The organism is Bradyrhizobium sp. HKCCYLRH3073 (assembly GCF_051167995.1).
Lineage (GTDB): Bacteria > Pseudomonadota > Alphaproteobacteria > Rhizobiales > Xanthobacteraceae > Bradyrhizobium.
The window spans coordinates 57284-114954 of record NZ_JBNPUD010000014.1; the positions used below are offsets into that span (position 1 = coordinate 57284).

The following is a 57671-nucleotide window of genomic DNA, read 5'->3' on the forward strand; positions in this document are numbered from 1 at the left end:
CTCGATCCAAACCCGATCATTATTTTTGATCTGACCGGCACGCCCGCATTCTATGATTTCAGCTTCTATCAACAGGCTCTACTCGTCGGCGTCATCAGGTGCACGGCGGACACGAGGCTGCAATCCGCAGCCTGGGCATTCGAGCCGCCGTCGCGGCAGCTGTCCGACACGAACGCACTCAAGATCGCGACGGAAGCGATGAACAAGATCGCGCCGGACGCAACCCTCGTCAGCCATTCCTTCGTCGCATATTCGTACGCAAAGATCGGCGTTCGCGTTTCCTACGTCAAGGATGGTCACCCCGCATCGTTCATCGTCGACTACTATGATCGATCGGTTCTCACGCAGACCGATCTCGCTCCGAGTCCGCCGCCGGTCGATTTGCTGGATAGCATCGACGGGCTCATTCCCCACTCGATCTTGGACTCTCAGAAGCTCGGTTTTCTCGACCTCTCGGAGCCAGAGCCGCTACGTGGCCAGAGCGAGCGAGAAATGATTCGCAGCATCGTGTCTGGGATTCTGCCGGAAAGCGGTGATCTGCCGGACATCAAGTTTGACGATTCCGACTATAAGACGCTGCAGGCCTACTTTGCCGCGACGCCGCCGGCGATCGCATCCTCGATCCTGCCGGTTCCTCTCTTTGCGCAGATTACGCCTGTCTATTGCGCGGTCGCATCCGCGCAGATGATCCTGGCGTATTTCGGATTCACGGCGACACCCGAGCAAATTGCCGAACAGATGAAGCCTGGCCCCAAGGGCGCCACCAACAAAGCCCAAGTCTCGGCGTATCAGTTTTTTGCGGGAGGGCGATTGGCGCCGACCTTTGATCAAGCTCCGAGTTTCGATCACGCGCTCGACGCGTTGCAGAAATTCATTCCGTTCAAGAGCGGTCTCCCAGGCCATGCGCGTGTCTGCCGCGGCTGGAAGCAATATTCCTTCGTATCGTCTCTCACCGGAAATGTGACGGGAACTGAGCACTATTTTCTGATCAATGATCCATATCCCGTGGGCGAGGGCAGCATTCGCTGGGAGAACCTCAAGAACCACAACTACGCCAATGCGATCAGCTTCAGCCGAATGGGAGGCACATGATGCCGTGTCCGGATTTGCGCGTGAGCAAGTACTGCATCTGGACGCCTGTGGACGGCGCGGTATTCGGCCTGCATGGCTACACCGGGGGCATGGTCCTCGTTTCGCAGGATCTGTTCGAGTCGTTGACCGAGAGAGGCTCGCTCGACCTGATACGTCAGAGATATCAGGACGAGTTTGATGCCTTATGGCTGCGCGGCTTCATCACGAGCCTTACCCCCTTGGAGGAGCGAGAGGCGGTGGTGGAGATCTCCAGATCCCTGCAGGCACGTCGCCGGCAACTACATTTCGTTATCGCGCCAACCTTTGACTGCAATTTCCGCTGCAGTTACTGTTTTGAGCGGGAGCTGCAGAACGACATCGATCGCCGACCAAACCCGCTTTCGCAGATCGATCGTGCGACCAGCGATCGACCTGGTGCCGACTCGGGCGCTTGTTTCATGGGCCACGGCGACAAGGTGAGCATGTCGCGAGACGATGTCGATGCGGTGTTTGCCGGCATCGATGATCTGATCGAGCAGTCGGAGACCAAACAATGGTCCAGGAACATCACCTTGTTCGGCGGAGAGCCCTTGTGGGTTTCCAATCTTCCGGTCATCGAACGCGCCGTCGAGCTCGGCAGCTCGCGAGGCTTCCGCTTCTCGGCGGTTACCAACGGCCATGACGTCGATCGGTTCATGGACGTCATCGGGGTCGACGCAATCCATTCACTCAACATCTCGGTCGATGGCACGCGGGCGATCCATGACAAGCAACGATTCCTGACCAATGGCGGAGGGACCTTTGACAGGATCGTGGACAATATCGATCTGGTCCTGAGGGAGCGGCCCGGCGTTCGCGTCGTTGTGCGCTTCAATTTCAGCCGCGCCAATTTCCACGAGCTCAGACCGTTGCACGAATTGTTCGGTTCGCGCGGCTTCCTGCAGAATCCGAATTTCGATCTCAATGCAAACATCATCTACGACAAGGCCAATGGTCGGAAGACACTGCGGTCCGATCGCGAGCTATTGGATATCGTGCTGGCGCAGGCGCCGAAAACGAATGTGTCGCTGGATTGCTTCAATGCGGGCGTCGCGGGCCGGATCGTGAGCGCGATCCGGAAGCGGGAAGAATTCCGGTTCTCCGGTTCTTATTGTGCGGCCAATGCGGGAATGTACATCTTCGCACCCGACGGCGGCCTCTACAAATGTTGGGAAGACATTGGCGCAGCTCGCTCGCTGGTCGGCAGCTATCGAGAGCGGCCGGTGGTGCTCAATGGCAGAGACGATCAGTGGAAGGGGCGCCAACTTGAAGGCATGGCAAAATGCCAGTCATGCCGTTTTGCGCTCATCTGTAGCGGCGGGTGCGCCCAGCATGCTCACCAGCAGATTGGAAGCATGAACGATAAATACTGCGACAATTTCGACAAGCGATATGCCGTTTCGGTGGCCAAGGTTGGCGACGAGATTCGTAAACTGGTCGTATGTGCGTAGCAAGGTGGAGAGAGGATCAAGTCATGTCTGACATCAAGATGCCCGAAGACAAGCTGGACGTCTTCAAGCTGATGACGACCCAGCACATCAAGGTTCTGAACCAGAAGGGAGCGAACCTGAAATACGAGAAGCTGACGGTCGGCCAGCTTCTCGAGATGCTCGGCTTCAAGCGACCGGAAGCCGGGGCAACCGATGCGATCTCGGTCGACGAGGAGCCCGAGGGTTGGCTTTGCGGAGCCGACAGCGTCTGCGGCTTGAACAAGTCCGCGTGAGGGGCTCCGGCGAAGCCAATCGTCGGACCGCATGATCGGCAGCCATCACCTCGGCCAGGCGCGCGTCATTGCATCTGGCCGCGGTGTGCTGCGCGAAACACTGGCGGATCCGGAAGAAGTGCGATCGTTGGCGGAAGCTTGGACGGTGACACGGCCCTGCCAATACAGGTAGTCACGCTTGAGCGGTTCTGTGGCCGCAACATTCTTGCTTAAGGCAGGTTGATCTCGCTCAAAGCTGCTCCTCGCGCCCGTGGTCCAATAAGTTTGACACGGGAGAGGAGCCGGAAATGCAAACACCAGTTCAAATTGAATTTGAAGGGATCCGCGTGTCCGCCGAAATCCGGGCTGCCGTCGAGCAACATGTCGCGGAACTGGAGAGTCGCTTTGGCCGGATCACTGCGGCTCGCATCATGGTCAAAGGTCCGGGCGGTCATCACCAAACCGGCGGTCAATATCTGGTGAGCGTTCGGCTGGCGCTGCCTGACGGTCGGGAGGTCCACGTTGGACGTACCCCGAAGCTGGATGAACGGTACGACGACTTGACCTTCGCTGTGGACAACGCATTCAAACGCGCGCGTCGACAACTGCAGGACCGGGCGCGACTGATGCGGGGCGACGTCAAGACGCATGAGCCTCAACCCATCGGAACCGTTGCGCGTATCGATCCAAGCGGCCAGTTCGGCTTTCTGGAAGCCGCGGATGGCCACGAAGTCTATTTCAACTGCAATAGCGTCGTTGAGGGTGGATCAAGCATCGCGCCCGGCGCCCGCGTCAGCTACGTCGAGGAGATCGGAGAGAAGGGACCGCAGGCGAGCACGGTCAGAATGCTCGGGAAACATGGGCTGCGGGCTTAGCTCGGCGGCTGAGTGGGGACGCGGACGACGGGCAGGTTTGACGTTGGAGGTAACCGATGATTGGTGATCGCCTGCGCTTGTTCTGTCTTCATGGCACGGAGGTGCTTGGCGAAAAAGTTGCTCATGCGCTTGGATGCCGTCTCGCCGCTGTCGAAGAACGCAGCTTCGAGGACGGCGAACACAAGGTGCGGCCGCTGGAGGTTGTCGCCGGCTGCGACGTCTACGTTCTGCATAGCCTCCATGGCGGTCCTGACGAGAGTCCGAACGACAAGCTGTGCCGGCTGCTGTTCCTCGTCGGGGCATTGAAGGATGCCGGTGCCGCGCGGGTGACGGCGGTCACACCGTATCTGTGCTATGCGCGAAAAGATCGTCGCACCAAGGCCAATGACCCGGTCACGATCCGTTATCTTGCGACCATGTTCGAAGCGATCGGTGTTGACGCGGTGGTGACCCTCGAAGTTCACAACGAGGCCGCGTTCGAGAACGCGTTCCGTTGCCCATCGGTCGCGTTGAGCACGGCGCCGCTCTTGATCGGCAGGATCAAGGCGATCGCGGCGGATCGGCCGATTGCCGTGGTTTCGCCGGATCTCGGAGGCGGCAAGCGAGCGGACCTGCTTCGCGAGGTTCTTGGGAAGGCGCTCGGCCGTCCGATCGGCAAGGCGTTCGTGGAGAAGCATCGCAGCTCCGGTGTCGTTTCGGGCGATTTGTTCGCCGGGGAGGTGGCGAACTCGCTGTGCGTGATCGTGGACGATCTCATCAGCAGCGGTGGAACCCTGGTGCGGGCGGCGAAGGCGGCCCGTGCCCATGGAGCCGAAGAGGTAATAGCTTGCGTCGCGCACGGCCTGTTCATGCCGGGCGCGGCAACGACGCTGGCCGATCCTGCGATCGACCGCATCATTGCGACCGACAGCGTGCCGCCGTTCAGGCTTCCGCCGGGCGCGGTTCGCGACAAGCTCGAGATTGTCTCGGCGGCGCCCCTTCTCGGAGAGACCATTCGTCGGCTGCACCACAACGAGCCGCTGACGGAGCTGCTTCCGTATCAGGATTGATCCCTGCAATTCAAATTCTGGCTCTCGCCGTGAGCTGCCGCTCGAGCTGCGCTGCGTCCGCCTTGGCAAGTTCGAGATAGGTGCGCGTCAGCCGCGGCCATTTTTCCGGCGTCCGTGGATGGGCGTCGGCGAGATGAGCGATGGATAGCCTGGCGCGGAGCATGGCCCGGCCAATCCGATAGAACAAGAACAGTCCGCTGGCCGGGTCATCATTGAGCTGGACGGCCAGATGCCGCCGAAGCCTCTCAGCGACCCACAGTCCTCCCAATCGGGCGCATTCCAAGTGCAGAAAGGCAATTTCGTCCAGAGCATCCGATGTCCGCAAGCAGGCATTGAACTCCAGGCAGTCGATGATGGGGAAGGGAGGGCTCAACCAGATATGTTCCGGCCGCAGATCGCCATGGCCGTCAAGGACGTGCCGGTGATGCACCCGCTGCGCCAGCAGCTCGGTCCGCCGCCGCAGGAAACGGCATTGCAGGTCGGCAATGCGCTCGATGGTGCCGCGGGGCAGGTCGAAGGCCGGCTCGAGCAAACCTCGCCGATCCGCGAGAACTGCCTTTTGCAGGGTCACCATGTAGCTCTCCGGATTGATCATGATCCGGCGCGCATGCGAATAGAAGCGGCTCAAACGACTGGCCAGGCCATCGATCTGGCCCTGGGAGACCTTGCGATCGCGAAGCCCGGCTTCGAGCGTCTGGCCTTCGTCGAGCCGGCGCATGACGACGAGCCAATCAACGATGTGTCCGCCGCCTCCGATGGCGTAGCCACCCGGCGCAGCCGTCAGCGGCACCACGCCGTGATAGACATCGGGCGCCAGCCTTCGGTTCAGCGAAACCTCAGCGCGGCAGGCGTCTGCGCGGCGCTCAAGGCTGGAGAAATCGAGATATGGAAAATGAACCGGCTTCTTGAGCTTGTAGACGCGCTCGTCAACCATGAAGACCCAGGACATGTGGGTCTCCCGCGTGATCACGGCGTCGGGCGTCGGGACATAGCTGTCCGGCCGGCTGAGAAACGCCACCTTGCGAGCAAGAGCTGTCGCGCTGCTATTCTCAGCGTCATCGTCCCAGGGTTCATTCTTCCATCCGGGCATATGATGCCTATCGCCAATCGCGGCTGTCGGCAGCTTGATACGGATCAATAGCAGTGGCTATCCGGCTCATATCCTGCGCCTCTTCCGCGTGAGGTCTGCCATGCTGTTCCAGAACCGAACCGATGCCGGCCGGCAACTCGCCGAGGCGCTGCTCAAATACAAGGGGCGGCACCCGGTCGTTCTTGCGCTGCCACGGGGCGGCGTGCCGGTTGCGGCGGAAGTCGCAGCAGCCCTCGATGCGCCACTCGATCTGCTGCTGGTCCGCAAGATCGGGCTGCCGGGGCAGCCGGAGCTCGCAATGGGTGCCATCGCGGATGGGGAGGGCATGACCACCATTCGTAACCAGGACGTGATCGAGCTGTCCGGCGTCACTTCAGAAGAGTTTGAGGTCGTCTGCAAAAAGGAACGTGCTGAGATCGAACGGCGTCGCGAGCGCTATCTGGGCGATCGGGCTCGTGCCGAAGTCAAGGGGCAGGTCGCGATCATCGTCGATGACGGCGTTGCGACAGGCGCAACCACCCTTGCTGCCATCAAGGCTGTTCGGAAGCAGGAACCGAAAGAGCTCGTGCTTGCGGTCCCGGTCGCACCGCTGGACACCATCAGGAAATTGCATGCGGAAGTCGATGCGGTCGTCTGTCTGCATGAGCCTCAGGAGTTTGGCGCGATCGGCTATTTCTATCGCGACTTTCATCAGGTCGGCGACGACGAGGTGATTGCCACTTTGAGACGGTTTCCATCAAACAGATCCATGCCCGCTTCCTGACGAGCCGGCGGTCTAATGATCGTGGGGCAGCGGTTCCCAGCGGTCGCCGACCTTCACGTAGGATCGCTTCACCGCCGCCCAGGCTATGCGGTGAGCAATCTCCTCCTGCCGTTCGTCTTCCGCATGGGAGGCAAAGGCGTGGTTGAACGCTTCGCGATAAATGTCCTGCGCGTGCGATGGGAGGTGAGCGCGAACAGGAGGGGGAAGATCGATATTTGTGCGATAGGGCATGGCTGGTGCCTCGGACGTAAACTGCCGCGCCTTGCTCGGGACGCCGCGGCGTTTCCACCAGAAAGGATAGACGCAACTTGCTTCCGCCTCTTGACCGGCGTCAAACAGGAAATGCGCATAAATCGACAGGATGACCGACGTCATGTGAGCGCCGAGGAACATCGATGGACCCGTCACCGAGCGCGCTGCTAACCGATCTGTATCAGATGACCATGATCGAGGCGTATCTTGAATCGGGCCAGACTGGTACAGCCGTGTTTGAGTTCTTTGTACGCAAGCTGCCGCCGCAGCGCAGCTTCCTGATGGCGGCCGGACTGGAGCAGGCGCTCGACTTCCTGCAAAACATGCGGTTCTCGCAAGACGAACTCGGCTGGCTTGAGCGAACTGACAGGTTCAGCAAGTCGTTGATCGACTATCTCGCCAATTTCCGCTTCACCGGCGAGGTCCACGCGATGCCGGAAGGCACCGTGTTCTTTGGCAATGAACCGATCCTTAGGGTTACAGCTCCTTTGCCGGAGGCGCAGCTTGTCGAGACGCGCCTGATCAACATCCTGCATTTTCAGACGCTGATTGCCTCCAAGGCCGCGCGCATGGTCTTACTCGCGCCAGACAAGCTCCTGATCGACTTCGGCTTGCGTCGCGCCCATGGCGCCGAGGCAGGGCTGCTGGCTGCCCGCGCGAGCTATGTCGCGGGATTTTCCGGCACGGCAACCCTCCTGGCCGAGAAGTCATTCGGCATTCCGACCTATGGCACCATGGCGCATTCGTTCGTTCAATCCTTTGATGACGAAGCTGCAGCATTCGAAGCGTTTGCGCGCGCCCGGCCGAAGAATCTCGTCCTGCTGATCGACACTTATAACACCGAGGCGGCCGCGAGGAAGGTCGTCATGCTGGCGCCCCGATTGAAGGAGCTTGGAATTGCCGTCAGCGCCGTGCGGATTGACAGCGGGGATCTGTCTGCGCTCGCCAGGAACGTGCGCTGCATTCTGGATGCCGGCGGACTCCATGACACCGGCATCTTTGTCAGTGGCGGAATAGAGGAGGGCACCCTGATTGCCTTCGCTCGGGACGCGGCGCCGATCGACGGTATCGGCATCGGCACGGGCCTCGTCACGTCGTCCGATGCGCCGGCACTCGACTGTGCCTATAAGCTGCAGGAGTATGCGGGCTTGCCGCGCCGCAAGCGCTCGACGGGAAAGGCCACCTGGCCCGGCCGCAAGCAGGTTTGGCGCCGGTATGACAGCGATGGCCGTATGCTCGCCGACATTCTTTCGACCGAAGAGGACCAACAGGAGGGGGAAACACTGATCCAAGCTGTGATGCTCGGCGGACGCCCTGTCGGCTCTCGACCATCACTTCACGACATCCGGGCTCACGCGCGCCGGCAACTGGATCAACTGCCGCCGGAGCTGAGAACCGCCAAGTCGGCTGCGCACTATCCGGTGCAGATTTCAAGCCGTCTTGAACAGCTGGCAGCTGTCGCCGACCGAATAGGCTCGCGTCCCTGAATTCTGATCTGCATCAAGGGAAACAGCTCGATCCGTCTCTAGCCTGTCGAGCGACGGAGGTGCATCGATGCCGGTACAGAATGCCGAAATTGCAGAGATGTTCGACCAGACCGCCGAACTTCTCGAGATCAAGGGCGGCAATCCGTTTCGTTCGCGGGCCTATCGCAATGCTGCGCGGGCGATCGAGCGCCTTCCCAAGAGCATCACCAACCTCTTGAAGGCGGGCGAGGATCTTTCCGAGCTGCCAGGTATCGGCAAGGATCTGGCAGGAAAGATCGAAACGATCGTCGCGACCCATCATTTCGATGTGCTGGACAAACTCAAGCGTGAACTGCCCGGCGATCTCGGTGAGATCGCGGCGCTCCCGGGCTTGGGTCCGAAGCGCGTCAAACTGCTCTACGACAAGCTGGGCGTGCGGTCACTCGAGGACCTCAGGCGCGCGGTGAAGTCGGGTCGGCTGAGAGAGCTTCGAGGCTTCGGTGCCAAGAGCGAGGAAAAGCTCGCCGCGGCGCTGGCCAAGCCTCGCGCCGAGAGGCGCTTCAGATTATCCGAGGCCGAAGCCGAAGCGGAAGCACTCCTCAGCCATCTGAGGCCGAACGCGAGCAACGGACGGGTGATCGTCGCCGGAAGCTACCGCCGCAGGCGCGACACCGTCGGCGATCTTGATATCCTGATGGTGGCGCGTGACGGCCACGCCGCCGGCGAGAGACTCTCTCGATATGACAATGTCGCTGATGTGCTTGCTCATGGCGATACGCGGACGGCGGTGGTGCTGCGCTCCGGGCTGCACGTCGACCTGCGCGTTGTTCCTGAGGCAAGCTACGGCGCCGCGCTGATGTATTTCACCGGATCCAAGGCGCACAACATCTCCTTGCGCGGACTCGCTAACGACCACGGCTGGAAGCTGAACGAATACGGCCTCTTCGCCGGTAAACGGCGCATCGCCGGAGCAACCGAGGAGGAGATCTACGGCAAGCTCCGGCTGCCCCTGATTCCGCCCGAGATGCGCGAGGATCGCGGCGAGATCGCGCTCGCAAAGGCAAAGAAGCTCCCGAAACTGATTACGCTGTCCGATATTCGAGGCGACCTGCACGTCCATTCCAAATGGACCGACGGCACCGCCGCGATCGCCGAGATGGCGGCTGCCGCCAAGGCAAGGGGCTATGCCTATATGGCTCTGACCGACCATAGCCAACACGTCACTGTCGCCCATGGTCTCGATGCCGGACGTCTGTCGCGTCAGATCGACGAGATCGATCGTTTGAACGACCGGCTGGATGGCTTTACGGTGCTGAAAGGTGCTGAAGTCGATATTCTGGCGGATGGACGGCTTGATCTGCCTGACAAGATCCTGTCGCGGCTCGATCTGGTCGTTGCTTCCGTTCACTACAAATTCGAGCTCTCGCGCAAGATGCAGACCGAGCGCATCATCCGGGCGATGGACAATCGCCATGTCTCGATTATCGGTCATCCGACCGGACGGTTGATCGGGGACCGCGAGCCTTACGAGATCGACATGGAAGCCGTCATTGCGGCGGCGCGCGAGCGCGGCTGTCATCTCGAACTCAACGCCGACCCGGACCGGCTCGATCTCAACGATATCCATGCTCATGCCGCCAAGTCCGCGGGCGTCAAGCTGGCAATCTCGACGGACGCACATTCGACGGCTGGATTCGCCAACATGCGTTTCGGCGTCGATCAGGCGCGCCGAGGCTGGCTCGAAGCCGCGGACGTCATCAACACCCAACCCTTGTCGCGGGCGAAGAAATTGCTGAAGCGCTAGCGCATTGTTTGATCCTTCGCAACGTTGCGCACGCGATGTTGCGTTCTGTTAGGTAACAGCGCAGGAGGAATGAAATGAGCTTCGAGAAGAAGATTGGCACGGTTGCGACCGCGGCTGTCCTGACCCTTGCGCTGCTTGCACCCACGGGGGCCGACGCTCGCAACGGGCGCGTTGCCGCAGGAATCGTCGGCGGCCTGGCTGCCGGCGCACTGTTCGGCGCGGCCCTCAGCGGCGGCTATTGGGGGCCGTATCCCTATTACGGCTATCCGGGGCCAGTCTATTACGACCCACCGGCACCGTATTGGGGGCCAGGTCCGTTTTGGGGACCGTACGGATACGGCGACTGCCATGTCCGGGCGGTCCGGCACAGGCGGCACGTGCACTACGTGCGGGTCTGCTATTGAATTCGCTTGCACTCGAGCAACGTGCAGGGCTGTCATGTTGCTGCGTCTCATGCGGACGAAGGACACGTGATTGGCTGTCGCGTGCTGGATGATTTGCAACGGGCGACGGTATGCGGATCGGTCAAGCCGGGCCGGTGCCGATCACTTGCGGAGAGTCGGACGCATGTCAGGGCGTTTCAAGGTTCGGGCTCTGGGCCTCCTGGTCGGGCTGCTCTCGTGTTGGCCGACAAACGTGGACGCCGCGAACCTCAGCAAGGCCGCGCAACGAGGCAGGGCCATCCTGCAGGAAAAATGCGGGCGCTGTCATGCGATCAGATCGGTTGGCGAAAGCCCGCTCGAGAATGCTCCGCCGATGCGCGATATCTACGCCCGGTTCAATCGGCGCGAGTTGCAGGCGGAGCTGTCGGAAGGCATGGTGTCGAGGCACAGGGATATGCCGCAAATTGAATTTTCCGACGAGGACGTTTACGCGATCATGAGCTACCTCTACGTTCTTGCAGTCAGGAAATGAATGCTCGTTGCCCAGGAAAGTGTTGATCCCTGCACATCGAAGTTCACGTGGTCGGGCTGCGTGGGTCCATTCGACGGTCTGACGGCATCGCCACTGGTCTGGCGGCACGCAGCTGGACCGGTATGAAGGCTTCCCGTCGGTGGGCGCTCGGCGGACGTGGCCAGATGCCCGGATTATGATTTCAATTCGCGGATCTGCGCCGGCAGATGGTGCATCAGTTTCTCAAATTCACCGGGATCGAGCTTCTCCCACGCGATCTCGAACACCCCGCGAATGACGCTCAGCGGCTCGATGGGAAATTGCTGGGGCAGCTCCATTGCGACGTGATCAGCAAAGTCGCTGGCATGTCGCTCCTTGGTCGGCGTTCCCGCCGCGTGCCAGTTCTCGTAGTAAATCCCGCGCAGGAGGATCGGCAGCTGGGCGCCAAGCTTGGTCGCCACCTCCGGAGGTACGCGATCGCGCAACGCATGCAGAACAGCCCGGAGCGCGTTGTAGGCCTGTTGACGGCTACCGAGCTCCAGCTGCTCCTCGATCGCCTTGAGCCAGAGATTCGTCTCCTGAATGGTGTGATCCAGCGCGGTAACACCTGTTACGCCCATGATGCGTTCTCCTAGATTGGCACATCAGAATAGCGGCATCCCGGATCGACGGCGTCACCGCAATCACGTCCATTCTCATGATCCGGTGAGCACGGATGCCGGCCTCGATTCAATGCGACAGCAGGGTCGGGATCGTCATCGTCTTCAGCATTTCACGGGTGACGCCGCCGAAAATGCCTTCCTGCAGGCGGGAATGCCCATATGCCCCCATCACCAGCATGTCGAGACTTTCGTCGGCGGCCAGGGACAGGATGGACGGCTGAATCTCGGAATGCTCCGCCGTCAGCTCAAGCAGCGTTGTCGTAAGTCCGGCACGAGCCATGTGTTCGGTCAATTTTCGCGCTGAAGCCTCGGTGGGAGCAACCTGCGCCTCATTGATCGAAATCGTGACCAGCGCTTCTGCCTGAGAGAGAAACGGTGTTGCGTCCTTGAAAGCGCGGGCGGCAAGGCGGCTTCCATCCCAGCAGATGCCGATACGGTTGGCCTTGAAAGTGCCGCGGAAAATATGCGGCACGAACAGGACGGGTCCGCCCGCCTGGAGCAGGATCTCGGTCGCAGTCCTATTGTCGTGACTGTCCTGTGTTGCGTCCGTCTGCAGGACCACCGTCAGCTCATAGAGCCTGGCCGCAGCGCCGAGCGCGGACGCGGCTTCACCGGGCAGGTCCTCGACCGAGCGGCTTGCGTGAGAGATGTTTGCATTCCGGGCTTCCGTCTCGAAAATGGCGAGTGCGGCCGCGCTGCGTTGGGCGGCGCGTTGCCGCTCCATTTCGAAGATCTCTGAAGAGACGACCGCTGCGCCCGCGCCTCCATCGACCACATACGCGCTACCGGGCGGGATGTATCCGACTGCAATCGCATCGAGATGGGCGTCGAACCGGGCAGCCAACGAGACTGCGGCAGAAACGACAGGCTGCGGTGGCTGCTCGGTCGGAATGTAGACGAGAATGTCGTTGATCTTGATCATGACGACCTCACTCCGGGACCAAATCCATACTCTCAGTCGGATGAAGCGGCATGTTGACTTGAATCAACAGTCAATGACCGGCCGTCACCCAGCGGGCCCCCGCAAAGTTGTTGCTCCGCTCGGGGGCACAGCCCCGTCTTCGTGGTCTGGCGTCACACCGGCATTTCCGGTTCCGCTAACCGTTCGCGCTTTGGCTCCGCGATTTCGGTCATCGTCGCCTCGGTCAGCAGGAGGATGCCGGCAACCGACACCGCGTTCTCGAGGGCTGTCCGAACGACCTTCGCGGGATCGACAATGCCGGCCTCGACCAGGTCGACATATTGCTTGCGCGCGGCGTCAAACCCGAAATTGCCGACGCCACTCAGCATGCGCGCGACGACCACGCCGCCATCCGTTGCCGAGTTCTCAGCAATTTGGCGAGCGGGGGCCTCGAGCGCGCGCTTCAAGATCTGTACACCGGTCTTTTCGTCGCCATCGCAGAGTGCTTCCTCCTTGCCGACGGCTTCGACGCATCGAAGCAAGGCAAGCCCGCCGCCTGGCACGATACCTTCTGCAACGGCCGCCTTTGTCGAACTGATGGCGTCGTCGAGCGCCTCTTTTCGTGATTTCATCTCGGCTTCAGTCGGCGCTCCGACACGGATAACGGCAACCCCGCCCGACAGCTTGGCGAGCCGCTCCTCAAGCTTCTCCTTGTCGTACTCGCCGGTCGTTTTCTCGATCTCGCGGCGAAGTTGTTGCATCCGCGCATCGATCTGGCTGCGTTCGCCTTTGCTGCCGATCAGCGTGGTGTTTTCCTTGTCGGCAACCACACGGGCGACATGCCCCAGCTGCTGCAAAGTAGCGTTTTCAAGCTTCGAACCAAGATCGTCGGAGACGACCTGGGCGCCGGTGAGGATTGCAATATCCTGCAACATGGCCTTGCGTCGCTCACCAAAGCCGGGCGCCTTGACGGCGCAGCCTTTCAGCACGCCGCGAAGCTGATTAACGATGAGCGTGGCCAACGCCTCGCCTTCGATGTCTTCGGCGATGATCAGGAGCGGTTGTGCCGATTTTGCGATCTGTTCGAGCAGCGGGATAATGTCGCGCAGAGCGCTGATCTTGTGGTCGCACAACAGGATGAGCGGCTCTTCGAGAACCGCTTCCATGCGATCGGCATCGGTCACGAAGTAGGGCGACAGGAAGCCGCGGTCGAATTTCATCCCTTCGACCACGTCGAGCGACGTTTCGATGGTCTTGGATTCCTCCACCGAGATCACTCCATCGCTTCCGACTTTCTCGAGCGCATCGGCGACCAGCGCGCCAATGGACGGATCATTATGAGCCGAGATGGTGGCGACCTGAGCTCTTTCCGCCTTTGTCCTGACGGGTCGCGCCATTGCATGGAGGGCCGCTATCGTCGCGCGGGCAGCGCGGTCGAGGCCCCGTTTCAGATCGATGGCACTGGCGCCGGCGACGACGTTCCTGACGCCGTCGGCAAGAATCGCATGTGCCAGGATCGTGGAGGTGCTTGTTCCGTCGCCAACGAGATCGCCGGTCTTCTCCGCGGCCTGACGCAGCACCTGCGCTCCGAGATTCTCCTCCGGATCCTTGAGGTCGAATTCCTTGGCGATCGTGACGCCATCGTTGCATACGATCGGGGTGCCCCAGCTCTTCTGGATCAGTACTGATTTTGATTTCGGGCCGAGCGTCACCCGCACTGCGTCCGCAAGCAGCGAGGCTCCGCGCAGGATCTTCTCGCGGGCCGCGGAATGAAACAGCACCTGCTTGTGAGGCATCAATCGCTCCTCAGAAGGACGGCTTTCATCAGACCAAAATAGAAGTGACGCCGTTTTGAACGCTTGATCCTGATCAAGCCTAGGCCTGGGAGCGGCTCGCCGGCTGGACGCCGAGCGGCCTTGCATTGCCCCCAGAGCAAGCCTAGCTTGTTGCAAGCCTTGGTAGAAATCAGCTTTGCTGCGGCAACGCGCCGCGCAGCTCTCGCTGCGAAATTCATTGGGAGCGGGACGTGCGCTCTATTCCAATTCCTCGGCTCAATGGGCCTTTTTGGACCATCGTCCTTCAACTGGCGACATGCTTGCTTCCCGGCCTGGCGTGGGGCGACGCTCCCAGCAAGCCGGCGTTGACGGTTGTTCTCGAGCGCAATGAAATCCTCGCCGGCCAGACGATGAGCTTCGGCATATGGATTGAGAATGCGACCGAAGCCAGGATCATTGACGCGGGTCTTAGCTTGTTTGGTCCTCCGTTTTTGAGGATCGGAAGCCTCGGGCCAGACGGCACATGCGCCGTAAAAGACACCATCGGTCTCGGCACTGTTGAGCCCGGTTCGACTTTGGTGCGCAGCAGAATGTGCCTCAAAGCCGATTCCAGCATCGAAGAGCGCGACGAGAACCTGGCGTTCAGTGTCAGTTATTCGCTCCAAAACGTGAAGGACAGCAGAACGACCGCCGGCGCATTGGTAGCGGAAAAGAAGATGAGCATCGGCCTTTTTGGGACTGAGAGCGTCGGCGGTGTTTCGCTCCGCCTCGCGTCGTACGTCATTCCCGGCACGTTCTTCTTGATGATTTTGCGGCTATTCGCACCCAAGGAATCAAAAATCGAACTCGGCGCGACCGAGTCCGTTACACTCAGCATTTTTATCTCGACTCTTTTGTTCCTTGGGACGGCGTATCTCATTCCTTCCTTGCAGCTGCGTTTTGCGGGGATCGGATCAACCGTGAGCGCGATCGCGTTTCTCGCGCTGTGTGGCACTGCAATTGTGCTTGGCGGAGTCTTGGCTGCCGTCCTGCAAGGTATTTCAAGGATCGGCGCTCGGGAGCGCAATGCGCGCATTGTCCAAGAAAACGATGGGGTCGGCCCGATAATTCAGAAAGCTGTGCGTGCGGCCGGGGGCAAATTCGATCCGGTTATGATGATCGCGGATGGCAGGCAATACTTCGGCTCGCTTGTCGTGCCTGCGAGCAATGGTGGCAGGATTCTGCTCGGCTGGTTTCAGCTGAAGGCCCCTGATGCGAAGTGCCGATCGGAACTGAAAGAATGGTTTGATAAAGATGAGTTCGTCAAACCGATTGAAGCAGCAGCCCGATGGGGAGTCGAACCGACCATGTTCGATCCGATCAAGGAATCAAAGGCCGGCAATCTGGAGCCGACCGAATTTCTCTGGATGTACTTTGACGAAAAGGCTGCGCGGTTGCCCGCCGGGCGCGAGGATCTTGCACAAATGAAACCGCTCACCTTGACCTGAACAGCCGGCCAGGACCGGCCTTGCGGCCGGTCCCAGGAGATCGCTGCCGCCTTGCTCGCCTGGTCGGTAAGCACTGGCGGCATATTTGGGCAGTCGCCCAGCTGTACAGCTCGGTGATACTAGCGCGCATAGCGCGAGAAGACAATGGTTTGCGGATGACCGGTGAAGCGAGATGCCGGGGATGCTGCGCTTGTGAGGTAATCGATCTTGTGAGGAAATCGACAATGGCGCGCGTTGTCTATTGTGTTTTTGACGTCCACCTCTGGTCGCAGCCGTTCGTTGCGGCCGATTTTGATCCACGGGTTCACTTCCTTTGGTCCGCTCGTGAATATCGTGAGATGCGCAGCCAGGGGGCCAAGATTGAGCTCGCGAACCTTGTCCTTCTTCCACTGAACGATGAATTCGACCTGCGCCGGAATCACTTCTGGCCGCGCTATCAGGCGGTCGCCAGCAATATCGCGGGGACCATAACCTCGTTTGGAGATGCCTGCGATCTTGTGTGGCCTCTGCGCTGCAGGCCCCCAAATCTCGATTTAACGCTCAACGAGGCCGTGTGGCACACCGCAGGGAAAGTGCGGTCAACGATCTGGCTTTGGCCGTTCGGCTGGTCTTCCATGCTCGAGATCGACCTTCCCGCAGACGATGAGTTTGACGGCCTGCTGGATATTGGAGTCTCGTTGCGTGAGAAGGACCCGGCTCCTTTGCTTCTGAAGGGAAAGGCGGTCGGGCTATCCGGCGCGCTTGCTCATCTCTCCCAACTCGTCAGGCAGGATCTGTGCACCCCGGCCGCACAGGGAAGGGCGATGGAAACGACCCGCCTTCCGCGCTACGTAGTCTGCGCGCTCGAACTGTCGAAGGGATTTCAGATCCGTGAGAACATTCCTGTCGCGGATCAGATGCTGTTGATCGGGGCTGTGCGCGGACAGCAGCTCGACCTCACCAAGTTTCTCAGCAATCGTCCGCTATTTACTCGGCTCGGCTACGGCAATTTTGCCGTTACCGATTTCGATGCGGGGACCGCAATCGTGCAGCGGCACTGGCAGGACCGGCCGGGCACAAAGCTCAAAAGCAATCGTTGCTTCTACGTCAACACACGGAACTTTTTCTCGATTTTTCTGACACTTCATCGAATGATCTCCTACTTCACCGTGAAGTCAAAGGACGATGCAAGGGCGGTGGCGGCCGCATCAGTGCTTGCGTCCTTACCTGCCGAGTATCAAAACAAGCTCTGCTCGGATTTCGCCGCCAATTACGCGCCGCTGCACGGTGTTCCTGTTGCCGGTAACAAGAATCCCGCTCTGCCAGCTTCTTGAGGCAACAGTGCAGTATTCGCTACGCTGATCGTTCAGTGGATCGCAGGTCAAGGTGCGGGAACATACGAGGCGGTCTTGGGCCAGGTGCGCCGCCGGGTGCCGCCCACAACTGCGTCCTGTTCGACGTGTCGAGATGCTGCGCGGCTCGCAGATGCGGGTGGGGATTGGGCGCAGAGCCCGCTCTTGGCGCTCGCGCTGCGCCACACGGCGGCGACGTGGCTTATGCAGCGGCGCGCGAACCGTGGCAGGCCGCAGGCTTTCTCGGAATGCCGGTCAAGGTGCTGCTCGACACCTTCGGCCATCATCGCCCGGATTACGTGCGCGAGGCCGCGGCCGCGAATGCCTCGAAGGATCGCAAGCAGAACCTATCGGTGGTCGAAACGGTGGTTCACTTCGAAAAACACTTGGCGCGTAAGCCGTAACTCTTGAGCTCATTGGTGGGCCCGGCAGGACTCGAACCTGCAACCAGACCGTTATGAGCGGTCGGCTCTAACCATTGAGCTACAGGCCCCCGCGACGCTGAGGTCTTGCCGGCGGCGGGCAGGAGCGGGCCTGTCCGGCGCGGCATCGGAACCCCAACGACGGCTCGGGCTCCGTTTACAGCCTGGCCAGCAATCCGGCAATGCCGCTGCCCGATTGTTTTGGCGCGGCTCCGTCGCACGGTCCCGTCCAGGCCCGCCGCGACGCTAGTCCACCGAAACCCCGGCGAATTCCACCACCTTGCGCCACTTCTCGGTCTCGTCGACGACCAGCTTGCCGAACTCCGCCGGTGTCATCGCGCGCGGGATGCCGCCGGTCTCGGTGAGCCGCGCCACCAGCTTGGGGTCCTTCAGCGCCTCGCCGACGGCCTTGTTGAGGATCTCGACGATCTCGGGCGGCGTGCCCTTGGGCGCCGAGATGCCGTAGAAGCCGACCGATTCGTAGCCGGGCACGGTCTCGGCGATCGCGGGCACGTCCGGCACCGTCGGCCAGCGCTGCGGCGAGGTGACGCCGAGCGCGCGGACGCTGCCGCCGCGCGACTGTTCCAGCGCCGTGGGCAGGTTGTCGAAGATCAACTGCACCTTGTTGGAGATGATGTCGGGAAAGGCCAGCGCCGAGCCGCGATAGGGCACATGCAGCATGTCGCATTTGGTCATCGCCTTGAACAGCTCGGCCGCCATGTGCACCGAGGTGCCGTTGCCCGAGGAGGCGAAGGCGATCTTGCCCGGGTTGGCCTTGCAGTAGTCGATGAACTCCTTGACGGTCTTGGCCGGCACGTCGTTGCTCACCACCAGCATGTTGGTGAGCTGCATGATGCTGGCGACCGGCACGGTGTCGCGGATGAAGTCATAAGGCAGCTTCTTGTAGAGCGAGGTGCTGATCGCGTTGTTGGGCGCGACGAACAGCAGCGTGTAGCCGTCGGGCGGGGAGTTGATCGCGGCCGCGGCCGCGATGTTGCCGCCCGAGCCGGTGCGGTTCTCGACCACGACCTGCTGGCCCAGGTGGTCGGACAGCCACTGCGCCATGATTCGGGCGACGATGTCGACCGGCCCGCCGGGGGCAAAGCCGATCAGCCAGCGGATGGGACGGTCCGGATAGGCGGCGAGCGCCGGTCCCGGTTTGGCGGCGAGGCCCGCCGCGACGATCAGCCCGAACAGCAGCGCGCGCGCCAGCTTCATGCCCGTCTTCCCCCATTGATTGTTGTCGTTCAGCTCGCATGCGGCGGCCCGGTCGCCCCGGCCGCCGATCGTTCAGTGCGCCGTCACTTCTTGATCAGCGGGCACGCGGGATCGGGCGGGCCGAACGCGTCATCGCCTTTGATGGTCGCGAGGATCTTGTAGTAGTCCCACGGATATTTGCTCTCCTCCGGCGATTTGACCTGCGCCAGCACGAGATCATGCACCATCAGATTGTCGGCGCGCAGCTTGCCGTTGCGGGCGAAGAAGTCCTCGACCGGCGTCTCACGCATCTTCGCGGCGACCGCGAGCGGATCGTCGCTGCCCGCCGCCTTGATGGCGTTGAGATAGTGCATGACGGCGGAATAGACGCCGGCCTGCCACATCGTCGGCATCCGGTTCATCTTGGCGAAATAGCGCTTCGACCATTCGCGCGTCTTGTCGTCCATGTCCCAGTAGAACGAGGTGGTGAGCAGGAGCCCTTGCGCGGCCGGCAGGCCGAGCGAATGGATGTCGGTGACCAGCGCGAGCAGCGCCGCCATCTGCTGTCCGCCCTTGAGCAGGCCGAACTCGGATGCGGTCTTGATCTCGTTCATGTTGTTGGGCGGGCCGGCGGCGATGCCGATGATCTTGGCCTTGGAGGCCTGCGCCTGCAGGATGAAGGACGACAGATCGGGCGTCGCGAATGGCGGCCGCACCGCGCCGACGACCTTGCCGCCATTGGCGGTGACGACGCTCGAGGCGTCGCGCTCCAGCGAATGGCCGAAGGCGTAGTCGTCGGTGATGAAGAACCAGCTGTCGCCGCCGCGCTTGACGACCTCCTTCGCCGTGCCGGTGGCGAGCGCGCGGGTGTCGAACACCCATTGCATCGCGTAGGGCGAGCAGAACTTGCCGTGGAAATCGGCGGCACCGGTCGACTGGGTGATGAACAGCTTCTTCTTCTCGGTGGCGATGGTCTGCACGGCGAGGCCCACCGCGGAGACCGGCACGTCGACGATGAGATCGACCTGCTCGGTGTCGTACCAGCGGCGCGCGATCGCAGCGCCGATGTCGGGCTTGAGCTGATGATCGCCGACGATGACGCTGATCGGCTTGTCCAGCACCTTGCCGCCGAAATCATCGACCGCCATCTGCGCCGCGGTGACGGAGCCTTGGCCGGTCGGCGTCGAGGCCGGGCCGTTCATGTCGCTGAGCACGCCGATCTTGACGACGTTGTCGGAGATCTCGGCCTGCGCGGCGGTCGTGACCAGCAGCGCGGCTGCGGCCCACGCCGCCCGCTTCAAATAGCTGAGTTGCAATCAGTCCTCCACCGGTACCGGCGTGACGCCGTTGTTTGTTCCGGCTCTGCCGGCCGGTCCGCCTATCTGCAATCAATCCAGGGCGGCCGTCAATCATGCCGGACGGCGGAGCGGTGGAGCGGTCCTGTGCGCTGCAATGCCGCAAGGAGTGAGGTCGTCGCGCACGCGCGCGGGATGCTCGGCCGTTCAGGCCTTGGCGGTCTTTTGCTCCTCGTGCGCAGCCTCCCACACCTCGCGCGCGGCGTCCGCATTCATGAGCGCGATACCGACACCCACGATCAGGTCCGGCCAGATCGAGGGCCACACAAAGGCGGTCACGAGACCGACCGCGATGATCGCGATGTTGGCGAAGGCGTCGTTGCGTGCGGACAGGAAGGCGGCGCGGGTGAGGCTGCCCTGGTGGTCCCTGACCCGCGCCAGGATCAACGCGCAGCCGAGATTGACGATCAGCGCGCCGAGGCCGGTCACGGTGAGCGGCAGCGGTGCGGGTGCGATCGGCGTGAAGAACTTCTCGCCGGCGGTCCACAGTCCGGCGACCGCGGGCGCCAGCAGGATCAGCGCCAGCGCCTTGCCGAGCAGCGCCCGCTGCGGCGCGCTCCAGCGCAGCGCCAGCGCAATCAGGATGTTGACCGAGGCATCCTCCAGAAAGTCGACGCTGTCGGCAAACAGCGACACCGAGCCGATCGCCAGCGCCACGGCGAACTCGATGCCGAAATAGCCGAGATTGAGCGCGGCAACGACAAGCACGGCGCGGCGAACGATGGTAGTCGCGTCCATCAGGCGTCCTCAATCATCGAGAGCCGCGAGCCGCTCCGCCTCGGCGAGGTCGAGCGCGGTGTTGGCATTGAAGAACGGATCCAGCGGAACCGACGGCCAGCTCACGGTCGCGACCTTGTAGCGCGCCGTGAAGCGGGTGACCTTCCGGATGTCCTCCGCGACCAGGGCGTGCCGGAGATCCTCGCGCAGCCCGACCGGCCACAGCCCGATCACCGGATGGGTCTGTCCGCCGGACGCCGCCACCGCCAGTTCGGCCTGCTCCGCCGCCCGCGCTGTCGCCAGCCGCGCGACCAGATCGCGCGGCAGGAAGGGGCAGTCGCCGGCGGCGCTCAGCATCCAACGTGCCTCCGGCATATGCGCCGCAACCCAGTCGAGCCCGGCGAGAATGCCGGCGAGCGGGCCCGGGAAGCCGGCGACGCCATCCGGCACGACGGCCAGGCCGTTGCCCGCGAAGCGCGCGGGGTCGCCGTTGGCATTGAGGATCAGCCGGCTGCACTGCGGCGCCAGCCGCGCGATCACGCGCTCCAGGATGGTGCGGCCGTCGACCATGCGCAACGGCTTGTCGCCGCCGCCCATCCGCTGCGCGCGACCGCCGGCGAGCAGCACGCCGGGGATCGAAGTCGAGGTCATGGCTGTCATCGCGGGCTCGTTACCACGACTGCTGCCAGGGCGTCAGCGTCGGCCCGCGCGCGATCCACCATTTGCGCCTGCGCGGCGGCCGTACCGGCATGCCCCTCCCTGACGAGCCCTTGCCTGGTCCGCGCGGCTGCTGGCATGACATCGCTAAGAGTGGATATGGCGTTCCACGGGGCCTTCGGGCCATCGATCGATCCCGCGCTCCTGGCTGTGCAAAAGCGCCGGGGCCTTTCTGGAGACTGCGATGAAAGTCATCGGCCTCGCCGGCTGGAGCGGCGCCGGCAAGACCACGCTGCTGACGCGGCTGATTCCTCATCTCAGGGGGCAGGGACTGCGCGTCTCGGTGATCAAGCACGCCCATCACAAGTTCGACGTCGACGTCCCGGGCAAGGATTCGTGGCGGCATCGCGAGGCCGGGGCCGAGGAGGTTCTCGTCGCGTCGGGCACGCGCTGGGCGCTGATGCACGAGCTGCGAGGCGCAAGGGAGCCGGCCCTCGCGGAGCTGCTGGCGAGATTGTCTCCCGTCGATCTGGTCGTCATCGAAGGCTACAAGGCCGGCCCGCATCGCCGCATCGAGGTGCATCGCGCAGCCAATGGCAAGCCGCTGATGTTTCCCGACGATCCGGGCATTGTCGGGCTCGTCAGCGACGGCGATGCCGAGACGGCGTTGCCGCGCGCTCATCTCGACGATATCCCGGCGGTCGCGGCACTCGTCCAATATCTGGCGATGCCGCGGGCGGACGTTCTCGCGCTGGGCGACAAACCTGGTGTTCCATGATGGAACTCGCGAGTTCGCACCCGCATCTTCTGGCATTCATGGAACCCAGTTCCGGGTTCCATGGGATGATGCGACCCGGGTTGACGTGCCGGAACCGCTTCTCCATGGTCGCGCGCATGATGATGACGAGGCTGGATCTGACGGGCCTGAAGTGCCCATTGCCGGTGCTGAAGACCCGGAAGGCGCTGCAGACGCTCAAGGCGGGAGAGCGGCTCGAAGTGTGCTGTACCGATCCGCTCGCAGTGATCGACATCCCGAATCTGGTGCGGCAGACCGGGGATCGGGTCGAGAGCGTCGATCGCACCGAGCGCGGCATTCTGTTTCGGATCGAGAAGGCCGCGGAACCGGCCGGATGATCCGCGCGGCGACGACATCCTCTGCTGCTGGCTGCTCGAACTACGTAGTTCGCGCGATGTCTCGGCGCATCGATGTGTCAAGGGATCGTGCTGCTTCCTATCGTCGCAGGGGCGCCAACCCGAGCTCACAACAATGCCGCGTTCTCAGTCCAGGCTTGCGATGCTGTTGCCAGGCAAGGACAAGTTGTTCCTTCTTCACGTTTCCGCGAGCGCGCGCATGCGGCGTCGAGCCGTGTCCGTCGCTGATGGTCCGCACATCTCATTAGTTGATTCCATCAGGGATGGCCGTGACGCGTCGGGAAAGTAATCGAGAGCAACATGACTACAGCCGTGAGTGGCGGTCGCGTTGGTTGCACGTGAATTTGTGTGTTTGTTAGCAACACATTCGCGCTGCAGTGCGATCAATCCACCAAGATTGACCGATTATTACCATTTTACTATCGACAATTTGCCTCGGTTCTGCACCAATTGGGGCGCTTCCGCGGAGGTTGCGGGGGGCGAGTCATGCCCGCTGGGGAGCGGGCCAGGCAGAACAGCGGCACAAGCAAGAATGGTGACGGCATAACGTCTCGGGTGGGGTGTTATGCGCATCGAGGCAGTGATGAGCGTTTGTGCGTTGCAAGACTGCTCTGGTACGCGATAGCGGGCGGGGTGAGTGGGCGTATTGATTCTGATCAAGGGGACAGAACATGACGTTGTTGCGTTGGGCGAGAGTCCGTAGGGGAGGAATGCATGGCTACCATTGAAAGCGCGGGCACGCTCCCGGGCGCGCAGGCGGGAATCTTCGATCGTGAGCACACGGTCGCCAAGGCCGGGTTCAACCGCTGGCTGGTTCCTCCGGCTGCGCTGTGCATCCATCTGTGCATCGGCATGGCCTATGGCTTCTCGGTGTTCTGGCTGCCGCTGTCACGCGCGATCGGCGTGACCAAGACCCAGGCCTGTCCGGACATGTCCCTGGTGCAGGAGCTGTTCACGACGAGCTGCGACTGGAAGGTCGCGAGCCTCGGCTGGATGTACACTCTGTTCTTCGTGCTGCTCGGCGCCTCCGCGGCGATCTGGGGCGGCTGGCTCGAACGGGCCGGACCGCGCAAGGCGGGCGCCGTCGCGGCCTGCTGCTGGGGCGGCGGCCTGCTGTTCGCAGCGCTCGGCATCTACGTGCATCAGCTCTGGATGATGTGGCTCGGTGCCGGCGTCATCGGCGGCATCGGCCTCGGCCTCGGCTACATCTCGCCGGTGTCGACCCTGGTGAAATGGTTCCCGGACCGGCGCGGCATGGCGACCGGCATGGCGATCATGGGCTTCGGCGGCGGCGCGATGATCGGCGCCCCGCTCGCCAACCTGCTGATGAACTACTTCAAGACCCCGACCTCGGTCGGTGTCTGGGAGACCTTCGTCACGATGGGCGTGATCTATTTCGTGTTCATGATGATCGGCGCCTTCGCCTATCGCGTCGCTCCGGTCGGCTGGCAGCCCGAGGGCTGGACGCCGCCGGCAGTGAAGAAGGCGATGATCTCGGAGCACCATGTGCATCTCGACAACGCGCACAAGACTCCGCAGTTCTGGCTGGTCTGGTGGGTGCTCTGCTTGAACGTGTCGGCAGGCATCGGCGTGATCGGCATGGCCTCGCCGATGCTGCAGGAGATCTTCGCCGGCAAGCTGATCGGTTTGCCCGACGTCAGCTTCAACCAGCTCGACGCCACCCAGAAGGCGGCGATTGCGGGCATCGCGGCAGGCTTTGCCGGCCTATTGTCGCTGTTCAACATCGGCGGCCGTTTCTTCTGGGCGTCGCTGTCGGACCACATCGGCCGCAAGAACACCTATTACTGCTTCTTCCTGATCGGCATCGTGCTCTATGCGCTGGCGCCGACCTTCGCAGCGATGGGATCGAAGCTGCTGTTCGTGGCGGCCTTCGCCATCATCCTCTCGATGTATGGCGGCGGCTTTGCGACAGTCCCGGCCTATCTGGCCGACCTGTTCGGCACCCAGTTCGTGGGCGCCATCCACGGCCGTCTGCTGACGGCCTGGGCGACGGCCGGCATCATCGGTCCGGTGGTCGTCAACTACATCCGCGAGTTCCAGCTCGCCGCCGGCGTGCCGCGGGACCAGCTGTACAACACGACGATGTACATCCTCTGTGCCATGCTGCTCGCCGGCCTGATCTGCAACTTCCTGATCAAGCCCGTTGATCAGAAGTGGAACATGAGTGCGGACGAGGTCGCGAAGTACCAGGCGGAGCTGGCCAAGAACGAGTCGGCGATCCAGCACGGGTCGTTCGGCATCGGCAAGGGCGGGCTCGACGTCAAGGCCGGCTTGTTCTGGGCCTTCGTCGGCGTGCCGTTGGCATGGGGTGTCTGGAAGACGCTGGAAAGCGCGGTCAAGATCTTCTGATCCGAACCGGATCGGAGCGTGCGGGGCGGCCGGTTGGGCCGCCCCGCTTTTTTTGGGGCGACTTATGCTTTTCCTATGAGAGATGAAGTCAGCCCGTCTCGCATTCCTACGACGAGGGGCTCCATCTTCCGCTTTGCCGGCCGGATGTCGCGCCGGCTTGGCGGAGAATGAACATGAGCTCGGTCGAACCGTTTCGCGACGCCCGTGGCGCTTACGTCGCCTGGGCCCTGCGGCCTTCGCGCCTGATCAAGACGCTGCGCAAGACTGTCAGGGCCATCCGTGCGGCGATTGCCGTGGCCAAGCTCCGGCGCCTGCGCAACGAGTTGCTCTTCCGGCGCGGCTCTGGAGCGACGATCGAACTCGACGCCAGGCATCGGCCGCAAGCGCCTTTGCTTCTCGGCGACAAATGGGACTTCTGAGGCCTTCGGCCCGCGGATCGCCCTCTCAAAGCTGTGCTGCGTGCTTCGGAGACGTCGCGGCAGACGAGGCGCTCAGCCGCGCCATCGCTTGTCCGATCATTGTCTTCGCCGCCCCGTCAAGCTCGGTCAACGGCAAGCGCACACCGGCCGCAACAAGGCCCTGCAGGCTCAGGGCATATTTCAATGCTGCCGGCGCATCGCGATTGAACGCCTCGATCAGCGGCAGCAACCTGCCGTGCAGCCGTCGTGCCGCGCGCCAGCGAGCGCGCTGGCAGGTGACGAACAGCACGTTGCAGAGCTCCGGCGCGACGTTGGCCGCCAGCGAGAAGCAGCCATCGCCACCAGCGGCCGCGAACGGCACCGCCGCCATATCGTCGCCCGACAACAGGCGAAAGCCGGGTGGCGTCAGTGATCGCAGATGAACGGCGCGCGCGGTATCACCGGTGCTGTCGCGCAAGCCGACGAATTGCGCCCATCGCGACAGGCGGATCAGCGTCTCGTCCGGCAGCGCGCGCCCCGTGCGCGAGGGGCAATCATGCAGGATGACCGGCAGTGTGGTTGAGTCTCCGACCGCGCGGAAGTGCGCGTAGATGCCCTCTGCCGTAGGCCGGTTGTAGTAGGGGACCACCGACATGATCGCATCGGCGCCCGCGGCCGCCGCCTGCCGGGTGTTTTGCACGGCCTGGAGCGTCGCGTTGGAGCCCGCGCCGGCAATGACGCGAACCCGATTGCAGGCCGCGGTCACAGCCGCGCGAATGACCGCTTCGCGCTCCGCTGCCGTCAGCGTGGACGCTTCACCCGCGGTCTCGCAGACCAGGATCGCACTGGCGCCGGCTTCGATCTGCCGCTCGCACAATCGGGCGAGTGCGGCGATGTCGACTGCGCCGGTCGCATCGAACGGCGTCGGAATGTCTGCGATCGTGCCGGTCAGCCATCGTGCGGCAGGTCCACGCGGCGGCGTCGGGGCGGCACTCATGCGATCGGCCGCCGGCTGCTGCCAAACAACAGTCCGACGGGCGCGAAGCGTCCGTTGGCGTCGAGCTCGATCGTGCGCGACAGCTCGACGATCGTCTCCGGATGATGGCCATTCTCGAACAGTGCATATTTCATCGCTTCGGCGCGGCTGACGAACAGGCCGCCATAGAGCCCATTCTGCTCCTGGGCAACCCATTGGCCGCAGCTATTCCGACCGATGAGGACGAGGGCGGCAGCAGGCTTGTGACACGACGGAGGTTCGACGAGCTTCATGGACGTGGTCCTTCTGGTTCAAGCGCGCATCTCGTGAGATGACGTTGCGTTGGTTCATCGAATATCGCGGTGTACGGATAGGAATTCGAGGCGGCGGAGCGGTCGACGTCATAGGCGCCGCGTAGGCACGCGCCGGTCAGGATTCCGAGAGCTGGTTGAGTGCCATGACGCCGCAGTAGAGCGAGAGATAGCCGACCATCTCGTCCCAATGATTGAGGCTTGCGTTGAAGACGCGCTCACGGCGCAGCGTGGCGAGCACGGCACATAGGATGACGGTCATCCAGAGCAGGGCAGCGAGGCTGCGCCCGAAGCCGATGCTGCCGAACGTCGCGAACAGAACGAGGATCGCGGTTCGCAGCCCGAAGCGAAGCAATACTCTGGCCGGGGACAGCTCCACGGGCTCGCCGGCCGGGAGGATCATCGCCGCGCTCTCGTCCTCTCAGAAATTGTCGCAGCAGAGCAGGGTTGCGAGCACGGGCTCAGCGGAGCGTTCTCCGGAGACGGGCAGCGTCGGCTCGAGGCGACGCGCCTCGGCGGCTGCGTGGAGAATGGCGAGGGCGAGATCGGTGTGTCTGGCCTCGGCGCAATGGTCGAGCCAGTCCGGCAACTCGCGTCGTTGTGAGAGCGCGCAGTGCCATTCGCCGTCATCATAGGCGAGGCGGCGAAGCGACCATCGCGGCAATTGCAGCGCGATCAGCTCCAGCGCGGCATCGATCCGGGCCTCCGCCTGCATCATCCGGGCGATCCGGATCCGGCGCCGTCCGCGCGCCGACAGCGGCGAGACGCCATCGTCCTCGCCGAGAAGGTCGGTCAGCAGCGCGGCTGTTTCCTGCGCGGCCTGCCGTGGCTCGGCGAAATCTCGGGGTGTCGTGACCGGCATGATGATGCTCCGTCGTGATTGAGCGACGGCCCGCACCGGGCCGTGCCAACAATCTGGCGGCAGCGGCCGTAGGAATGCGAGACGGGCGAGGCCAGGAAGAAATAAGCGGCGCATAAGCGTGCGGCGCCACCGTGGGCGCTCCCTATGCAGCGGCGCTCATCGTCGGCCGGCTTCGGCCGCGGAATGCCGCGATCTTTATGAGATTCCTATAACTTTGCCGGCGGCGCGGTCTCGAAAACCTATGGTTCCGAATGCCATCTGTGCCGATGCAACGGACCGCGGGGCGCGGATGGGGGTTTGATCCATCACAAGTTGCGCGCTCCCGCAGACCCTACGCGTTGCGCGCCTCGCGCGCATGAGGAGCACACCATGCTGGACATCCTGATGCTGGCGCTGGCCGCCGGCTTGTTCGCCCTGGCGATCGGCTACACCTACGCCTGCGAGCGGCTCTAGGAGACGAGCCATGATCTTCGACTATTCGCTCGCCGGCGCGGTGTCGCTCGGCCTTCTGATCTACCTCACCTACGCGCTGTTGCGGCCCGAGCGGTTCTGACCGCCACCGTCGCACCCTCAAGGACAACATTCCCATGACCGTGATCGGCTGGATCCAGATCCTGCTCTACTGCGCCGTCATCGTCGCGCTCGCCAAGCCGCTCGGCTGGTACATGACGCGCGTCTTCAATGGCGAGCGCACCTTACTCTCGCCGGTGCTGCGGCCCGTTGAGTCCGCGATCTACTGGATCGGCGGCGTCGACGAGCGGCGCGAGCAGCATTGGCTGACCTACACGGTCGCGATGCTGCTGTTCCATGTCGGCGGCTTCCTGATCATCTACGGCGTGATGCGGCTGCAGGCCGTGCTGCCGTTCAATCCCGCTGGACAGTCCGCGGTCGCCGAGGATCTCTCCTTCAACACCGCGATCAGCTTCCTGACCAACACCAACTGGCAGAACTACGGTGGCGAGAGCACGCTCTCTTATCTCGTCCAGATGCTCGGGCTCACCCACCAGAACTTCCTGTCGGCCGCGACGGGCATCGTGCTCGCGATCGCGCTGATCCGCGGCTTCTCGCGCGCCTCGGCGCGGACCGTCGGCAATTTCTGGGTGGATATCACACGCTGCACGCTCTATGTGCTGCTGCCGCTCTGCATCATCTACACGCTGTTTCTGGTCTGGCAGGGCATCCCGCAGACGCTCGGGCCCTATGTCGAGGCGACGACCCTGGAAGGCGCCAAGCAGACCATCGCGCTCGGCCCGGTCGCCTCGCAGGTCGCGATCAAGATGCTCGGCACCAATGGCGGCGGCTTCTTCAATGCCAACGCCGCGCATCCGTTCGAGAACCCGACCGCGCTGTCGAACTTCATCCAGATGCTCTCGATCTTCGCGCTCGGTGCTGCCCTGACCAACGTGTTCGGCCGCATGGTCGGCAATCAGCGCCAGGGCTGGGCGCTCCTCGCCGTGATGGGCGTGCTGTTCATCGCCGGCGTCGCCATCACCTACTGGGCCGAGGCCAACGGTACGACCACGCTGAACGCGCTGGGACTGACCGGCGGTAACATGGAGGGCAAGGAGGTCCGCTTCGGCGTCGTCGCGTCGTCGCTGTTCGCCGTCATCACCACGGCCGCCTCCTGCGGCGCGGTCAACGCCATGCACGACAGCTTCACCGCGCTCGGCGGCATGATTCCGCTGATCAACATGCAGCTCGGCGAGATCATCGTCGGCGGCGTCGGCGCCGGCCTCTACGGCATGCTGCTGTTCGTCGTGCTCGCGATCTTCGTTGCCGGCCTGATGGTCGGGCGTACGCCGGAATATGTCGGCAAGAAGATCGAGGCCCGCGAGGTCAAGATGGCGATGCTGGCAATCCTGGTGCTGCCCTTGATGTATCTCGGCTGGACCGCGGTCGCGGTGGTGCTGCCACCGGCCGTCGCCTCGATGGCCAATGCCGGACCGCACGGCTTCACCGAGGTGCTCTACGCCTACACCTCGGCGACGGCCAACAACGGCTCGGCGTTCGCGGGCCTCACCGGCAACACCTTCTTCTACAATCTGACGCTCGCCTCCTCGATGTTCGTCGGCCGCTTCTTCATGATCATCCCGGCGATGGCGATCGCGGGCTCGCTCGCGCAGAAGAAGTCGATCCCGCCCTCGGCCGGCACGTTCCCGACCACCGGCGGCCTGTTCGTCGGCCTCGTCGTCGGCGTCATCCTGATCATCGGCGGCCTCACCTTCTTCCCGGCTCTCGCCCTCGGTCCGATCGTCGAGCATCTCGCGATGGCCGCCGGCACCGTGTTCTGATTTCGGAGCGACCTCCATGGACACCATCAAACTGCAGAAGCGCTCGTCGATGTCGACGATGCTCGACCCGAAGATCGTGCTGCCGGCCATCAAGGCCGCGGTGGTCAAGCTCGACCCGCGGCTGATGATCAGGAACCCCGTGATGTTCGTGGTCGAGGTCGTCGCGGCGCTCACCACGGTGATCTTCCTGCGCGACGTCGCGACCGGCGGCGCGAATCTCGGCTTCACCTTCCAGATCATTCTCTGGCTGTGGTTCACCGTGCTGTTCGCCAATTTCGCCGAAGCCGTCGCCGAAGGCCGCGGCAAGGCGCAGGCGGATTCGCTGCGCAAGACGCGCACCGAGAGCCAGGCCAAGCTGCTGACGGGCACGAACCCGGCCGACCACACCTACAAGCTCGTGCCCGGAACCAGCCTGAAGGTCGGCGACCTCGTGCTGGTCGAGGCCGGCGACACGATCCCTTCCGACGGCGAGGTGATCGAGGGCGTCGCCTCGGTCAACGAGGCTGCGATCACCGGCGAGTCCGCTCCGGTCATCCGGGAGTCCGGCGGCGACCGCTCGGCGGTAACCGGCGGCACGCAGGTGCTGTCGGACTGGATCCGCGTCAGGATCACCGCGGCCCAGGGCTCGACCTTCATCGACCGCATGATCAAGCTGGTCGAGGGAGCCGAGCGACAGAAGACGCCGAACGAGATCGCGCTCAACATCCTGCTCGCCGGCCTCACCATCATCTTCGTGTTTGCGACGGTGACGATCCCGAGCTACGCGGCCTATGCCGGTGGCTCGATCTCGGTGGTGGTGCTGGTGGCGCTGTTCGTGACCTTGATTCCGACCACGATCGGCGCGCTGCTGTCGGCGATCGGCATCGCCGGCATGGACCGCCTGGTGCGCTTCAACGTGCTGGCGATGTCGGGCCGCGCGGTCGAGGCCGCCGGCGACGTCGATACGCTGCTGCTCGACAAGACCGGCACCATCACGCTCGGCAATCGGCAGGCGACTGCGTTCCGTCCCGTCCGGGGCGTCAGCGAGCAGGAGCTGGCCGACGCGGCGCAGCTCGCCTCGCTCGCCGACGAGACCCCGGAGGGCCGCTCCATCGTGGTGCTCGCGAAGGACAAATACGGTATCCGCGGCCGCGACATGGCCGAGCTCGGCGCCACCTTCGTGCCGTTCACGGCGCAGACCCGCATGAGCGGCGTCGATGCCGGCGGTTCCTCGGTGCGCAAGGGCGCGGTCGACGCCATCCTCAACTCCATCGGCGGCGGCGGCCCGACCCAGCCCGTCTCCGGCAACACGGCGCGCGCGGTCCAGCCGGTCGAGAGCGAGCTCGTCCGCGAGATCCGTGCAATCTCCGACGACATCGCCAAATCCGGCGGCACGCCGCTCGCGGTCGCCAGGGACGGGCGCCTGCTCGGCGTCATCCAGCTCAAGGATATCGTCAAGGGCGGCATCCGCGAACGTTTCGCCGAGCTGCGCCGGATGGGCATCCGCACCATCATGATCACCGGCGACAACCCGATGACCGCGGCGGCGATCGCCGCCGAAGCCGGCGTCGACGATTTCCTGGCGCAGGCGACCCCCGAGGACAAGCTCAAGCTGATCCGAGACGAGCAGGCCAAGGGCAAGCTGGTCGCCATGTGCGGCGACGGCACCAACGACGCGCCGGCGCTGGCGCAAGCCGATGTCGGCGTCGCCATGAACACCGGCACGCAGGCCGCGCGCGAGGCCGGCAACATGGTCGATCTCGATTCCAACCCGACCAAGCTGATCGAGGTGGTGGAGATCGGCAAGCAGCTCTTGATGACGCGCGGCGCGCTGACGACGTTCTCGATCGCCAACGACGTCGCCAAATATTTCGCGATCATCCCGGCGATGTTCCTGGCGTTCTACCCGCAGCTCAACGTGCTGAATGTCATGAACCTCGCGAGCCCGCAGAGCGCGATCCTGTCGGCGATCATCTTCAACGCGCTCGTCATCATCGCGCTGATCCCGCTGGCGCTGAAGGGCGTCGCCTACCGCGCCATCGGCGCCGGCGCGCTGCTCGGCCGCAACCTGATGATCTATGGCCTGGGCGGCATCATCATCCCCTTCATCGGCATCAAGGCAATCGACCTGATCGTGACCGCCTTGCACCTGGCTTGAACCACCACCGGCGTGATTGCGAGCGAAGCGACGCAATCCAGAGTCTCGTACACAGCCCTGGATTGCTTCGTCGCTTCGCTCCTCGCAATGACGCCGCGACACAGGAGATCTCCCATGCTCAAAGAAATCCGTCCCGCCATCCTGGTCCTGCTCGCGCTGACCTTGATCACCGGGCTGCTGTATCCGCTCGCCATGACCGTCGTCGCCGGCACCATCTTCCCGGCGCAGGCCGAAGGCAGTCTGATCACGCGCAACGGCCAGGTGATCGGCTCGGCGCTGATCGGGCAGGAATTCAAGGACGACAAATATTTCCACGGCCGTCCGTCGGCGACCTCGGCCGCCGATCCGAACGATGCGACCAAGACGGTGCCGGCGCCCTATAACGCCGCCAACTCCTCCGGCTCCAATCTCGGCCCGACCAGCAAGGCGCTGGCCGACCGCGTCAAGGAGGATGTTGACAGGCTGAAGGCGGAGAATCCTGGGCAGGCCGTGCCGGTCGATCTGGTGACGACCTCGGCGAGCGGGCTCGATCCGGACATCTCGCCGGAGGCGGCGCTGTTCCAGGTGCCGCGGGTGGCCAAGGCGCGTGGCTTGCCGGAGGCCAGCGTTCAGGGCCTGATCGCCCAGCAGACTAAGGGCCGTCTGCTCGGACTGCTCGGCGAACCCCGCGTTAACGTGCTTGCGCTCAATCTGGCGCTCGACGCTGCCAAGCCGTAGTGAGGCCTTAGAGGTCCCGGCCTTGGCGCCGAAGCTCCTCCGTCTATAATGCCGCATGGCCAGTCAACGCCGCGATCCTGATCAACGTCCCTCGCCGGAAGCCCTGCTCGAAGCGGCCCGGCGGGAGGACAGTCCTGCCGGCAAGCTCAAGATCTTCGTCGGCGCTGCCCCCGGCGTCGGCAAGACCTATGAAATGCTGTCGAGCGCGCATGCCAAGCTGAAGGCCGGCGTCGATGTCGTCATCGGCTTCGTCGAGACGCATGGCCGCGCCGAGACCGAGGCGCTGGTCCGCGGCCTGGAGGTCGTCCCGCGCAAACGTATTTCCTACAAGGACCAGATCGTCGAAGAGATGGATCTGGATGCCGTGATTGCGCGCCGTCCCAAGCTCGCCATCGTCGACGAGCTCGCGCACACCAATGCTGTCGGCAGCCGCCACCCCAAGCGCTATCTCGACGTCGAGGAGCTGCTGTCGCACGGCATCGATGTCTACACGGCGGTCAACGTCCAGCACATCGAGAGCCTCAACGACGTCGTCGCCCAGATCACCCATGTGCGCGTGCGCGAGACCGTGCCGGATTCGATCCTCGACCGCGCCGACGCCATCGAGCTGATCGACCTTACGCCCGACGACCTGATCCAGCGACTGAAGGAGGGCAAGGTCTATGTGACCAAGCAGGCGGAGCGCGCGCTGGAGCATTATTTCTCGCCCGGCAACCTGACCGCGCTGCGCGAACTTGCGCTGCGTCGGACGGCCGAGCGCGTCGACGAGCAACTGCTCACTCACATGCAGGCCAACGCCATTGCGGGGCCCTGGGCGGCCGGCGAGCGGATCCTCGTCTGCGTGTCGGAGGATCCGCGGGCGACAGGGCTGGTGCGCTACACCAAGCGGCTCGCCGACCGTGTCCATGCGCCGTGGACCGCCGTGACCATCGAGACCCGGCGCAATCTGCAGCTCAGTGACAGGCAGCGCGACCGGCTCGCCGATACGCTGCGGTTGGCCGAGACCCTCGGCGGCGAGGCGCTGACGATTCCGGGCGTCGGCCGGCGTATCGCCGATGACCTCATCGGCTTCGCGCAGGCCAACAACGTCACCCAGATCATCATCGGCAAGTCGAGCCGCTCGCGCCTGTTCGAGATCATCAGGGGCTCGGTGGTGCATGACCTGGTCAGGCGCGCCGGCAACATCAGCATCCACGTCATCGCCGGCGAGGAGGCGCCCGACACCGCGGGCAGCTCGGTGCAGACGCGGCCGCGCAGCGAGCCGCTGCAGCCGAAGCCCTATGTGATGGCGCTGCTGATCACGGCTGTCGGCCTTGGCCTCGCCGAGCTGATCCAGCCCGTCTTCGGCATCGAGAACGTCGATCTCGTGTTCCTCACGGCGGTGGTCGGCGTCGCCGCACGCTACGGCCTGGGACCGTCGCTGCTGGCGAGCCTCGCCGCCTCGCTCTGCTACAACTTCTTCTTCCTCCCGCCGCTGTATACGTTCACGATCACCGATCCGACCAACATCGGCGCGTTCTTCTTCTTCATGCTGATCGCGATCCTGGTGTCCAACGTCGCCGCGCGCGTTCGCGTTCAGGCTGACGCCGCCACCCACCGCGTCCGGACCACCGAGCAGCTCTATGCCTTCAGCCGCAAGCTTGCGGGCACCGCGACCCTCGATGACGTGCTGTGGGCCACGGCCTATCAGGCGGCGTTGATGCTGAAGGTGCGGGTCGTGCTGCTGTTGCCGCAGGACGGCAAGCTCACGGTCATGACCGGCTACCCGCCGGAGGATCAGCTCGACGACGCCGACCTCGCCGCCGCGAGCTGGGCCTGGAGCAACGACCGCGCCGCCGGCCGCGGCTCCGACACGCTGCCGGGAGCCAAGCGGCTGTTCCTGCCGATGCGCACCGGCCGCGGCCTGATCGGCGTCATCGGCATCGACGACGACCGCACCGGGCCGCTGCTGACCCCCGACCAGCGCCGGCTGCTCGACGCCCTGGTCGACCAGGGCGCCCTGGCGATCGAGCGCGTTCTGCTGGTCGAGGACATGGACAAGGTCAAGCGCACCATGGAGCAGGACCGGCTGCGTTCGGCGCTGCTCACCTCGATCTCGCACGATCTGAAGACGCCGCTCGCCTCGGTGCTCGGCGCGGCCTCGACGATGCGCGATCTCGCGGCCAGGCTGTCCGACAAGGAGAAGCTCGACCTGCTCGCCACCGTGATCGACGAATCCGAACGGCTGAATCGATTCATCGCCAACCTCCTGGACATGACCAAGCTGGAATCCGGCGCGATCGTGCCGAACGCCGCCCTCCATGACGTCGGCGAGATCGTCGGCAGCGCGCTGCGGCGTGCCGGCAAGATCCTCGCCGGTCATCATGTCTCGCTGGTACTGGCGCCAGATCTGCCGATGGTCGAGGTCGACGCGGTGCTGTTCGAGCAGGTGCTGTTCAATCTGCTCGACAACGCCGCCAAATATGCGCCTCCCGAGACCTCGATTGCGATCCGTGCGGCCCGCGACAGCAACTGGATCGTGCTCGAGATCCGTGACGAAGGCGACGGCATTCCCGCCGCGGAGGTCGAGCACGTGTTCGACAAGTTCTATCGCGTGCAGAAGGGCGACCAGGTGCGGCCCGGCACCGGACTTGGGCTTGCGATCTCGCGTGGCTTCATCGAGGCGATGCATGGCCGCATCTTCGCCGGCAACCGTACCGATCGGCGCGGTGCGGTCCTCACCATCCGCCTGCCGGTGCCAGCGCAGGCCAGACCGCTGGATACGGCCGCATGACCGGCGCTCCGATCAAGGTGCTCGTGATCGACGACGAGCCGCCGATCCGCAAGCTGCTGCGGATGGGCCTGACCACGCAGGGCTACGACATTCTCGAGGCCTCCAACGGCAGGAACGCGCTGGAGCTGTTGGGCCAGGAGCCGGCGCTGATCATTCTCGACCTTGGCCTCCCCGACATCGACGGACTCGAGCTGCTGCGAACCATCCGTGGCCGCAACGAGGCCGTGCCGGTCGTGGTGCTGTCCAGCCGCGGCGACGAGGCGGGCAAGGTCCAGGCGCTCGATCTCGGCGCCGACGACTACATCACCAAGCCGTTCGGCATGGATGAATTGCTGGCGCGCCTGCGCGCGGCGCTGCGGCACCAGCTGCAGGTGCAGGGAGAGCGGCCGGTGTTTCGCACCGGCGACCTCTCGGTCGATCTCGTCCGCCGCATCGTCAAGGTCGGCGAGCGCGAGGTCAAGCTGTCGCCGAAGGAGTACGATCTGCTGCGCGTGCTCGTGCAGCACGCCGGCAAGGTGCTGACGCATCGCTTCCTGCTCAAGGAGCTGTGGGACGAATTGACCGACGCGCAATATCTGCGCGTCTATGTGCGCCAGCTCAGGCAGAAGATCGAGGCCGATCCCGAGCGCCCGCAATTCGTGTTGACCGAGACCGGCATCGGCTATCGCTTGCGTGCGCCGGATTAGCGCTTCTTCATGTGAGCCAGTCCCTCAAAGCGGAACCATCGCTCACCCTCGTGATTGCTGTGATATCACAGGGAGACCATGTTGATGGCACGCAAAACACGCAAATATTCCAAGGGCGCGTCCAAGGACGTCGAGCGCGCGATGAAGAAGCGCAAGGCAGGAACGTTGAAGAGCGGCGGCTCGGGCCGCAAGGTCAAGAGCCGCAAGCAGGCGATCGCGATCGGTCTGTCGGAGGCGCGCCGCGAAGGCAAGAAGGTGCCGCCGAAGAAGAGCGCCAAGTCATCGGCGAAGAAGTCCGCCAAGAAGGCGAGCAAGAAAAGCACGAAGAAGACTACCAAGAAAACGACGAAGAAGAAGTCGAAGAAGAAGAGCTGACGAGGCGATCATTCGGGCTACGATCATCGCGCACGCCATGACCCGCAGCCGTCGCAAAATTCTCCGCTGTCGTCCCGGCGAACGCCGGGACCCATAACCCCAGGGAGATGTTATTGCGCGGGATGTTGGACGAGTCTTGTCTTACAATACCCGCCGCAGAGTATGGGTCCCGGCGTTCGCCGGGACGACGGGGCGGTGGTGTGGAGGCCGCTTGCGCCACGCAGGCAGCTGCTGGCCTTCACCCCGCCTTCCTCTGCCGCGCCGCCGACCGATGCGCCTTCTTCGCGGGGCGTCGATGCGCGCTCGTCCGCCGTGACGCCGCACGCGCTGTCTTTTTTCCGCCCTTGCCCAGGCTCTGTTTCAGCGCGTCCATCAGGCTGACGACGTTGTCGGGCCGCTCCGCCGGCTCCGGCAGCTTGATCGGCTTGCCCGAGGCCTTGCGCTTGACCAGCGCCTTCAGCGCGGTCTCGTACTGGTCCTTGAACTCCGAGGGATCGAAATGCGCCGCCTTGGTCTGCAGGATGTGGCCGGCGAGCTCGACCATGTCCTTGGTGATCCGGGGCGACTTGATGTCGTCGAAGAACTCGGCCTCGTCGCGCAGCTCGTAGGGAAAACGCAGCGTGGTGCCGAGCATGCCCTTGCCCATCGGCTCGATGGCGATGACGTGCTCGCGGTTGGTCAGCACGATCCGCGCCAGCGCGACGCGATCCTGCTCCTTCATCGCGTCGCGAATGACCGCGAAGGCGTCGACCGCCGCCTTGCCGTCGGGAGCGATGTAATAGGGATGGTTGAGATAGCGCTGGTCGATCTCCTCGCGCGGCACGAAGCTGTCGATATCGATCGTATGGTTACTCTCGATCTGGACCGCCTCCAGCTCCTCCGGCTCGATCTCGACATACTGCCCCTTGGAGAGTTCGTAGCCGCGGCCCTTCTGCTCGCCTTCGACGATGTCGCCGGTCTCAGAGTCGACCATCTGCTGCTTGAGCCGGTTGCCGGTCTCGCGGTTGATCAGATGGAAGCGCGTCTTCTCGACCGAGGTCGACGCCGGATAGAGGACGACGGGGCAACTGACGAGCGAGAGTTTGAGCGAGCCTTTCCAGTAGGCGCGGGGGGCCATCGTGGTCTCCTTGGACAATCCGGACGAGGCTGCAACGGGCAAGCATCGGTGTGGGTTCCATGGGCCCCGGCGAGGGTCGCTTCGGGAAAAAATAATTCGCTTGACGACTTCGTAAAATCAGCATTATGGTCCGACCCATTCCGTTGCGTCGGAGGGGACGTATCGCGGTCGTCACGGACGTCGGCAGCGGAATGCGATGGGCGTGTCGGGTTGCAGCGTGATTGACGTTGCGCCGACGAACGATCTGGCACGCACGGTCAAGTCGCGCGGTCCTGGCCTCCCGACGCTGAGGTCAAGTTTGCGAGGATGCTTTGTGCATCGCGCGGATGACGGTGGCCAACAAGCCCGGCGCACCGGGGAGAACGCGAAGCAGCTGTTAAAACCGTCGCGCAGGGAGGGCCGGGATGACTCGGCTGCACCTGTGGTACCTGCCGCCTGCATTTTCTTTCGCAGGCGGGCCATGGGGGCGGCGAGCTCCCGGCCTTCCCTGCGCCCTCTCATCGGCAGAGGGTGGACGATCGCGAGACCCGGGCTTTCCTCAGCCGCGGGAACGCGGAACTTTGCCCGGTGTTATCAGGTGGATGCGAGCCGCGCCGGCGCCAGCGGCGGAGCCGGTTCCACGACCCTGCCGGCTTTGCTACGCTACCACTCAACACGAGGGATCACCGTGGCGCTCAGGAAGCTTTCCACCTATCGCAAGAAGCGCGATTTCGACAAGACGGCAGAGCCGTCCGGCGACGCCAAGGTCGCGCGTGCGGCGCGGCCGCGCTTCGTCATCCAGAAGCACGACGCGACGCGGCTGCACTACGATCTCAGGCTGGAGTTCGGCGGCGTGTTCAAGTCGTGGGCCGTGACCAAGGGGCCGTCGCTCGATCCGCACGACAAGCGGCTCGCGGTCGAGGTCGAGGACCACCCGCTCGACTATGGCGATTTCGAAGGTACGATCCCGGAAGGCGAGTATGGCGGCGGCACCGTCATGCTGTGGGATCGCGGCCATTGGGACAGCGAGGACCCGGAGCGCGGCTTCAAGAAGGGCGACCTCAAGTTCACCCTTGAAGGCGAGAAGCTGCATGGCAGCTGGGTGCTGGTACGGATGCGTCATGATCGCACGGGCGGCAAGCGCACCAATTGGCTGCTGATCAAGCACCGCGACGAGTTCGCCCGGGAAGGCGAGGCCAACGACATCCTGGAGGCGGACAAGTCGGTCGCCTCGGGCCGCACGATGGAGCAGATCGCGGCCGGCAAGGGCAAAGCGCCGAAGCCGTTCATGCTCGCCAAGACGCAGCGCATGAATGCCGACGCGGTGTGGCACTCCAACCGCGGCGACGGCAGTGCCTCTCCAGAGAAGGCGTCTCCCAAGAAGACGCCGAAGTCCAAGGCCGCGAAAGCGGCCGCTGCTCCGAAGACGGTCGCCCCGCGAACCGTGTCGTCGCTGCCGGACTTCGTGCCGCCCGAGCTCTGTACTTCGGTCGCCCAGCCGCCGAGCGGTGAGGGCTGGGCGCATGAGATCAAGTTCGACGGCTACCGCGTGCAGATCAGGGTGGAGGACGGGAAGGCGACTTTGAAGACGCGCAAGGGCCTGGACTGGACGGCCAAGTTCGGTGCCATCGCCGAGGAAGCGGCTGAATTGCCGGACGCGATCATCGACGGCGAGATCGTCGCGCTCGACAAGGACGGCAATCCGAATTTCTCGGCGCTGCAGGCGGCGATTTCGGCGGGCGAAACCGACGAGCTGATCTTCTTTGCCTTCGACCTGATGTTCGCGGAGGAGTTCGACCTGCGCCGCCAGCCTTTGCGCGAGCGCAAGGCGCGGCTGGCGAAGCTGCTGAAGGCGCACATCAAGGGCAAGGCGCCGCGCATCCGCTATGTCGAGCACTTCGAGAGCGACGGCGAGGCCGTGCTGGAGTCGGCGCGCAAGCTGTCATTGGAGGGCATCGTCTCCAAGAAGCTGGACTCGGCCTATCATTCGGGACGGACGGAGAGCTGGACCAAAGCCAAGACCAGGCCCGGCCACGAGGTCGTCATCGGTGGCTGGAAGACCACCAACGGCAAATTCCGCTCGTTGATGGTCGGCGTCAACAAGGACGATCATCTCGCTTATGTCGGGATCGTCGGCACCGGCTTCGGCCAGGGCACGGTGAAGGAGATCATGCCGGCGCTGAAGGCGGCGGCATCCGACAAGAGCCCGTTCGGCGGCAAGAACGCGCCGCGCAAGACGCGTGAGGTGCATTGGCTCAAGCCGGAGCTAGTCGCCGAGATCGAGTTTGCCGGCTGGACCGCGGACAACAATGTCAGACAGGCCTCGTTCAAGGGACTGCGCCAGGACAAGCCGGCCGGCGAGGTCGTTGCCGAGCCGCCGGTGGTGACGACGAAGGTTGCCCGGCCGGTGGCGCGGGCCGCGGCGAGCGTCGCGACCGTCGGCACCACGCTGCACAAGACGCCGTCACGCACGAAGGGCGCGGCGACCGTGATGGGCGTTGCGATCTCCAAGCCCGACAAGGCGCTGTGGCCGGACGCCGGCGATGGCGAGCCCGTCACCAAGCTCGATCTCGCCAACTATCTGGAAGCCGTCGGCAACTGGATGATCGATCATCTGAAGGGACGGCCGTGCTCGATCGTACGTGCGCCTGATGGCATCGGTGGCGAAAAATTCTTCCAGCGGCACGGCATGCAGGGCATGTCGGACCTGCTCGAGCTGGTCAAGGTCTCGGGCGACCGCAAACCGTATCTGCAGATCGACCGTGTCGAGGGATTGATCGCGGTCGCCCAGGTCGCCGCCGTCGAGCTGCATCCATGGAATTGCGCACCCGACGCCTATGACGTTCCGGGCCGGCTGGTGTTCGATCTCGACCCGGCGCCGAACGTCGCCTTCGGGGAGGTGATCGCGGCCGCCAAGGAGATGCGCCAGCGCCTGAAGAGCCTCGGACTCGAGAGCTTCTGCAAGACCACGGGCGGCAAGGGTCTGCACGTGGTGACGCCGTTGCTGCACGGCGCGCGCGACAGAGTGAGCTGGCCCGAAGCGAAGGCGTTTGCGCAGGGTGTGTGCCAATGGATGGCGAACGACAGCCCGGAGCAATACCTGCTCAACATGTCGAAGAAGCTGCGCGGGGGGAAGATCTTCCTCGACTATCTGCGCAACGACCGGATGTCGACGGCGGTCGCCGTGCTGTCGCCGCGCGCCCGCGAAGGCGCCACCGTGTCCATGCCGCTGACCTGGACGCAGGTGAAGAACGGGCTCGAACCCAAGCGCTACACCATCCGCACCGTACCGGCGCTGCTGGCCAAGACCAGGGCGTGGGATGGTTATGAAGATGCCGCGGGCTCGATCAAGGCGGCCATCAAGAAGCTCGCAGAGACGTCGTAGTCGCTCGGGCAGACGTGGTGTCTGCCCGAGCCGATCGCCTCAGAAGGATCAGATACGTCCGAGCAGGACGAGGATCAGCACGATGACGATGATCAGGCCGAGACCGCCGCCGCCATAGTAGCCGGTGCCGTAGAACGGACCGCCGCCGATGCCGGAAAAGCCGCCGAGCAGGGCGATGATGAGAATGATCAGGATGATAGTTCCGATGGACATGTGCTTCCTCCAGTGCCCGGCAGCGGGGCGACAACGTGCTCTGCCTTCGCCGAGGAAACTGGTCGGAACTTCGAAAGTTCCGTGCGGGAAACAGGTAAAATTCGGAGCGTGTCTTTGCGGTCGTAACCAGCAATGACTACCTAAAGGCAGTTGTTAGTCAGGAGATCGCGATGTCAAGACCGCTTGTCGTTTCCATTCCGCATCGCCTCGGCAAGGACGAGGCCGTGCGCCGGCTCCAGGCCGGTCTCAGCCGCGCCGCGACCAGCGTTCCGGTCCTGAAGGTCGACGAAGAGCGCTGGGAGGGCGACAAGATGATCTTTCGCGTTCGCGCTCTGGGTCAAGCGGCGTCGGGCCATGTCGACGTCGCCGACGATCACGTGCGTGTCGAGGTCGTGCTGCCCTGGCTGTTGCAGCGCTTTGCCGAGGCGGCGCAGTCCGCGATCCGCAGCCGCGGCCAGCTGCTGTTGACGAAAAAGAGCTGATCAGCCCGGCGTCGATGCTGTCTGTCGTCGACCAGCCGGGTGGGTTGCCGCATCGGTCCGCGCTGGGATCACTGCTGCAGGCAAATGTATGAAGACGGAGGACACCGCAAGGATGCCGTCCTGTATGTCCGCAGATGTGTAGCCGCGGGCATGAACCTCGGCTTCGAAACCATCTGGGTGGGGCCACACCCGGCCACCGTCGGTGAAGGGCGCAAAGTTGCGCACAGTGACGACGACGACGGCGTCCCGCCCATGCCGCCGTGCGAAGGCAATGATGTGATCGGCATGACGTCCGCTCACCTCGAGCGGCTCATGGGAACCGTCGGTGAAGACCGAGGGCATCTCGTTGCGCAGCCGGAGCAGCCGCCGTGTCCAAGCGAGCTTGATGCGGCCATCCGGCCAGTGGTCCGCCAGGCGGGCCCAGTCGGGACGCTCGCACTCGCGCAGCGCCCGTTCGCGCGCGGCGAAGTCCACCGGGCGGCGATTGTCGGGATCGACCATCGAGAGGTCCCAGAACTCGGTGCCCTGATAGATATCCGGCACGCCGGGCATCGTCGCCTTCAGCGTGAGCTGTGTCAGCGAGTTCAGCGCGCCGAGCAAAGCGGTCCGCCTGGAAAGCGTCTCCAACGACTGCAGGAACTCGGGCGAGCGGTCGCGATCCAGGATGCGGTCGATGAAGCTGCGCAGGCCGTTCTCATAGGCCTCGTTTGGATTGAGCCAGCTGGTCTCCTCCTTGCCCTCCCGCGCCGCCTTCAGCGCATAGGCCTGCAACCGCTCCGCAAGGCTCGGGTCGGCGCCAGTTGCGGGCCAGATGCCAACGAGCGTCTGGTACAGCATGTATTCGAACGCCGCCGAGGGCGCGCGCATCTTGCCATCGGTGATGACGTGCGGCGCGTTCAAGGTCTTCCAGCGCGCCATCGCGGACGTCCAATCGTTGGGCAACTCGGTGATGGCGGCCAGCCGCGTGCGGGCATCCTCGCCGCGCTTGGTGTCGTGGGTAGCGGTGGCGGTCATGCCGTGCGGCCAATGCCTGGCGCGATCGTGCATCAGCTCGTGGAAGTCGGCGATCGTCAGAGCATGCGCCGCCGGATCGCCGCCGACCTCGTTGAGCGCGAGCAGCCGGTGGAAGCGATAGAAGCCGGTATCCTCCAACGACTTCGCCATCATCGGGCCGGTGAACTGCTGCACCTTCAGCGCGAAGCGGCGCACACGTGGGACGCTGTGGCTGGTGCTGCGATCGCGCTTGATCAGATCCATGGTGAGCGTATCGCGCAGGAAGTCGAAGATCGAGCCGTCGGAGGCGAACCATTCGGCGCGGGCGCCGGCTATGGCGTGATCGATCAGCTTGCGATCGGCCTCGGTCGCCCCGGCCGCGGTGAGATAGGTGCGATAGACCGGGAAGTGAAGAACATACAGTTCGAGCGCCTGGCGCAGGCTGTCTTCCGAATAGTCGCGCGTCGAGTAGTGGCCGTTGGCGATGCGCGCCAGGAGGCGTGTCAGCACGGTGAACTCGCTGGTCAGCAGCGTTTCCAGCACGCGCCGCTTGGCCTCCTTGATGACGGGCGCCAGCTTCGGCGGCTTGTTGCTGATCTGGCGCCAGATCTCGTCCAAGGGCTCCAGGCCGTTGCCGTCGATGAGCAGCTGGGTGATGACGTTCATCCACTCGTAGCCGGTGGTGCCGTGCACGCCGGCAAAGCGCGGCAGCTTCTCGTGCTCGCAGAGAATCTTCTCGATGACGACGTAGAATGGCCCGGCTGCGGGTCCCCGAGCGTCGCGGATCAGCCGCCGCAGCCGCTGGAAATATTGTGCGGGATCGCGCAGGCCGTCGATATGGTCGAGCCGCAGACCCTGCAGCTGGCCATCCGCGATCAGCTTCTTGACCAGCCGGTGGATCGCTTCGAACGTGCCAGCATCCTCGACGCGCAGGCCGGCCAGCGTGTTGACGTCGAAGAAGCGGCGGTAGTTGATGTCGCTGGACGCAAGCCGCCAATGCCCGAGTTTGTAATTCTGCCGTTCAAGCAGATGGTGCAGGGCCAGCGTCTGCGTCGGTCGGCCCTCGCCGGCCTGATACGCCGAGAGGCCTCGCGCGATAATGTCGCCAGCCCCGGGAATGGCCTTGAGTGCAGCCTTGAACGCCGGGGCTTCCTTGCGGTTCGGATGGCGCAGGCCGCGATAGCGCGACGCCAGGTCGAGGATCGCCTTGCCGGCCTCGCTGCTCTCCTCACCGGCCTCCTTTACGATGATGCGCAGCACCTCGCCATAGCGCTCCGGCGCGATCGGCAGGCGATGCTCGAAGTACCAGCAGGAGAACGAGCCTTCGTCCGGGTCGTAGCGCAGCTCGATCTCACCATGTTCGAGCGCATGGCCGTAGGACGTCCCGATGATCGGCAGCAGCACGCCGCCCCGGGCGCGATACGGCAATTGGTCCCAGTCGATGTCGAACGAGGCTGCATGCGGCGACGCCTGGCCCCATTCGAGCACATCGAGCCACCATGGATTGTCGTCGAAATGGACGCCGACATGGTTCGGAACGAAATCGAGGATGAGCCCGAGATCGTGCGCCTTCAGCGCGGCGCTCAGCTTGGCGAAGCCGTCCTGACCGCCGAGCTCAGGATTGAGCTTGGTGTGATCCGTGATGTCGTAGCCATGCGTCGAGCCCTTGCGCGCCGTCATGAACGGCGAGGCGTAGACATGGCTGATACCGAGCGCCTTCAGATACGGCACGACGCGCGCCGCTGCTTCGAAATTGAAGTCGGCGGTGAGCTGCAGGCGGTAGGTCGCGAGCGGAATGGCAGGAGGCATGATTATCCTCCGATGCTCCAGAACACCGACCAGGGTGGCAGGCGATCGCCGGGCGTGCCGCCCCAGATCGGCGTGCCCGCCGAGCCGCTGCGTGGCGCGGGCACCTCGTTGTCCGAAACGTTGGCGAGCAAGCGCAGCGTCGCGCCGTCGCCCATCGTCCAGTGCGCAGTCAGGCAGCCATCCTCCGTCACGTCGGCCTTGCCGAAGGATGCGCCCGGCAGCCGCGGTGCCACCTCCCTGTGGCGTACGGCGAGGAGCCCGCGCACCAGCGTCAATCGCTCGCGTCCCGGCGACGCGTTCCGGGCGTCCCAATCGATGATCGCGGATCTGAACGTCTCGATGTCCAGCGGGTCCGGGACCTCGTCGCCATATTTGGCGTATGCCCACTCATATTCCTTGCGGCGCCCCTTGCGCACGGCGTGCGCGAGATCGCCCTGGAAATCGCAGAAGAACGGGAAGGGCTGCTTCGAGCCCCATTCCTCGCCCATGTACAGCATCGGCACGGTCGGTGCGAGCAAGGTGACGGCCAGCGCAGCTGCGATCCCTTCCGGCGGCGCCAGCGATTCCAGCCGGTCGCCGAACACGCGGTTGCCGATCTGGTCGTGGTTCTGCAGGAAGTTGACGAACGCCGCGGGGGCCAGATGACCGCTTGGTTCACCCCGGGCCATGCCACCCCAAAAGGCGGCCTGCTCGCCTTGATAGACAAAGCCCGAGGCGAGCGCGCGGGCAAGCCCGCGCCGCGGCGATTGTTGGTAGTCGCCGTAGTAGCCGCCGGTCTCGCCGGTCAGCATCACATGCCAGACGTGGTGATAATCATCGTTCCATTGCGCGCGAAACTTGCCCCGCGGCGGATCTTCTGCCGCGTCGAGCATGCTGGCCCGGTTATCACCGTTCTCGAGCACGAGATGGATGTGACGCCCTGTCTGCTCGACAAGCCTGCCGACGGCGGCGCTGAGATCATGCAGCATCGGGATCTCACCCTCGTTGGCGAGGATGTGGTTGACGGCATCGAAACGCAGCCCGTCGAAGCGATAGTCCGTCAGCCAATGCAGCGCGTTCTCGATCGCGAAGGCGCGCACTTCGGGGTGCCGGAAGTCGATCGCGCTGCCCCACGGCGTGTGAGCGTCCGTGAAGAAGGTCGGTGCATACAGGCCGATGTAGTTTCCTTCGGGGCCGAAATGGTTGTAGACGACGTCGAGGAAGACCATCAGCCCGCGCAGATGCGCCTCGTCGATCAGTGCGCGCAGATCATCGGGACGCCCATAGACGCTGTCCGGCGCGTAGAGCAGGACGCCGTCATAGCCCCAGTTGCGGGAGCCGGCGAAGTCCGCCAGCGGCATCAGCTCGAGCGCGGTGATGCCGGTTTCGACGAGATGATCGAGCTTGTCGATCATCGCGCGGTAGGTGCCTTCCGTCGTGAAGGTGCCGACATGGCTTTCGAGGAACACGGCGTCCTGCCATGGACGGCCGCGCCAGTTTTCGGAGCGCCAGGTGTAGGCGCGGTGGTCGATGATTTCGCTCGGGCCGGAGACATCCTCTGGCTGGAAATCCGAGCCGGGATCTGGAACGTCGAGCTCATCATCAATACGGAACTTGTACCGCGTGCCGGCGCCGACCCCGGCGACGTCGAGCGAATACCAACCACCATCCCCGCGCTGCATCTCATGCTTGACGTCGAGGATCAGATCGACGCGCTTGGCGGCGGGCGCCCACAGCCGGAACGTCGTGCCGTCCTGCGTGAGCCGAGGTCCGAATTGACGGCCGTTCATGACTGGCCCGCATACGCCAGCACGGAGCGGGGCGGGGCCTTGAGGTCCGTGCCCGACGCGAAGTCGATCGGCGTCTGCTGGGCTTCGGTGGTGTTCAGGACCTGTTGCCACGTCTTGTATTCGGCGAGCTTGGGCAATTTGAATCCGATCTCTTCGGGAGCCGCGTTCAGAACGATAAGGATCGGAGCCTGCTCCTGTTCCACCGGAGCGAGCACATAGGCGAGAAATCGTCCGTCAGGAAAGGTCCAGTCGGTTTGCGTCATCTCCTCCGCCGAAGGCGTCAGCCACAGCACGCCGAAGCTTCCGTCCGACCGGCGGCCGTCGAGCCAGCGGCGCGCGCGAATCTGGCCGAAGCGGCGGCGCAGCTCGGTCATGTGCGCGATGAAGTCGATGAGATCATCGCCCTCGCGGCCCATGCCGCTCCAGTCCACCCAGCCGACCTCGTTGTCCTGGCAATAGGCGTTGTTGTTGCCATGCTGCGAGTTGCCGACCTCGTCGCCTGCGAGCAGCAGCGGCAGGCCCTGCGCGAGCAACAGACAGGCGAGCTGGTTCTTGCGCGACTGCCGCCGCAGCGCTGTGATCGCCACGTCGTTGGTCGGCCCCTCATGACCGAAATTGTTGCTGAGGTTGTCGTTGGAGCCGTCGCGATTGTCCTCGCCGTTCGCCTCATTGTGCTTGCTGTTGTAGCTGAAGAGATCGGCCAGCGTGAACCCGTCATGGACGGTGACGTGATTGACGCTGGCGCGCTGGGTGCGGCCGTCATGGTTGAAGATGTCGGAAGAGCCGGTCATGCGGCTCGACACCTCGCCGATCAGGCTGCCTTCGCCGCTCCAGTAGCGACGCATGGCGCTACGATAGCGGTCGTTCCATTCGGACCATTGCGAGGGGAATGCGCCGACCTGATAGCCGCCGAGACCGACGTCCCATGGCTCTGCGACCAGTTTGACGCTCGCCAGCACCGGGTCCTGGCGGATCGCGGTCAGGAAGCCGCTGCGCCGGTCGAAGCCGTGCTTTTCGCGCGCGAGCGTGGTGGCGAGATCGAAGCGGAAGCCGTCGACGTGGCAGACTTCGACCCAATAGCGCAGCGAGTCCATCACCATCTGCAGCACGCGCGGATGGGTCAGGTTCACCGACGAGCCGCAGCCGGTGAAGTCGTCGTAGAAGCGCGGATTGTCCGGCTGCAGCCAGTAGTAGGATGCGTTGTCGATGCCGCGGTAGCACAGCGTCGGGCCGAGATGGTTGCCCTCGGCGGTGTGATTGTAGACGACGTCGAGCATGACCTCGATGCCGGCATCATGCAGCCGCGCCACCGTCGTCCGGAAGGCATCGAGCGGATTGTCCTGCGCGTAGCGCAGCTCCGGCGCGAAGAACGAGATGGTGTTGTAGCCCCAGTAGTTGACCAGCTTCTTCTCGACCAGCATGCGGTCGTCGATGAAGGCGTGGATCGGCAAGAGCTCGATTGTGGTGACGCCGAGCCGCTTCAGATGCTTGATCATCGCCGGCGACGACAGACCGCCATAGGTGCCGCGCAGGTTGGGCGGCACGTCGTCGCGCTTGTTGGTCAGGCCCTTGACGTGAGCCTCGTAGATGATCGTGTCCTCCCACGGGATCTGCGGCCGCATCTCGCGCCGGCCCCAGTTGAAGGTCTCGTCGATGACGACCGCCTTGGGCATGCCGCGGGCGTTGTCGCGCCGGTCGAACGAGAGGTCCTCGCGCGGCGAGCCGGCGCGGTAGGCGAAATGGGCATCGCTCCAGACCAGCCGGCCGGCGAGCCGCTTGGCATAGGGGTCGAGCAGCAGCTTGTTGGCATTGAAGCGGTGGCCGCGCTCCGGCTCGTACGGGCCGTAGACGCGGTAGCCATAGAGCTGCCCTGGCGAGACGTCGTTGAGATAGCCGTGCCAGACATCCTCCGTCCGCTCCGGCAATTCGATCCGCTCGATCTCGCGCCGGCCCTGGCTGTCGAACAGGCAGAGCTCGACCTTCTCGGCATTGGCGGAGAACAACGCAAAGTTGGTCCCCCGTCCGTCCCAGGTTGCTCCGAGACGGGCGTGGCTTCCAGCGGCCAGGCGCATTGCGTCAGGCTTCCGGGAGGAGAAATACCGCTGCCATGGGCGGGAGGATGAGGTTGAGCTGGTGTTCTTCAGAGGCATGGACCTGGCCGACATTGCCGACATTGCTGCCGCCATAATGCAGGGAGTCGGAATTGAAAGCTTCCCTCCATCTGCCGCCGAACGGCACGCGGACCCGATAATTGTAATACACGTTGGGCGAAAAGTTCACGACCACGACGCAGCGCGCGTGCTCATCGAAGCCCTTGCGCACCCAGCCGAAGACGTTGCGGTCGGAGTCGTCGGTGATCAGCCACTCGAAGCCGTCCGGCTCGCAGTCCCGCTCATGCAGCGCCGGCACGTTGCGGTAGAGGTGGTTGAGGTCGCGGATCAGGGCCTGGATGCCGGCATATTTGGCGTCGCCGAGCAGGTGCCAGTCGAGCGAGGTATCGTGATTCCACTCGCGCTCCTGGGCGAGCTCGCAGCCCATGAACAGGAGCTTCTTGCCGGGATGCCCGAACATGAAGCTGTAATACGCACGCAGGTTGGCAAAACGCTGCCAGTCGTCGCCGGGCATCCGGCCAAGGATGGAGCGCTTGCCGTGCACCACCTCGTCATGCGACAGCGGCAGGATGAAGTTTTCCGAAAAGGCGTAGTGCAGGCCGAACAGGATCTCGCCGTGGTGATATTTGCGGTGGATCGGGTCCTTGCTGATGTAGCGCAAGGTGTCGTGCATCCAGCCCATGTTCCACTTGTAGCCGAAACCGAGCCCGCCCATGTCGACCGGGCGGGACACCTGCGGCCACGCCGTGGATTCCTCGGCAGCCGTGGTCGCCTGCGGGAAATGGCCGAACACCTCGATATTGGTCCGGCGCAGAAACTCGATGGCCTCGAGGTTCTCGCGCCCGCCATATTTGTTCGGAATCCAGCCGCCGGAGGGACGGCTGTAGTCGAGATGGAGCATCGAGGCGACGGCATCGACGCGCAGGCCGTCGACGCCGTAGCGCTCCAGCCAGAACAGCGCGTTCGAGCGCAGGAAATTGGCGACTTCGGTGCGGCCGAAATTGTAGATCAGCGTGCCCCAGTCGAGATGCCGGCCCTGCATCGGGTTGGCGTGCTCGTAGAGCGCGGTGCCGTCGAAATGGCCGAGGCCGTGCGGATCATCCGGGAAATGGCCGGGCACCCAGTCGAGCCACACCGCGAGGCCCTCGCGGTGGCAGGCATCGACGAGCGCACAGAAGTCCTCAGGACTGCCGAAGCGGCTGGTCGGCGCGAACAGGCCGGTCGGCTGATAGCCCCAGGAGCCGTCGAACGGATGCTCGCTCACGGGGAGGAATTCGATGTGCGTGAAGCCCATGTCGCGTGCATAGGCCGGCAGCTGCTCGGCGAGCTCGCGATAGGTCAGCCATTGATTTTTGTCCTTGCGCCGCCAGGATCCGAGGTGCACCTCATAGATCGAGACGGGCCTGTTCAGCTTGTTGATGTCATGCGGCGCTGGCCGAGGGCGCGGCAGGCTGGTCTCGTCGACCACGATCGACGCGGTCTTGGGACGCATCTCGGCCGCGAAGGCCATCGGGTCGGATTTCAGCGGCAGGTGCTCGCCCTGCGGACCGATGATGTCGAATTTGTAGTGGTCGCCGGCCCTGGCGCGGGGAATGAACAGCTCCCAATAGCCGTTGCCGCGCACGCGCATCGGGTGGCGCCGCGCATTCCAGAAGTTGAAGTCGCCGACCACGCTGACGCGGCGCGCGTTCGGCGCGAGCACGACGAACCCGACGCCATCGACGCTGTCGATGACCATGGGATGCGCGCCGAGCTTGTCGTAGAGCCGCTCGTGGTTGCCTTCGCCGAGCAGGTGCAGGTCGAAGTCGCTCAGGATCGGCAGGAAGCGATAGGGGTCCTCGAGGTCGGTGACGTGGTCGCCGAATGTTGCCCGAAAGCGATAGCGCTGCAGCGATGGCATGGTCCCGGTGAACAGGCCGGCATCATGGATGCGCGTCAGCGGGGCGACGTCGCCGTGCTCGCCGACCACTTCGACGCGGGACGCCTCGGGCAGGAAGGCGCGCACAACAGTGCGCCCGTCGACATTGTGCTGACCGAGATAGCGAAACGGGTCGGCGTGCCGGCCCTCGATGATCGCAAACGCCTCGGGAGAAAGATGGGTCATGAGGACTCGCTGACTGATGCTGGCTCGGACAGGACGCGAAGCAGGTTGCTCAAAGCGATGCGCAACCAGTCCGGCCGGTGAGCCAGATCATATTCGAGCGCTCCGAGGGCTTTTTCCAGCATGAAAAAGTTAAGGAGCGCCTCCGCCGTATGCGGATCGTCCGGCCAGAGGCGCTGATTGGCCTTGATCTCGCGATAGCCGGCCAAAAAGGCCGTCGCGGCCTGGTCGCGCCATTCCGACAGCGCCGCGGCGATACGGCCGTGATCGTCCGGGCCCGCCCTCAGAGCGCGCTCCTGGGCGACGCGGACCGAGCAATCGATTGAGCGCAGGAAGCCTGCGATGTCGCGCGCCGGCGGCGCCTTGCGCCGACGCTCGGCGAGCGGCTGCTCCTCGTCCCCGTCGAAATCGATGATGAAGATATCGTCCTTGACGATGAGGATCTGGCCGAGATGGAAGTCGCCATGCAGCCGGATGTCGCAGCCGCCGATCTGGTGCGGAATCAGGCTGCTCAGGCGCTCCGATATCTCACCACGCCTCGCGAGCACCTGATCGGCCAGCCCTCGTTCCGGGTCCTTGAGGCGATCGCGGCGCTCGCTCAGGCCCGTCAGGACTCGGCTTGCCTGGGCGCGCAGCCGGTCGATCCAGTGACCGAGATGATCTGCGGTGGTCGGCTCCGGCGCAAAATCGGCGATGTCGTTGCGTGAGGCCAGGGCCGCATGCAGCTCTCCGGCCCGCCGTCCGGCTTGCGTCATGTAGCGCAGATAGGGCGGCAGCTCCTCGCTCTGGCGCGCGTCGCCGCTCGCGGCGAACACGCGCTGATCGTCGATGTAGCGGTCGAGATAGGCGGCGGTCACGGTCCAGCCGTCACCCTGGTTCTCGACAAAGCCATGGACGCAGCCGATCGTCTGCCGCTCGCCGTCCTGGATCACCTCGACGCTGCCGAGCAGCGGCGGCACGTTGGCGAAGCCGATGGTCTCGGTCAGGAAGCGACCGACGTCGATCTCCGGATGCGATCCGGCCTCGAGCTCGCGATGGAGCTTGATGAAGAACTCGTTGTTGACGACAGCCTTGCTGCTGCAGCGGTCGGTCTCGATGATGCGCACCTGTTCCGACTCGCGGATCGGCTTGTCGGGAAATCGCGACGTCGGGCGGAATTCCAGTCGTATCCCGTTCTCTTCGACCACAAGTGACTGTGCAAGGTTGCGCAGCAGCAGCGCCAGGAAGATCGGATTGGTGGCGGCATCCAGCAGGGTGCCCTCGCGGGCGCCCTGGCGCACGGCGGCGAACGCCTGCGGATTATAGCGCTCGCGGTCGAAGCGGACCCACTCGATCTGCATCGGCAGGAGGTAGCGCTGCTCGTCCTTGCGCTCGGCCGATTTGAAGAAGATCAGCCACGGCCTGTTGTCGCCGATGTCGCAGAACGGGATCGCGGAGGTCAACGTCGGATGGATCGCCTCAGGCGAGCGTTCGGGATACCAGCGCGTGCGCGCGAGGTGGCCGGGAAGCACGTCGCGCTCGAACAGGCTTCGGGTGCGCGCCAGCGACACCCAGGTCGAGCCGAGCGGGACGACCAGCGTCTCGAACTCCGGCACGGCGCGCTGAACGACCGGCTCGGACTTGTCGCGCTCCTTGAGCTGGAACCAGTAGAAGCCGTAGGGCGCGAGCGTGATCATGTAGGGCAGCTCGCCGATCGCGGGAAAGCGCGACCGGCCGAGCATCTCGATCGGCACGCGATCCTTGAACGGCGAGAGATCGAGCTCGGTCGCCTGTGCCGAGCGCGACAGGTTGGCGACGCAGAGGATCACCTCGTCCTTGTATTGCCGCACATAGGCCAGCACCGACCGGTTGGCCGGGCGGATGAAGCTCATGGTGCCCCTGCCGAAGGCCAGCGTCGACTTGCGCACCGAGATCAGCTTCTTGGTGGCATTCAGCAGCGACGACAGGCTGCGCGACTGCGCTTCGACGTTGACCGCCTCGTAGCCGTAGACCGGGTCCATGATCATCGGTGCGTAGAGCCGTGCGGGGTCGGCACGCGAGAAGCCGCCATTGCGGTCGGGCGTCCATTGCATCGGCGTACGCACGCCGTTGCGATCGCCGAGATAGATGTTGTCGCCCATGCCGATCTCGTCGCCGTAATAGATGATCGGCGTGCCCGGAAACGACATCAGCAGCGAGTTCATCAGCTCGATCTTGCGCCGGTCATTGTCCATCAGCGGCGCGAGGCGGCGGCGAATGCCGACATTGATGCGCGCGCGCGGATCGTTGGCATAGGTCGACCACAGATAGTCGCGCTCGACATCGGTCACCATTTCGAGCGTCAGCTCGTCATGGTTGCGCAGGAACAGCGCCCATTGGCAGGTCGAGGGGATATCGGGCGTCTGGCGCAGGATGTCGGTGATCGGGAAGCGGTCTTCCTGGGCGATCGCCATGTAGAAGCGCGGCATCAGCGGGAAGTGATAGGCCATGTGGCACTCGTCGCCCTGGCCGAAATACTCCTGCACATCCTCGGGCCACTGGTTGGCCTCGGCCAGCAGCAGCTTATCCTTGGCGTAATTGTCGAGCTCGACACGCAGGCGCTTGATGATCGCATGCGTCTCCGGCAAGTTCTCGTTGTTGGTGCCGTCGCGCTCGCAGAGATAGGGAATGGCGTCGAGCCGGAAGCCGTCGACGCCGGCATCGAGCCAGCGCTTCATCACCTGGACGATCGCGTTGACCACGCGCGGATTGTCGAAGTTGAGATCCGGCTGGTGCGAGAAGAAGCGGTGCCAGTAGAACTGGCCGGCCTCGGGATCCCAGGTCCAGTTGGACTTCTCGGTATCGGTGAAGATGATTCGCGTGCCGAGATATTTCTGGTCGGTGTCGCTCCAGACGTACCAGTCGCGGGCGCTGGAGCCGGGCGGGCTGCGCCGGGCGCGCTTGAACCAGTGATGCTGGTCGGAGGTGTGGTTGACCACGAGCTCGGTGATCACCCGCAGGCCGCGCCGCTTGGCCTCCTGGATGAAGCGCTTGAACTCCTTCATGGTCCCGAAATCGGGATTGATGCTGCCGTAGTCGGCGATGTCGTAGCCGTCGTCGCGGCCGGGCGAGGGGTAGAACGGCAGCAGCCACAGTGTGGTGACGCCGAGGTCCTGCAGATAATCCAGCTTGTCCGTGAGGCCGGCGAAGTCGCCGACGCCGTCATTGTTGCTGTCGGCGAACGCCTTGACGTGCAGCTGGTAGATGATCGCGTCCTTGTACCAGAGACCGTCGCCGTCGGTCTCGGTCTGCAGGCTCGGCGAATCCAGGGATGACATCAGGTTCATGAGGCCCTCACCTAGGAGAGAGGATGATGATGCGGCTGCGATCGGAGGCGTCTCGAAAGATGTCTCGGCCTCGACAGATGCGGCTCTCCTCAAAAGAGGGCAGAATAGGGGAGAAAGCGTCTTTGAGGGCGACGCTCTCGAACGTGTGCGCAAATTTGTTCACGGTGATGCCATTGACAAGAAAACGGCGTCCCGGTTCGCTAGAAACCGAGACGACCCCCTTACAAAGCGGCAAGGCTCGTTTTGTTCCCCGGGGAACGACGGCCTTGGCGCGGCGTTAGAGGCTTATCCTCTTGCTGTCCCACAACAATTTTACGACGTACGACTTGCCGTTACGTCCAGATCGCGTGCCGAATGGATCTCTACAGCGAAGCCCATAGTCTCGGAATCCTGACAGAATTCTACGATGGTCAGGGGCAGCGTCGCGTCACCGACGAAGCGGCACTCAAGATCATCGTGGAGGCCTTTCCCAGGCCCACGCCGCACCGGCTGCTGAGCGGTGCGATCGTGATTCGGTCCGGCCAGCCGGCGCGAAGCCGCCTGAACGAGGCGGCGAAGCTGCCGGTCAGGTGGACCATCAGGCGTGGCGACACCGAGATCGCAAAGGGAGACGCCGGCGAGGCCCTGGTCGAGTGGCCGGGTGATCTGCCGGTCGGCAGCTACCGCCTCGAGCTGGTGGATGCGTCATCCTACCGCGAGGAGCTGCCGCTGCTGGTCGCGCCGGCGAAGGCCTTCGCCGGCGATTTCGACCGCGTCTGGCTGCTGGCGGTCCAACTCTATGGCATCCGCTCGGCCCGCAACTGGGGCATGGGCGACTTCACCGACCTTGCCAATCTCATCACGCTTTGCGCCAAGCTCGGCGCCGATGGTGTCGGGCTCAATCCGCTGCACGCGTTGTTCGACGACCGGCCGGGTGACTTCAGTCCCTATGCACCGAACAGCCGGCTGTTCCTGAATGCGCTCTATGTCGATGTGGAGCAGGCGCCGGGCTTTGCGAAGGGGCCCGGCAGCAAGGTGCTGGAGCCGCTGCGACAAGCCGAGCTGGTGGACTACAAGGGTGTGGCGGCGTTGAAATGGCCGACCCTGCGCGCCGCCTTCGACGCCTTCATGGCCGCGCCCGACGCCGCGGCCGCTGCGGAGTTCAAGGCCTATCGGGCCGAGCGCGGCGAGCTGCTGGCGCGCTTCTCCTGCTTCGAGGTGTTGCGGCATCGCTTCCAGAAGCCCTGGTGGGACTGGCCTGAGGAGTGGCGGCGGCCCGATGCCGCGCGCTGCGCGGCGCTGCTCAGCGGCCCCGACCGGAGGGAGGCCGAGTTCATCGCCTATGTGCAGTGGCTCGCCGAGCGACAATTGCGCCATTGCCGGGATCTCGCGCATCGGCTGGGAATGAAGGTCGGCTTGTATCTCGACGTCGCAGTCGGCGTTCAATCCGACGGCTTCGATGCCTGGAACGAGCAGGGCGCCATCTCGCGCACGCTGTCGGTCGGAGCGCCGCCCGATCCGTTGAACACGGTCGGGCAGAACTGGGGATTGGCCGGCTTCAACGCGCCGGGGCTGGCGCTGAGGAATTTCGAGCCGTTCCGGGAGATGATCAGGGCGTCGATGCGCCATGCCGGCGCGATCCGGCTCGATCACGTGCTCGGTTTGAAGCGGCTCTATCTGGTGCCGCACGGATTTCCGGCCAAGCAGGGCGCGTATGTGCAGATGCCGTTCGATGCGCTGCTCGCCGCGACCGTCATCGAGAGCGTGGCCAACGACTGCATCGTCATCGGCGAGGATCTCGGCACCGTGCCTGAAGGCTTTCGCGAGCAGATGGCCGATTGGGGACTGTGGTCCTACAAGGTGATGATCTTCGAACGCGACGACAACGGCCGCTTTCGCGACGTTGACTTCTATCCGCCGAATGCGCTGGTGACGCTGAACACCCACGACCTCTCGACCTATGCCGGCTGGCGCTCGTTCGGCGATCTCAAGACCAAACGCGGGCTGGGCATCGATCCCGGCGAAAGCGACCAGGATCGCTGGGACGCCTTGGGGCTGTGGGACGAGGTGCTGCGCCACAACGGCATTCAGGCCAACGACGTCCACTCGGCGATCGCCTTCCTGTCGCGGACACGGTCGCGGCTGCTGGTGATTTCCCTGGAGGATCTGCTGCAGGTGGTCGATCAGCCCAATATTCCCGGCACGATCGACGAGCATCCGAACTGGCGCCGCAAGATGCCGGTCAAGCTCGAGGACATCACGGGTGCGACCAGCGTCGCGGCGTTGAAGGCGGCGACCGCCGAACGGATCAGCCCGGCCGGCGTTTAGAATGCGGGGATCGAGGGGGCAATTGCACGCGGATGCCGAATGTCCTGCAGGATCGAAGACTACGCGCTGATCGGTGATTGTGAGACGGCTGCCCTCGTAAGCCGAAACGGTTCGATCGACTGGCTGTGCTGGCCGGCGTTCGATTCCGACGCCTGTTTCGCTTCCCTGCTGGGCGATCGCAGCCATGGCCGCTGGCTGATCGCGCCACGCGGCGATATCCGCTCGACGTCCCGCCGCTATCGTGGCGACAGCCTCATCCTCGAGACGCGGTACGAAACCGCGACCGGCACCGTCGAGCTGGTCGATTTCATGCCGCCGCGGGGCAGCGCCTCCGACGTCGTCCGGCTGGTCCGCGGCGTCGCCGGCCGGGTCGCCATGCGGATGGAGCTGATCATCCGTTTCGGCTTCGGCATCGAGATTCCCTGGGTCAAGCGCTCCGAGGATCGCTCCGCGCTGCTTGCCATCTGCGGCCAGGACATGGCGGTGCTGCATACGCCGATCGCCACCCGCGGCGAGGACATGACCACGGTTGCGGAGTTCGAGGTCGCGGCCAGCGACACCGTGCCGTTCGTGCTGACCTACGGTCCCTCGCATCTACCGGTGCCCAAAGCGATCGATCCGCTTCAGGCGCTTGATGACACCGAGACCTTCTGGGCCGACTGGTCGCGCCGCTGCACCTATCAGGGCGAGCACCGCGAACTCGTGATGCGCTCGCTGATCACCCTGAAGGCGCTCACCTATGCGCCGACCGGCGGCATCGTCGCGGCGCCGACCACGTCGCTGCCGGAGAAGCTCGGCGGCCGGCGCAACTGGGACTATCGTTTCTGCTGGCTGCGTGACGCGACGTTCACGCTGCTCGCGCTGATGAACTCGGGCTACACCGAGGAAGCGCTGGCCTGGCACAACTGGCTGCTGCGCGCCGCCGCCGGCGCACCGGCCTATATGCAGATCATGTACGGCATCATGGGCCAGCGGCGGCTGATGGAGTGGGAGGCCGAGTGGCTGCCCGGCTACGAAGGCGCCCGGCCGGTGCGGATCGGCAACGCCGCGCACGCCCAGCTCCAGCTCGACGTCTACGGCGAGCTGATGGACGCCTTCCACCAGGCCCGCATGACCAGGCTCAAGCTGGAAGACGGCACATGGGACCTGGAATGCGCGGTGCTCGATCATCTCACCGACGTCTGGGACCAGCCCGACCACGGCATATGGGAACGCCGCGGCGACGGCCGTCACTACGTGTTTTCCAAGGTGATGACCTGGGTGGCGTTCGATCGCGCGATCAAGAGCGCGGAGAAATTCGGGTTCAAGGCGCCGCTGGAGCGCTGGCGGCGGCTGCGCGAGACCATTCATCGCGACGTCTGCGCCAAGGGTTATGACGAAAGCCTCGGCAGCTTCGTCGAGTCCTATGGCTCGCGGTTGCTCGATGCCAGCCTGCTGCTGTTGCCGGCGGTCGGCTTCCTCCCCAGCTCCGATTCGCGCATTCGCGGCACGGTGGACGCGATCGAACAGCATTTACTACGGGACGGCTTCGTGCTCCGGCACG

At 64.1% G+C, this 57671-nt stretch carries 49 protein-coding genes and 1 tRNA gene (2 of these 50 running past the window's edge); 29 read left to right on the top strand and 21 right to left on the bottom strand.

All coding sequences use genetic code 11. From position 1 onward, the window contains the following. The 5 genes from ACQR1X_RS26770 to ACQR1X_RS26790 form a co-directional block, all read left to right on the top strand. A protein-coding gene (locus ACQR1X_RS26770; RefSeq protein ID WP_434887189.1) for a C39 family peptidase crosses the window boundary here: on the top strand, positions 1-1092 show its 3' portion. Its footprint begins 111 nt before the window's first position; the window shows 1092 of its 1203 coding nt (coding positions 112-1203); the start codon falls outside the window, past its left edge; the stop codon is at positions 1090-1092. A 20-nt stretch (positions 1093-1112) separates the two neighbouring features. Then, on the top strand, positions 1113-2561 hold the full coding sequence (locus ACQR1X_RS26775; protein WP_434899953.1) for a radical SAM protein: 1449 nt from the start codon (positions 1113-1115) through the stop codon (positions 2559-2561). 23 nt (positions 2562-2584) lie between these two features. Further along, positions 2585-2833, top strand: coding sequence for a hypothetical protein (locus ACQR1X_RS26780; RefSeq protein ID WP_316239207.1), 249 nt, complete (start codon positions 2585-2587; stop codon positions 2831-2833). A 287-nt stretch (positions 2834-3120) separates the two neighbouring features. Further along, a complete protein-coding gene (locus ACQR1X_RS26785) occupies positions 3121-3687 on the top strand; it encodes an HPF/RaiA family ribosome-associated protein (RefSeq protein ID WP_434899954.1) in 567 nt (188 codons plus the stop codon). 56 nt (positions 3688-3743) lie between these two features. Continuing rightward, positions 3744-4736, top strand: a complete 993-nt coding sequence (locus ACQR1X_RS26790; protein WP_434873818.1) for a ribose-phosphate diphosphokinase — start codon at positions 3744-3746, stop codon at positions 4734-4736. A gap of 10 nt (positions 4737-4746) precedes the next feature. Here ACQR1X_RS26790 and ACQR1X_RS26795 read toward each other — a convergent pair whose 3' ends face one another. After that, positions 4747-5874 carry a hypothetical protein gene (locus ACQR1X_RS26795; RefSeq protein WP_434899955.1) on the bottom strand — a complete coding sequence of 376 codons (1128 nt, stop codon included), beginning with the start codon at positions 5872-5874 and terminating at the stop codon, positions 4747-4749. A 52-nt stretch (positions 5875-5926) separates the two neighbouring features. On the opposite strand from ACQR1X_RS26795, the gene ACQR1X_RS26800 reads away from it, so the two are divergent. After that, the gene (locus ACQR1X_RS26800) at positions 5927-6589 is read left to right on the top strand and encodes a phosphoribosyltransferase (RefSeq protein WP_434899956.1); all 663 of its coding nucleotides are present in this window, start codon (positions 5927-5929) and stop codon (positions 6587-6589) included. 12 nt (positions 6590-6601) lie between these two features. Here ACQR1X_RS26800 and ACQR1X_RS26805 read toward each other — a convergent pair whose 3' ends face one another. After that, positions 6602-6964, bottom strand: a complete 363-nt coding sequence (locus tag ACQR1X_RS26805; protein ID WP_409997988.1) for a ChaB family protein — start codon at positions 6962-6964, stop codon at positions 6602-6604. A gap of 20 nt (positions 6965-6984) precedes the next feature. On the opposite strand from ACQR1X_RS26805, the gene ACQR1X_RS26810 reads away from it, so the two are divergent. The 4 genes from ACQR1X_RS26810 to ACQR1X_RS26825 all read left to right on the top strand — a co-directional run bounded on the left by ACQR1X_RS26810 (position 6985) and on the right by ACQR1X_RS26825 (position 11026). Beyond that, a complete protein-coding gene (locus ACQR1X_RS26810; RefSeq protein ID WP_434899957.1) occupies positions 6985-8328 on the top strand; it encodes a nicotinate phosphoribosyltransferase in 1344 nt (447 codons plus the stop codon). 67 nt (positions 8329-8395) lie between these two features. Further along, positions 8396-10111, top strand: a complete 1716-nt coding sequence (polX, locus tag ACQR1X_RS26815; RefSeq protein ID WP_434899958.1) for a DNA polymerase/3'-5' exonuclease PolX — start codon at positions 8396-8398, stop codon at positions 10109-10111. 74 nt (positions 10112-10185) lie between these two features. Beyond that, complete coding sequence (locus ACQR1X_RS26820; RefSeq protein ID WP_315805376.1) at positions 10186-10515, top strand: hypothetical protein; 330 nt, start codon at positions 10186-10188, stop codon at positions 10513-10515. A gap of 163 nt (positions 10516-10678) precedes the next feature. After that, positions 10679-11026 carry a c-type cytochrome gene (locus tag ACQR1X_RS26825; protein WP_315805377.1) on the top strand — a complete coding sequence of 116 codons (348 nt, stop codon included), beginning with the start codon at positions 10679-10681 and terminating at the stop codon, positions 11024-11026. Positions 11027-11199: 173 nt separating this feature from the next. On the opposite strand, the gene ACQR1X_RS26830 is transcribed toward ACQR1X_RS26825, so the two are convergent. From ACQR1X_RS26830 to groL, 3 genes are all read right to left on the bottom strand, one after another. Beyond that, positions 11200-11625: a DUF2267 domain-containing protein gene (locus ACQR1X_RS26830; protein WP_315805378.1), complete on the bottom strand. Its 426-nt coding sequence runs from the start codon at positions 11623-11625 to the stop codon at positions 11200-11202. A 109-nt stretch (positions 11626-11734) separates the two neighbouring features. Then, positions 11735-12589: a universal stress protein gene (locus ACQR1X_RS26835; protein ID WP_434899959.1), complete on the bottom strand. Its 855-nt coding sequence runs from the start codon at positions 12587-12589 to the stop codon at positions 11735-11737. 152 nt (positions 12590-12741) lie between these two features. Continuing rightward, positions 12742-14364, bottom strand: coding sequence for a chaperonin GroEL (gene groL, locus ACQR1X_RS26840; RefSeq protein WP_434899960.1), 1623 nt, complete (start codon positions 14362-14364; stop codon positions 12742-12744). A 230-nt stretch (positions 14365-14594) separates the two neighbouring features. Here groL and ACQR1X_RS26845 point away from each other — a divergent pair, with 230 nt between their 5' ends. From ACQR1X_RS26845 to ACQR1X_RS26855, 3 genes are all read left to right on the top strand, one after another. Then, the gene (locus ACQR1X_RS26845; RefSeq protein ID WP_316177690.1) at positions 14595-15830 is read left to right on the top strand and encodes a hypothetical protein; all 1236 of its coding nucleotides are present in this window, start codon (positions 14595-14597) and stop codon (positions 15828-15830) included. Positions 15831-16054: 224 nt separating this feature from the next. Further along, on the top strand, positions 16055-17143 hold the full coding sequence (locus ACQR1X_RS26850) for a hypothetical protein (RefSeq protein WP_434899961.1): 1089 nt from the start codon (positions 16055-16057) through the stop codon (positions 17141-17143). 215 nt (positions 17144-17358) lie between these two features. Further along, a complete protein-coding gene (locus ACQR1X_RS26855) occupies positions 17359-17565 on the top strand; it encodes a hypothetical protein (protein ID WP_434899962.1) in 207 nt (68 codons plus the stop codon). Positions 17566-17578: 13 nt separating this feature from the next. On the opposite strand, the gene ACQR1X_RS26860 is transcribed toward ACQR1X_RS26855, so the two are convergent. The 5 genes from ACQR1X_RS26860 to mobA form a co-directional block, all read right to left on the bottom strand. Then, positions 17579-17654: transfer RNA gene (locus tag ACQR1X_RS26860), tRNA-Ile, on the bottom strand. Between the two features lie 175 nt (positions 17655-17829). After that, entirely contained in the window at positions 17830-18801 is a 972-nt protein-coding gene (locus ACQR1X_RS26865) for a Bug family tripartite tricarboxylate transporter substrate binding protein (RefSeq protein ID WP_316217674.1), read from the bottom strand. 83 nt (positions 18802-18884) lie between these two features. Beyond that, a complete protein-coding gene (locus tag ACQR1X_RS26870; RefSeq protein ID WP_315805409.1) occupies positions 18885-20096 on the bottom strand; it encodes an ABC transporter substrate-binding protein in 1212 nt (403 codons plus the stop codon). A gap of 186 nt (positions 20097-20282) precedes the next feature. Then, positions 20283-20873, bottom strand: coding sequence for a cation transporter (locus ACQR1X_RS26875; protein WP_316177697.1), 591 nt, complete (start codon positions 20871-20873; stop codon positions 20283-20285). A 9-nt stretch (positions 20874-20882) separates the two neighbouring features. Further along, entirely contained in the window at positions 20883-21512 is a 630-nt protein-coding gene (gene mobA / locus ACQR1X_RS26880; protein WP_315805411.1) for a molybdenum cofactor guanylyltransferase MobA, read from the bottom strand. A 241-nt stretch (positions 21513-21753) separates the two neighbouring features. Here mobA and mobB point away from each other — a divergent pair, with 241 nt between their 5' ends. From mobB to ACQR1X_RS26900, 4 genes are all read left to right on the top strand, one after another. Then, the gene (gene mobB / locus ACQR1X_RS26885; protein WP_316177702.1) at positions 21754-22287 is read left to right on the top strand and encodes a molybdopterin-guanine dinucleotide biosynthesis protein B; all 534 of its coding nucleotides are present in this window, start codon (positions 21754-21756) and stop codon (positions 22285-22287) included. A 116-nt stretch (positions 22288-22403) separates the two neighbouring features. Then, positions 22404-22643, top strand: a complete 240-nt coding sequence (locus tag ACQR1X_RS26890) for a sulfurtransferase TusA family protein (protein WP_315805442.1) — start codon at positions 22404-22406, stop codon at positions 22641-22643. Positions 22644-23375: 732 nt separating this feature from the next. After that, the gene (locus tag ACQR1X_RS26895) at positions 23376-25031 is read left to right on the top strand and encodes an OFA family MFS transporter (protein WP_434899963.1); all 1656 of its coding nucleotides are present in this window, start codon (positions 23376-23378) and stop codon (positions 25029-25031) included. A 167-nt stretch (positions 25032-25198) separates the two neighbouring features. Beyond that, the gene (locus ACQR1X_RS26900) at positions 25199-25450 is read left to right on the top strand and encodes a hypothetical protein (protein WP_434899964.1); all 252 of its coding nucleotides are present in this window, start codon (positions 25199-25201) and stop codon (positions 25448-25450) included. Between the two features lie 25 nt (positions 25451-25475). On the opposite strand, the gene dapA is transcribed toward ACQR1X_RS26900, so the two are convergent. From dapA to ACQR1X_RS26920, 4 genes are all read right to left on the bottom strand, one after another. Further along, positions 25476-26426 carry a 4-hydroxy-tetrahydrodipicolinate synthase gene (gene dapA / locus ACQR1X_RS26905; protein ID WP_434899965.1) on the bottom strand — a complete coding sequence of 317 codons (951 nt, stop codon included), beginning with the start codon at positions 26424-26426 and terminating at the stop codon, positions 25476-25478. Beyond that, positions 26423-26698 carry a hypothetical protein gene (locus ACQR1X_RS26910; RefSeq protein ID WP_434899966.1) on the bottom strand — a complete coding sequence of 92 codons (276 nt, stop codon included), beginning with the start codon at positions 26696-26698 and terminating at the stop codon, positions 26423-26425. Before ACQR1X_RS26910 ends, dapA begins: the two co-directional genes overlap by 4 nt. 136 nt (positions 26699-26834) lie before the next feature. Beyond that, positions 26835-27119: a hypothetical protein gene (locus ACQR1X_RS26915; RefSeq protein WP_316177710.1), complete on the bottom strand. Its 285-nt coding sequence runs from the start codon at positions 27117-27119 to the stop codon at positions 26835-26837. An 18-nt stretch (positions 27120-27137) separates the two neighbouring features. Next, positions 27138-27578 (bottom strand): hypothetical protein, encoded by a 441-nt coding sequence (locus ACQR1X_RS26920; protein WP_434899967.1) that lies wholly within the window; start codon positions 27576-27578, stop codon positions 27138-27140. 297 nt (positions 27579-27875) lie between these two features. Here ACQR1X_RS26920 and ACQR1X_RS26925 point away from each other — a divergent pair, with 297 nt between their 5' ends. The 8 genes from ACQR1X_RS26925 to ACQR1X_RS26960 all read left to right on the top strand — a co-directional run bounded on the left by ACQR1X_RS26925 (position 27876) and on the right by ACQR1X_RS26960 (position 36557). Then, entirely contained in the window at positions 27876-28031 is a 156-nt protein-coding gene (locus ACQR1X_RS26925; protein ID WP_316239218.1) for a hypothetical protein, read from the top strand. A gap of 10 nt (positions 28032-28041) precedes the next feature. After that, entirely contained in the window at positions 28042-28131 is a 90-nt protein-coding gene (locus ACQR1X_RS26930) for a K(+)-transporting ATPase subunit F (RefSeq protein ID WP_042340291.1), read from the top strand. Positions 28132-28165: 34 nt separating this feature from the next. Next, entirely contained in the window at positions 28166-29869 is a 1704-nt protein-coding gene (gene kdpA, locus ACQR1X_RS26935; protein ID WP_434899968.1) for a potassium-transporting ATPase subunit KdpA, read from the top strand. Positions 29870-29885: 16 nt separating this feature from the next. After that, complete coding sequence (gene kdpB / locus ACQR1X_RS26940; RefSeq protein WP_315805418.1) at positions 29886-32006, top strand: potassium-transporting ATPase subunit KdpB; 2121 nt, start codon at positions 29886-29888, stop codon at positions 32004-32006. 114 nt (positions 32007-32120) lie between these two features. After that, a complete protein-coding gene (locus tag ACQR1X_RS26945; RefSeq protein WP_315805419.1) occupies positions 32121-32723 on the top strand; it encodes a K(+)-transporting ATPase subunit C in 603 nt (200 codons plus the stop codon). A 55-nt stretch (positions 32724-32778) separates the two neighbouring features. After that, positions 32779-35496 carry a DUF4118 domain-containing protein gene (locus ACQR1X_RS26950; protein WP_434899969.1) on the top strand — a complete coding sequence of 906 codons (2718 nt, stop codon included), beginning with the start codon at positions 32779-32781 and terminating at the stop codon, positions 35494-35496. After that, a complete protein-coding gene (locus tag ACQR1X_RS26955; protein ID WP_434899970.1) occupies positions 35493-36182 on the top strand; it encodes a response regulator in 690 nt (229 codons plus the stop codon). Before ACQR1X_RS26950 ends, ACQR1X_RS26955 begins: the two co-directional genes overlap by 4 nt. 84 nt (positions 36183-36266) lie before the next feature. Further along, the gene (locus tag ACQR1X_RS26960; protein WP_315805422.1) at positions 36267-36557 is read left to right on the top strand and encodes a DUF6496 domain-containing protein; all 291 of its coding nucleotides are present in this window, start codon (positions 36267-36269) and stop codon (positions 36555-36557) included. Positions 36558-36795: 238 nt separating this feature from the next. On the opposite strand, the gene ACQR1X_RS26965 is transcribed toward ACQR1X_RS26960, so the two are convergent. Next, on the bottom strand, positions 36796-37674 hold the full coding sequence (locus tag ACQR1X_RS26965) for a Ku protein (RefSeq protein WP_316177720.1): 879 nt from the start codon (positions 37672-37674) through the stop codon (positions 36796-36798). A gap of 667 nt (positions 37675-38341) precedes the next feature. On the opposite strand from ACQR1X_RS26965, the gene ligD reads away from it, so the two are divergent. Then, a complete protein-coding gene (gene ligD / locus ACQR1X_RS26970) occupies positions 38342-41038 on the top strand; it encodes a DNA ligase D (protein ID WP_434899971.1) in 2697 nt (898 codons plus the stop codon). Positions 41039-41086: 48 nt separating this feature from the next. On the opposite strand, the gene ACQR1X_RS26975 is transcribed toward ligD, so the two are convergent. Continuing rightward, complete coding sequence (locus tag ACQR1X_RS26975; RefSeq protein ID WP_006614022.1) at positions 41087-41251, bottom strand: DUF3309 family protein; 165 nt, start codon at positions 41249-41251, stop codon at positions 41087-41089. A gap of 170 nt (positions 41252-41421) precedes the next feature. Between ACQR1X_RS26975 and ACQR1X_RS26980 the strand changes: the two genes are divergently transcribed. After that, entirely contained in the window at positions 41422-41733 is a 312-nt protein-coding gene (locus tag ACQR1X_RS26980; protein WP_315717996.1) for a polyhydroxyalkanoic acid system family protein, read from the top strand. Here the strand turns inward: ACQR1X_RS26980 and treY are convergent, their stop codons facing one another. From treY to treS, 5 genes are read right to left on the bottom strand one after another with little or no spacing between them, the layout of a single operon-like run. Further along, on the bottom strand, positions 41734-44535 hold the full coding sequence (treY, locus tag ACQR1X_RS26985; protein WP_434899972.1) for a malto-oligosyltrehalose synthase: 2802 nt from the start codon (positions 44533-44535) through the stop codon (positions 41734-41736). It lies immediately after the preceding gene. A gap of 2 nt (positions 44536-44537) precedes the next feature. Next, positions 44538-46304, bottom strand: coding sequence for a malto-oligosyltrehalose trehalohydrolase (gene treZ / locus ACQR1X_RS26990; protein ID WP_434899973.1), 1767 nt, complete (start codon positions 46302-46304; stop codon positions 44538-44540). Next, positions 46301-48376: a glycogen debranching protein GlgX gene (gene glgX / locus ACQR1X_RS26995; protein WP_316239225.1), complete on the bottom strand. Its 2076-nt coding sequence runs from the start codon at positions 48374-48376 to the stop codon at positions 46301-46303. The genes treZ and glgX overlap by 4 nt, the downstream gene beginning before the upstream one ends. A gap of 4 nt (positions 48377-48380) precedes the next feature. After that, entirely contained in the window at positions 48381-50519 is a 2139-nt protein-coding gene (gene glgB / locus ACQR1X_RS27000; protein WP_434899974.1) for a 1,4-alpha-glucan branching protein GlgB, read from the bottom strand. After that, positions 50516-53821, bottom strand: coding sequence for a maltose alpha-D-glucosyltransferase (gene treS, locus ACQR1X_RS27005; RefSeq protein WP_434899975.1), 3306 nt, complete (start codon positions 53819-53821; stop codon positions 50516-50518). Before treS ends, glgB begins: the two co-directional genes overlap by 4 nt. Positions 53822-54175: 354 nt before the next feature. On the opposite strand from treS, the gene malQ reads away from it, so the two are divergent. Further along, on the top strand, positions 54176-56128 hold the full coding sequence (malQ, locus tag ACQR1X_RS27010) for a 4-alpha-glucanotransferase (protein ID WP_434899976.1): 1953 nt from the start codon (positions 54176-54178) through the stop codon (positions 56126-56128). Positions 56129-56167: 39 nt separating this feature from the next. Then, on the top strand, positions 56168-57671 hold the 5' portion of the coding sequence (locus ACQR1X_RS27015) for a glycoside hydrolase family 15 protein (protein WP_434899977.1). It continues 308 nt past the right edge of the window; the window shows 1504 of its 1812 coding nt (coding positions 1-1504); its start codon is at positions 56168-56170; its stop codon lies beyond the right edge, outside the window.

Excerpts from the sequence above, each read along its gene's own strand:
- ACQR1X_RS26890 (WP_315805442.1), top strand. The coding sequence starts at position 22,404 with ATGATGATGACGAGGCTGGATCTGACGGGCCTGAAGTGCCCATTGCCG.
- ACQR1X_RS26810 (WP_434899957.1), top strand. The coding sequence starts at position 6,985 with ATGGACCCGTCACCGAGCGCGCTGCTAACCGATCTGTATCAGATGACC.
- treY (WP_434899972.1), bottom strand. The coding sequence starts at position 44,535 with ATGCCTCCTGCCATTCCGCTCGCGACCTACCGCCTGCAGCTCACCGCC.
- ACQR1X_RS26960 (WP_315805422.1), top strand. The coding sequence starts at position 36,267 with ATGGCACGCAAAACACGCAAATATTCCAAGGGCGCGTCCAAGGACGTC.
- ACQR1X_RS26955 (WP_434899970.1), top strand. The coding sequence starts at position 35,493 with ATGACCGGCGCTCCGATCAAGGTGCTCGTGATCGACGACGAGCCGCCG.
- dapA (WP_434899965.1), bottom strand. The coding sequence starts at position 26,426 with ATGAGTGCCGCCCCGACGCCGCCGCGTGGACCTGCCGCACGATGGCTG.
- ACQR1X_RS26965 (WP_316177720.1), bottom strand. The coding sequence starts at position 37,674 with ATGGCCCCCCGCGCCTACTGGAAAGGCTCGCTCAAACTCTCGCTCGTC.
- ACQR1X_RS26850 (WP_434899961.1), top strand. The coding sequence starts at position 16,055 with ATGGCGCGCGTTGTCTATTGTGTTTTTGACGTCCACCTCTGGTCGCAG.
- mobB (WP_316177702.1), top strand. The coding sequence starts at position 21,754 with ATGAAAGTCATCGGCCTCGCCGGCTGGAGCGGCGCCGGCAAGACCACG.
- ACQR1X_RS26980 (WP_315717996.1), top strand. The coding sequence starts at position 41,422 with ATGTCAAGACCGCTTGTCGTTTCCATTCCGCATCGCCTCGGCAAGGAC.
- mobA (WP_315805411.1), bottom strand. The coding sequence starts at position 21,512 with ATGACAGCCATGACCTCGACTTCGATCCCCGGCGTGCTGCTCGCCGGC.
- ACQR1X_RS26825 (WP_315805377.1), top strand. The coding sequence starts at position 10,679 with ATGTCAGGGCGTTTCAAGGTTCGGGCTCTGGGCCTCCTGGTCGGGCTG.
- ACQR1X_RS26830 (WP_315805378.1), bottom strand. The coding sequence starts at position 11,625 with ATGGGCGTAACAGGTGTTACCGCGCTGGATCACACCATTCAGGAGACG.
- ACQR1X_RS26895 (WP_434899963.1), top strand. The coding sequence starts at position 23,376 with ATGGCTACCATTGAAAGCGCGGGCACGCTCCCGGGCGCGCAGGCGGGA.
- ACQR1X_RS26920 (WP_434899967.1), bottom strand. The coding sequence starts at position 27,578 with ATGCCGGTCACGACACCCCGAGATTTCGCCGAGCCACGGCAGGCCGCG.
- groL (WP_434899960.1), bottom strand. The coding sequence starts at position 14,364 with ATGCCTCACAAGCAGGTGCTGTTTCATTCCGCGGCCCGCGAGAAGATC.
- ACQR1X_RS26780 (WP_316239207.1), top strand. The coding sequence starts at position 2,585 with ATGTCTGACATCAAGATGCCCGAAGACAAGCTGGACGTCTTCAAGCTG.
- ACQR1X_RS26975 (WP_006614022.1), bottom strand. The coding sequence starts at position 41,251 with ATGTCCATCGGAACTATCATCCTGATCATTCTCATCATCGCCCTGCTC.
- glgX (WP_316239225.1), bottom strand. The coding sequence starts at position 48,376 with ATGCGCCTGGCCGCTGGAAGCCACGCCCGTCTCGGAGCAACCTGGGAC.
- treZ (WP_434899973.1), bottom strand. The coding sequence starts at position 46,304 with ATGAACGGCCGTCAATTCGGACCTCGGCTCACGCAGGACGGCACGACG.
- ACQR1X_RS26835 (WP_434899959.1), bottom strand. The coding sequence starts at position 12,589 with ATGATCAAGATCAACGACATTCTCGTCTACATTCCGACCGAGCAGCCA.
- kdpA (WP_434899968.1), top strand. The coding sequence starts at position 28,166 with ATGACCGTGATCGGCTGGATCCAGATCCTGCTCTACTGCGCCGTCATC.
- malQ (WP_434899976.1), top strand. The coding sequence starts at position 54,176 with ATGGATCTCTACAGCGAAGCCCATAGTCTCGGAATCCTGACAGAATTC.
- polX (WP_434899958.1), top strand. The coding sequence starts at position 8,396 with ATGCCGGTACAGAATGCCGAAATTGCAGAGATGTTCGACCAGACCGCC.
- ACQR1X_RS26865 (WP_316217674.1), bottom strand. The coding sequence starts at position 18,801 with ATGAAGCTGGCGCGCGCGCTGCTGTTCGGGCTGATCGTCGCGGCGGGC.
- ACQR1X_RS26900 (WP_434899964.1), top strand. The coding sequence starts at position 25,199 with ATGAACATGAGCTCGGTCGAACCGTTTCGCGACGCCCGTGGCGCTTAC.
- ACQR1X_RS26790 (WP_434873818.1), top strand. The coding sequence starts at position 3,744 with ATGATTGGTGATCGCCTGCGCTTGTTCTGTCTTCATGGCACGGAGGTG.
- ACQR1X_RS26950 (WP_434899969.1), top strand. The coding sequence starts at position 32,779 with ATGGCCAGTCAACGCCGCGATCCTGATCAACGTCCCTCGCCGGAAGCC.
- treS (WP_434899975.1), bottom strand. The coding sequence starts at position 53,821 with ATGAACCTGATGTCATCCCTGGATTCGCCGAGCCTGCAGACCGAGACC.
- ACQR1X_RS26800 (WP_434899956.1), top strand. The coding sequence starts at position 5,927 with ATGCTGTTCCAGAACCGAACCGATGCCGGCCGGCAACTCGCCGAGGCG.
- ACQR1X_RS26875 (WP_316177697.1), bottom strand. The coding sequence starts at position 20,873 with ATGGACGCGACTACCATCGTTCGCCGCGCCGTGCTTGTCGTTGCCGCG.
- ACQR1X_RS26910 (WP_434899966.1), bottom strand. The coding sequence starts at position 26,698 with ATGAAGCTCGTCGAACCTCCGTCGTGTCACAAGCCTGCTGCCGCCCTC.
- ACQR1X_RS26915 (WP_316177710.1), bottom strand. The coding sequence starts at position 27,119 with ATGATCCTCCCGGCCGGCGAGCCCGTGGAGCTGTCCCCGGCCAGAGTA.
- ACQR1X_RS26805 (WP_409997988.1), bottom strand. The coding sequence starts at position 6,964 with ATGACGTCGGTCATCCTGTCGATTTATGCGCATTTCCTGTTTGACGCC.
- ACQR1X_RS26785 (WP_434899954.1), top strand. The coding sequence starts at position 3,121 with ATGCAAACACCAGTTCAAATTGAATTTGAAGGGATCCGCGTGTCCGCC.
- kdpB (WP_315805418.1), top strand. The coding sequence starts at position 29,886 with ATGGACACCATCAAACTGCAGAAGCGCTCGTCGATGTCGACGATGCTC.
- ACQR1X_RS26945 (WP_315805419.1), top strand. The coding sequence starts at position 32,121 with ATGCTCAAAGAAATCCGTCCCGCCATCCTGGTCCTGCTCGCGCTGACC.
- glgB (WP_434899974.1), bottom strand. The coding sequence starts at position 50,519 with ATGACCCATCTTTCTCCCGAGGCGTTTGCGATCATCGAGGGCCGGCAC.
- ACQR1X_RS26820 (WP_315805376.1), top strand. The coding sequence starts at position 10,186 with ATGAGCTTCGAGAAGAAGATTGGCACGGTTGCGACCGCGGCTGTCCTG.
- ACQR1X_RS26930 (WP_042340291.1), top strand. The coding sequence starts at position 28,042 with ATGATCTTCGACTATTCGCTCGCCGGCGCGGTGTCGCTCGGCCTTCTG.